This window comes from Arthrobacter sp. 05T410 (assembly GCF_056396505.1).
The window spans coordinates 1-57,671 of the sequence record NZ_JBFTLP010000013.1 but is presented as its reverse complement, the minus strand read 5'-3'; the positions used below and the strand labels follow the sequence as shown (position 1 = coordinate 57,671).

Below are 57,671 nucleotides of genomic sequence, written 5' to 3'. Positions count from 1 at the left end.
ATGTCCAGCGCGCGGGCTGACGCGTTGACGGCCGGCGCCCATGGAAGGAGCGCGCCGTTTGAGTCCATGGCCGCGTAGCGGCTGCGGGCCTCGGTCCCGACCGTTTGGAAGTCGCCACCGAAATAGACGGCGGTGTCGGTTGCGGCGATTGTCCGGACTGTGGCCGAGACGATTGCCGGCCGGAAGGTCGTGTCTACCGTGCAGCCAGGAAGCTTGACGGCAGCGATGCGGGTGGTGTTGACGCCGTTGATGGCCCCAAACAGACCGCCCACATAGAGCCGGCTGCCGTCCGGAGTTACCGCCAGGGCACGAACGGTTGTACCTGTGCCGCCCGTCACGGACAAGGCGCAGGAAGTGGGGTTGCCGGTGAACGCGTCGAAGGCCGCGAAGTTCACCGCATTTCTTGACTGGGCGCTACCGGCGGCGGTGCCAGGAGGCCGGATCTGGGTGAAAGTTCCGCCGGCGTAGACAACTCCGTTTGACTGGGCCATGGTCCAGGCAACGCCGTTTGTCTGCCAAGTCGGGAGGGCGTTGGCGGAAAACGCAACTCCCGGAGATAGAGCGAGCGCGGAGCTACTGGTGGCAATTAACGGCGCCACCGCTAGCGCTATGCCCGCTAGAACAGCTGGGATTTTTTGACGCATGGAGTCCCCCCCGGTTACGTAATCATGAACTTCAGGGCTGAAGCTACCAAGATCAAATCAGCAAAGACCAAGGGCGGGAACGGTTGCTCCTACTAGCTTTTCCACCCCTCCTACTTGTCTTACTAGTCCCGCTACCTGCTTTAGCCGCCCGCCCACGCGTTTCTCCCCAAAGTGCTTTCCGTCAGGCAATAACACCCTCAGCATGGAATTGGGGGGACCAGCCCAGCGCCTCGACGGCCGGCCGGTGCCTATGACCTATTCGGCATTCGTGAAGAATCGAGTTCGTTGTGACTGTTCGTATCGGCTATGCATCCGGTGTCTATGATCTTTTCCATGTCGGGCACCTCAACCTGCTCAAACATGCACGGTTGCACTGCGACTATCTGGTCGCGGGAGTGGCTTCCACTGAAGCGACACTGCTCGTGAAGAACAGAGAGCCTGTCGTGCCTCTTCATGAACGGCTTGAGATCGTCCGGAATATCCGGCTTGTCGACGAGGTGGTGGTCGACAACTACCCGGACAAAGTAGACGCCTGGCATGCCGTTGGCTTCCACGTAATTTTCAAAGGCGATGATTGGCGCGGAACAGAAAAGGGAAACCGCCTCGAAGCCGGCATGTTGGCGCTCGGCGTCGAGGTGGTGTATTTTCCCTACACCGTTCACACCTCCAGCACCCTGCTGCGGCGCGCCCTGAACCTGCTTGATAACGGCCTTGAAGACAACGAGTCATTGAAGGCGTGAAATGCAGGCAAATCGAAGTGCGGGGAAATCAGGAACCGGCACTGGGAATATTCCGGATAATCGCAGAGCGCTCTCCCGGCGCCAGGCCATCTTCCTTGGAGCATCGGGATTATTTCTGGCCGGATGCACGCCCGCTCGTCCGCCTGTTCAAGCTCCACCAATTCACACAGTGGCCACGCTATTCGAAAATGATCTTTTTATTGTGGCTCACCGCGGCTCCGGAGATAACTGGCCGGAACACACTATGCACGCCTATGAGCAGTCGGTAAATTCCGGTGTTCCGGCGCTCGAAGTTTCGGTGAACGCCACCAAGGACGGCGTGCTGGTGTGCCATCACGACCAAAGTGCGCTCAGGGTGACCGGGCAAAACCGCAAGGTCGCGGAACTTACCTATGCCGAGCTCAGCGGCCTCCGGGTCGATGCCCGCGCTTGGCTTGGCCCGTCGACGGCCCTTGAGCCAATTCCGAAGCTACGGGACGTCCTTGACCGGTTCGCGGCGTCGCATGTCATTTTCATCGAAGACAAACAAGGCACGAACACGAGAACGCTTCTTGACCTGATGGACAGCTACCCGAATTCCACCGAGCATTTCATCTGGAAGCAACCGGCCCCCGCCCTCCAGGTTGCGGCAGCCGCCAAGCGCGGCTACAAAACGTGGGGGTACTTCATGCCGGATGCCATTCCCCGTTTGGACGAGCTCGCCGCCGGATTCGATTATCTTGGCGTTTACCACACCGCCGATGACGCGACGGTCCGTAAGGTCGTGGCCTACGGCAAGCCCGTCATTTGCTGGGAAATCCATACTCGTTCCGCTGCCAACCGCGTGACCAGCCTGGGCGTTCAAGGCCTGATGTGCTCAAACATCCCCTATGTGACATCGGCGACCGCGGAATCTCAAGACACGTTCTCGACCGGTTCCCGGGCCGCCGGCGATCTTCCTTGGACTGTTGACCAAGGCTGGGGAGCCCAACCGGTGATCGACGCGGCATCGGCATCAGTAGTGCTGGATAAAAGCGAGAACTTCAGCTACCGGCTGGGTTCAATGGGTCCTGTCACGAAAGAGATCCACAGCATTACGTTCGAAATGTGCTGGCCCCAGGAACTTCCGTCGAATCTTCAGCACGCCGGAATCGCGTTCGGGCAACAGGATGACAACCCCTACCGGGTGTTGGTGCCAAGCAGCGTCGGGGGATATCACCTGATCATTCGGCCGGCCGGAGAGCTGGTCCTGTACCGGCGCGACCCAGGCAATCCCGCCGGCACACGGCTACAGACGATCGCGACATCACCCGTGAAGCCCGGGGAATGGATGCACTTCAAGATCGACGTTACGCCGTCCTCCATCCGGTTCTCGAGGGTAGACGGCGCGGGCTGGTCAGGAGAGACGATGGACCGGGAGTATCGCGGGGGCTACATCAGTCTCTGCAAGGATTACCCTGCCCCGGTTCCCGTGCAGTTCAGGGGTGTCACGGTCATTTAGACCGGATGCCCGGCAGGGCCGGCTACCCGCCGTGTTCTGCCGCGCTCACCGGGCGTCAGCAGCCCGCCGGAGCTCGACTTCCGCCGGATCGGGCCGATGCAACGACGATTCTGTCCGGGAACGGGAACGGGATCTCGACACAACGGTGGCGGTCCCCCCGACGATAACCGCGGCCGCGACTGCCAGCGCAAACGCCCAGGCGGCGCCAACGGTGCCGCCCGCATACGCCAGGGCAAGGGGCAGCACAAGCGTCAGAAGGGCCAGAACTGCCCGCATGAGCGTCGACAGCCTGTTCGCCTGGACGGACCTGTAGTAGGCCAGCAAGACGGTGTAGGGAACCATCGCGAAGTATTGCACCAAGTAAGGAAGTCGCAGCCCGGACGCAGCCTCCCAGGATGCGCCGAGCACGAGGGCCCCTATGGAGCCCGGCAGCAGCATGACGGCCGCGCCCCACAGCCCGGCCATGGCTGCCACGACCACAGCCGTTTCGATCAGCCGCATTCGAAAGACCGCAGTGCCCTTGGAGCGCACGAGCTCGGGAATGACAGCCATCTTGATAGCGGAAAAGGCGGTGTTAAGGGGCGAGAACAGCAATTGCGCCGCCCGCAGCGCACCCACGCCAGCAGCACCCAGAGGCAGCGCCAAGAGATACAGCACGACGAAGTTGGACGCGTTGAGCGCTGAAAACTCCCCGAGATAGCGAAGCCCGGGGTTACGGTTGACGCCAAGCCAGCGCCTGCCGTCGCGCAGCGAAGGCAGCACCCGCCCCAGCAGGAGTCCCAGGACCAAAGCTGCCGCTGCGCCGCCGCCCCAGCACAGAACGACGGCCCACACGGCTCCGGTGGTGGACGCGACAGCCACCATGGACGTGATCGACAAGACGGCCCACACAGCGTCGATGAGCAGCGCCCGCCATGGACGGTGCTCGCAGATAAACAAATACCGGAGCGTGTCTTGGAGGAGCACGAAGGGCAGGCTCGCGGCGATGACAAACCAGATGAGGCGGGCCGATTGGTCAGCCACGACGGCGCCGGCCAGCAGCAACGGAACGGTGGCGGCTGCGACCAGTACGCTGGCACCCAAAACGCCTCTTCTCACCGGGGCTTTCAGGGAGCCGACGGCGGAGTATTTGACCAGCATTGTCTCTCCGATAAGCGCACGCTGGGCGCCCAGGAACAGGAGCAACCCCGCATAGCCCAAGGAGAACTGACCGAACTGGCCGGGGGTCGCGACATTGGCCGTAATGGCTACCGCGACGAAGTTCGAGATGCTGGATACGGCCTGATCGCCGAAGGCGACATACCTGCTCAGGCGGGCCATCTAGTCCATCCTTGCCAGGGCACGGGAAAACTTCGCCACATAGGCGGCGCAGAAGACGCAATGGAAGATCGCCAAAGCCGCGTAGCTGGGCAGGAATATGTTGATCCACGGCACTGTCATCAGGGCCAGGCACGTCACGCCGTAGTCGACTGGCAACGTGAGGATTGATCGCTTTATCGAAGTTGAGGCATCGTGGCCGGGAGGTGACGGGCGCTGCCCCGCCTGGCGGGTCAGCTGATCGAACAGTGCGCCGGCGAAGAAGATTGTGGAGTTGGCGAAAAGGAACACGCCGCACAGCGCGGCCAGCTGCAGCGCCGGAATGGAAGTTGTGCGCAGGAGGAAGCAGAAAACGGCTCCGTGCAGGACGACGATCCGCCCGCTGTCCAGCACGTGGTCGAGCCACTCACCCAATTTTGAGCTCCGTCCCTGGAGCCTTGCCAGCTGCCCGTCTGCGGAGTCGAGGACAAACCCGGCGGCGAGCACTACTCCCACCAGGGCGGAGCCTGCCCCGGTTCCTGCCCAGAGGGCCAGCCACAGCAACGCCCCGTAGGTAAGGAGCGCCCCCGCGAAAGTCACCTGGTTTGGCCCGAACCGGGTGTTCCTGAGCGCGGCTGCGACCACCCGGCCGGCCGGCCGGTTGACGTACAGGCAGTACAGGGGCACCCCCTTCTTGCCCTTCTGCGCCAGGCTGAGCTCCCTGAAGGACTGGGCAAAACCGGGCCCTGCGGCATGTGGACGCTCGAGCTTGTCCGTACTCATTTCGTGTCACCTGGCTTTCGTTTGGCGCTCACGCTCAGAACAGCAATGGCCAGGGCGAGGATCAGCAGCCTCCCCATCGACTGCAGCAAAGAGCCGCGGAGCAGGATAAACATGTACCCGGAGAAGATGGCGACGCCCAGATAGCCCACCGATCCGGCGGACAAGGCACCCGCGCCGAAGCCGACGTCGAGCCTTCTGCTCAGCACTCCCAGCAGGGCGAATGTGACCGCCACCCCGAGGACTCCGAAATTGATCCAGGCCTCTGCCCACAGTGGGGACGACAGGTTGACGTTGGCACTGCTCATCCACTGGCCGACCTCAACACCGCTGTCGAGCGGTTTGGTCGGCCAGACGACGCGCGGCACCCAAAACAGCACGGCGCCAAGGAACTGGTACCCCCAGGTCAGTCCCTCATCCCGGGTGAACCCAAGGGTATTCGCGAGCATGCTGAACTGGTCATAGTCTTTGGTCGAGATCATCCGCCACACCGAATCCGTCTGGAGCATGACGCCGGTCCCCGCTGCCCGGCGGGTGATGTCGCTTAGCGGAAAAAGGAAGATCGCCGCCACTACCCCGCCGACGATCGCCAAGTTGAAGAGGGCTTTGCGTGACCCGATGAGCGGCATGACCAGGCCGAAAAGCACGGCCAGCGTCCAGTAACGCGAGTTGGAGATCGGGTTGTTCACGACGACATTGAGCACCACCAGGCCGACTATTAATACGGAGTCAAGCAGGTTGAGGGAACTTCGGAGGACCCGGAAAATGTGGATGTAGAAAATGAGCGCCACCAGGCAGGTCACGGAGCCGAAGGCGGAGATGATCGCCCGGGCGGCTTGTCCGCTGTCGGGGCTCACCTGGTCCAGGGCCTGGCTCGCCTCCTGCCGGCTGGCAAAGAACACGCTGATTCCGCCGACCTGAGCCACGTATATCAGCCCGCCCAGGATCGCGGCTGTCGCAAAGATCCTCAGGGTTTCCATGCTCCGCAGCTTGCGCACGGGCGCCGGGCCGCCCAAGTTCTTGAAGAGTCTGAGGTGATAGGCCAGGTCGAAGCTGACGCAGCCAAGAAGAGTGATGGCGGTTGCCGCGTACAAGGTCGAGTCGTCGACCTGGACGGCAAGGATGGTTGACGCGCCGGTCGACAATTGGGCCAGTGGAACCACGCCCAGGCAGACATAGACGAACATCCAGAAGACACCGGCTACCGGTCGCACCTGGTCTTTCCAGAGAATGGCACTCATGCGGAAAGCCGCATAGAGGAGCACCGAATATCGGATGAGGAAGTCAGTATCGCTGTAGGTGGCTTCCGACGCCGACCGCAGGATGAGCGGTATGGCGACGGCAAAACACAAGAAAGTCAGGATCGCCAGCGCCGCGCCGATTCCTGACTTCCTCTCGCCCGGCAGGCTGATCGGGCTCCGGAGGTCACTGCCGGCCAGCATCTATCGCCTCCGCATACAATCCCAGGAGACTTTCCGCGAGGGATTCGGCAGACCAGAGACCCAGGTGCAGCTCACGGGCCCGCGCACTCAGCCGGAGCCGCAGATCCTGGCTGGCCGCCACTGTGGCCATGGCTGCGTGGAAGGCCCCGGCCGTGGGTGCGGCGACAACCGCCGCGCCCGCTTTCTGCAAGGGCGCGGCCAGTCCACATTCCGAGGTCAGGATGATGGGCGTACCCACAGCCGCCGCCTCGATGATCACCATCGGGTAAGGCTCGTGGCGGGCGGGCAAAACGACGGCGGTCGCATGGGACAGCGCCTCCAGCACCTGGGGTTCCGTCAACTCCCCCGGAAGATCGAACCGGTCGCGGAAGCCTGAAGCCTCGATCAAACGGTGCACGCTCTCCAGTTCGCCTTGGTCAGGTCCGGCAACCACGAACCGGGCTTCCGATCCCTCCCGCAGGAGGGCAATGGCTGCCTCGACGAACACCGTGGGCTGCTTGCGCGCCGCCAGCCGCGAAACAAACAGAAAGGTGGGGGTCTGCGGGTCTTCCCACACGGTGCCGGGGTCGGCTGTAGCGTTCACCACCCTGCGCATCTTCGTCCTCGGCACGCCGAGGGACTCAAGGTTCTTTTCTTCGGCCTCCGTCAGGGTCAGCCATATTTGCGGCGTCCGCATCGCCCGACGGAAGATCAGCGCATCGAACACCCGCAACCCGCGCGAACGCGGCGCTGCCAGCATGCCGTGGGCCTGCGCGATGACGGGAATGGCAGCACCGCGGAGCACCAGGGCGCTGAAGGTCGTGATGAAGTCGCGGCAGAGGTGCAGCTGGACGACGTCGACCTGGCGGCTCCGGTCCCAAACATGCCTGACGAGGCCAACCCCAATCAGGCCCCTGAGACGCGCGCCCCGGAAAGGGCGCCGGACGCGGAAAATTCTTTCATGCGGTTCCGGGCGAGTGGCCGGCCGGCCGCCGAGCCAGCCCCCGACGAGTTCAACAGCGGCACCGCGGCGCACCAGCGCTGCAGTCTGCATGCGCGCGACCGCCCAGACGCCGCCCGCGACGGCCCCCGGGCCGGCCAGGCCGCCGATCTGCAGCACGCTCAGGGGCGGCCTCGACGATGCGCGATTTTCAGACATGCTCAGCCAGCCGGCTGCCGTTTTGCTGTAGCTCGCGGGTCTTCAGGCCGATCTGCCAGTAGTACGTGGCCAGGGCGACGGCGTAGTCCATGCCGGCCCGTCCGTCCAGGAAGCCGCCCCGGACGATGTAGCTGTAGACCCAGAAGGCAACTGGTTTGAACGGGACGACATCAAAGCGCTGGCCCTGCAGGCTTTTCGACGAGCGCACCGAGCGCCGCATGGCCGGGTCGGCATGGATGTAGGCCTCCCAGTCGGAGTACTTGTTGTGCCTGTCGAACCAGGTGCGGACCGGATCCAGATCGTGGTGTGCCAGCAGGCCCGCTGTGCGTCCCACCTCACCTGTCGCCTCTGGCTGGTAATGCACTTCCAGCTCTGTCATCACCGGGAGATTCACCAAACCGGTGTCCTCATAGCGGTTAAAGCCCCGCTTCAACAGCGAACGCTTGACCACCCGGTGGCCGTGTTTGAGAACCTTGCCAGCGAAGTGATAGGAGATGGGGATGTCGAAAGCCACACGGCGTTCCAGCGGATCCGAGACGATCACGGCGATTTCCTCGATCAGTTCCCGGCTCGGAAATTCGTCGGCGTCAAGGAACAGGATCCACGGGTGGCGCGTCGGCGCATGTTCAAGCTGCCACTGCTTCTTCTGCGGGTAGGCCCCGTTCCAGGTGAAGTTGATAACGGTCGCACCGCCGGCGGCGGCAAGTTCCGCGGTCCGGTCGGCGCTGTTTGAATCGACCACGATGACCTCGTCAAAGTCGCTCAGTGCCGCCAGGCACCTCTCGATGCTCGCCTCTTCATTTTTCGTCTGAATCAGGACCGAAGCTGGTATCTTCTGCATTCACTTCCCCCTCGAGAGTGGATTGCCGATAGTCTTTGCGAATGGATTTTCTGAAGAGCGCAAACAGGACCAGATCATCCTTCCGGTTCCGTCACGTGAAGGAACTTGGATTTGGCCTGCTGGCCGTCGTGGCGGTCATGATTGCTGTGCTGGCATTCACCGCGCGGGGCAACGGGGCCGCTCCCTCGCCGGCTCCAGCTGCCAGCACGCCGGAATCGAGCCGTGCCGCGGTCCCAAACGTTGACATCATCGGCGACTCCTACGTTGTTGGCTCCGACCAGGGTGGCTACGGAGCAGCAAACTGGGCAAAGATCGTCGGGTCCCGCTTTTACTCGGAATCCCATCCGGTCGACATGAACGTCATCGGCCATCCCGGCGCCGGGTACATCGTCAGGGGAACCGAGAAAGTCACGTTCGCCGAAGCCGCCACCACCAGCCTGCGCTCGACGGCAGATCTGGTTCTCGTCTTTGGGAGCAGGAACGACGGTAAGCAGGACCCTGCAACGATGGCTGCGGCTGCGACGGATCTCTACACAAAGATCCACGAGCGGGCGCCCCACGCGAAGCTGATCGTCGTCGGGCCGGCCTGGGTCAACGAGCGGGTGCCGGACTTCATCACCAGTGACAGCAAGGCGATCGCCGGGGCAGCGTCTGCCGGTGGCATTCAGTTCGTCGACCCTTTGAGCGAGCGCTGGTTCTTCGGCGCCGATTCCAAGCTCATCGGCGCCGACGGCGTCCACCCGACCGACGCCGGCCATCAGTACCTCGCCGACAAGATGTACGCGTTGATTTCCAAGACCCTGGCCACCATGGCTACCCCCTAGGATGCATTGTGCCATCACAGGACATCATTTCCCCGGAACCGTTCTCTGATCACTGAGGGGCCGGGCACCCGCCCGTAGACAGCATTCGGCGGAACCTCACCACGGACCACGGTGAGCGGCTCCACGACGGCTGACTGGCCAATGTGGGCTCCGCCGAGCACCATGCAACGCGAGGTGACCCATGCGCCATCGTCAATGTGAACGGGGCTGGTTATCAGGCCCATGTCGCTGCGGGCCCGGTGGCTTCCCGTGGTGATGAAGCATTCCTGTGAAACCACAGCGTTGGCGCCGATGTAGACATCGTCCTGGTTGTGGAACCAGACGCCCTCACCAATCCAGCAGCCGGTTCCGATGTGCAGCTTCCACGGAAACTTGACGCGGGTGCGGGGCCGGAATGTGACGCCCGGACCGATCTCGGCGCCGAAAGCCCGCAGCACGGCGACCCGGAGCCGTGAACTTATCTGCCAGGGGTTGCTCACGAACAATAGCTCGCAGGCCCCCCACAGATAGACAATCGCCCGTGGCCGGTCCCAGGCTTCACCGGCGCCCGGCGCCTGAGCCAGATCAATGACAGGCGTCTGCCGCCCTGGTCCGGCGTCCGGCGATGATTGTGCTGGCATCAGGACACCGCCTCGGCAGTCTGCGCGGACCCTTGTGGTGCCAGACGGCGGTCCGCAACGGCTTTGGCCAGCACTTCTTCGAATCGGGTGGCGATCGGACCAATACCAAACCGCTCGACGGAAAGCTGGCGGCTTCGCTCTCCGGCGGAGACAAGCGCCCCTGGCGACTGGACCATCCCCTGGAGCCAATCGGAGGCACCCACCACACCCTGCGCGTCCGGAGTCCCGACATACCCGCCGGCCGCCCCGATGTCCACGGCCGCTGGATTGTCCCGCGGCATGAGTCCCAGGACGGGACGGCCGGCCGCCAAGGACGAGAGCACCTTGCTGGGTATCGAAAACTTTGACGCCCCGGGCTCCAGGAGGGCCAGGAGCACATCAGCGGAGCCGAGCATTTCAGAGAGTTCGGAAGCAGGCTGGAACGGCAGCAGGGTGATCGGCAATTCCGGTTGCCGCTCCGCGATCTGGCGCACGGCTTCAATCCCTTCCCCCTCCGAGGCGACCACGAGACGCGCCGGGATGCCCTTGCCCAGGGCGGCGCGCAGGAGATCAATCAACAGCAGCGGATTGTGCTTCCGGCCGAGCGTTCCGGCATAGAGCAGACGGATCTCCCGGCCCTGCGGGAGATGGGCGCGCGCCCACCCGTTGTCCCTTGGCCCGGGCAGGATCTCACCGAGCGGCGCCCAGTTTGGAATGACAGAAACGTGGCGCACATCGAGGCCCCAGCGCCGGTACGCCCGGCGGAATTCCTCGCCGATTGCGACGACCTGACTGGCACTGCGGACCAGGTTCTTCTCCGTGCGCGTGACCCATCGCTGCGCTGCCGGACCGACAGCCGCAGGCAGCCGTTTCCTGATCTCTTCTCCGATGGCTCTGCTGAAGAGGTCCTGATGCCACAACACCCAGGGCTGCCCCGACTTTGCCATCGTTGAGCTGAATCTGTTCAGGACGAACAACGGAACGTTGCATGCCACGACGCAATCGGGACGGGCCTGCTCGAGGTGGCTGACCCAAGCTTGGGCAAATGACTTCTCGAACCGCATCCGTCCCAACGGCGAATACTTCTCGAAGGTCCTCACGGCGGTGATTCCGCGGAAAGTCAGCGCGTCCGGGTCACCGTCCAGGCGCTCCAGCTTTCCCTTGCCACTGGGATACTGGGTCGCGTAGGCGTGTTCGACGTCGTGTCCCCGCGCGGCGAGTTCCCGGGAGAGCTCCGCCTGGAACGGGTGCCCGGCGAAGTCGTGAATATGGATGCGCACGGGGGTTCACCCCTGCGCCTTGAGCTGGTCGAAGATCCACTCGTAGGTCTTTTCCAGTCCGGTCCGGAGCGTGATGGACGGCTCCCAGCCGTACGTGGCATGAAAGAGAGTGTTGTCGCTGTTCCGCCCGCGAACTCCCTGCGGGGCGTCGAGCTTGTAGTGCCTGGTCACCACGGTGCCGGAGATCTGCTCGAGGAGATCCACCATCTGGTTGATCGAGACCAACTCAGAGGATCCAAGGTTGACGGGCTCGGTCAAATCGCCGTGCAGGACGTCTTTAGTGCCCTGGATGCAGTCGTCAATGTACATGAAGCTGCGGGTCTGTTCCCCGTCGCCCCAGATCTCAAGATTGGTGTCGCCTGTCAGTGCCGCCCGTGCGAACTTGCGCGAGAGTGCGGCCGGCGCCTTCTCCCGCCCACCGTCCCAAGTGCCGTGCGGGCCGTAGACGTTGTGATACCGGGCGATTCTGGTCTGCAGCCCGAAGTCCTCGCGGTAATGCCGGGCCATGCGCTCGGTAAAGAGCTTCTCCCATCCGTAGCCGTCCTCCGGCTGTGCGGGGTACGCGTCTTCTTCACGCAGTGCGATGACGTTAGAGGACGTTTGATGTCCGGCAGCATAAACGCAGGCTGAGCTGCTGTAGAAGAACCGCTCAACGCCTGCTTCCTGCGCTGCCATGAGCATGTGAGTGCTGGTGAGCACAGTCAGCATGCAGGCCGCCTTGTTGTTCTCAATGAAGCCCATGCCGCCCATGTCGGCGGCGAGGTTGTAGACGTACTGCACGCCCCGGTTGACCTCGCGGGCCGTCTCCAGCAGCGAGCAGTCGCCCTGGATGTTCTCCGCCTCCGGGTGCACCTGGTACCACTCTGCAAAAGGCTTGCGGTCTACTGCCCGGACTGATTGTCCGTCTTTGAGGAGTTGGGCCACCAAATGGCCTCCGATGAATCCACCAGCCCCCGAAACAAGTGTGGTCATTGCCTTGCCTTTCTCAATTTTTGTAGAACAGAAACCCTTGGTTTGTCAGTAGGCCCCGACCGGATTGATGAGCATCTTTGCTGTGCGCCAAAGGATGATCAGGTCTCCGGCCAGCGACCAGTTTTCGACGTAGTACAAATCCAGTCGGACGCTGTCACGCCAGTTCAGCTCCGATCTCCCATTGATCTGCCACATGCCTGTCAGGCCCGGTTTGATGTAGAGCCGCCGGAGCACCTTGTGGTGGTAGTTGTCGACCTCGCGCTGCAGCGGGGGCCGTGGACCGACCAGGCTCATGTCGCCCTTAAGGACGTTCCAGAACTGCGGCAGTTCGTCGAGGGAGTGCTTGCGCATCCAGCGGCCGACCCCGGTGACCCGCGGATCGTTGTGCATCTTGAAGAGCACACCCGCGCCCTCGTTGTGTTCCAGGAGCCCGGCGAGATCGTCCTCCGCGGTTTCGACCATTGACCGAAATTTCAGCATGTTGAATTTCTCACCGCCGCGACCCACCCGTTCCTGCCTGAAGATCACGGGCCCGGGGCTGTCCCGCTTGATCATCACCCCGAGGACCAGAAACACAGGGATGAGCGCCACCAGGGCCGCGGCGGCCAACGTGATGTCGAATAGCCTCTTCAGAGCATGCTTGGCGCCGGCGTACTGCGGCAGTTCCACATGCATGAGGGGAAGGCCCTCCACGGGACGGGAGTGGATCCGGGGACCGGCGACGTTGGTCAGTCCGGTGGTGAGGATCAACTGGGTGGACGACTGTTCCAGCTTCCATCCGAGTCGTTGTATGTAACGGCTGCCGCCCTTCATGGGTCCGGCCACGATGACAGCATCGGCGTCCACGGAAGCCACTGCTTCCACGACGCTCCGCTCGTCTCCAATGACGTTGAGGACATGGCTGCCTTGGGTGAAGGTGCCGGCGCCGGCGGACCCGGAAAGTGCGACACCCACGACCTTGTACGCCGCACCGGACTTCTTTTCGATCTGGCTGACGACGTACCGGACGTCATTCGGCCGGCCCAACACGATCACACGCGAAAGGTAATGGCCGTGAACCCGCTGTCTGGACAGCCACTGACGCATGCTCCAGCGTGCCGCCAGCAGGCCGGTCAGCCCGGCGGGCAGGGCGAGCGCGAAGAATCCCCGGGCCACGTCGATATTCAGGACAAAACAAACCAGAGCGATGAGGCCCAGAAGCATTGCGCTTGCGCTGACGACCCGTCTGTATTCGTCGATTCCGATTCCGACGATCCGCGTGTCCCTGCTCTTGTACAGCCCCAACGCAAGCATCCAGGCGGCCGCGATGACCACGGAAATGTAGAGGTAATCCACTCGGAACTCGCCCACTTGAACCGAACTCACTGTGCTCAACCCGAACCGGGTGATGTGGGCCGCCGCAGTCACTGCCGCAATCACCAGGGCGTCTGCGGCTATCAGCAGATGCCGATAACGGTTTGCCCAACGAATGCCCTCGCGACGGGAGCTGCTCGCAAGCCGGAGTTTCGCCGACCTGAAGTCGGGAAATGGGATGGACGGCGGGGCTAAAGCTGCCGCGCCGGCAGCAGACCTCGGTGAATCTTGCGTTCGTGGGGTGACCCGGACATGATCCAGGGATCGATACCCCGTATGGACCGGAACGCGCTGCTTGAGCTCACTCATGCTTGCCGCCAATAGCGCCAACAGGACCACTGAACCCGGCCGTCCGGCGGCCCTGATGCCGTGCCAAACGCCTGGCCGGCGAGTGGCCTTGATCCGGCACGTTTGGGTGGGCAAACCCACCCGTTGGCAACAAAGGACGGGCCACCATCAACTTTTGGTCGTACATGTGAGACCTTCTAGCGACTCGGTTGGCTGTGGTCTCCTCCAGTAAATTCGATGGCTTTCTGCTGCACACGAGTGTGGCCTACCCCTCTTGAGTTGGTGGACCACTCGTCAAATTCGCCGCCACGGGCGGACTACTTGCGCCCATTACCCGGATTCGAGACAGCACTACCCATTTCGGGGTGCGGTTTCGGCTCGCTTTCTGTGCAGATGAACGAGGCGTTCCCACAGCGTTTCGGGGAAATGACGGGCCCGGGGATGCCGGGATCAGCGATCTTCAGAGCGAGGGACACCGCAGGCGCGCCATCCGGTCACAATCGCGCCACCCCAGCGCGGTACCGGCCAGGCGAGCGCGGGGTGTACAACCTCGAACTCAGACTGAGGTAATGTAAACCTCGTTGATCGGGACTCACGGCTGGAATTCAGGCCGGTCCCACTGCGGCTGTAGCTCAATGGTAGAGCGCTAGCTTCCCAAGCTTGATACGCGGGTTCGATTCCCGTCAGCCGCTCCACATGCCCCCACAGCATCCCGGGCTCCTATTAGGTTGCTACCTGTATCGTCGGAAGTCAGGAACCTCTTCGGTTCCGCTACAGGAGCAATCATGGCTGACAAATCCCCCCGTCAAGCAGCATCCAAGAAATCCGGCAAATCCATTAAGGAAAAGCGCGCTGACAAGAGGGCCGCTTCAGCGCCGGCCAGCTCCCTCGATAAAGTGACCGCCGCAAAGACGGCGAGCCCCAAAAAGAAGTGACCCGTTCACCGAATTACCTCACGCTCGGCATCCTCGCCGGCACACGCAAACCGGACGAGCGGCGCCTCCCGATCCACCCCCTGCACCTGGACCGCATCGCGCCGGAGATCCGGGACCGGTTGATCCTCGAGGAAGGCTACGGCGAGCGCTTCGGCCGGTCCGACGCCGAGCTCGCACCCCTCGTGGGGCGCATCGCGCCGCGACAGCAACTGCTGGCGGAAGCCGACGTCGTCCTCCTGCCCAAGCCGCAGCCCGAGGACCTGGCCGAACTCCGGGACGGGCAGGTCCTTTGGGGCTGGCCGCACTGCGTCCAGGACCGGGCCATCACCCAGCTGGCGATCGACAAGAAACTCACGCTGATCGCCTTCGAGGCCATGAACCACTGGGCCAGCGACGGCGGGTTCGGCCTGCATGTCTTCCACAAGAACAACGAGCTCGCCGGCTACTGCTCCGTGCTGCATGCCCTGGCGCTGACCGGTTCCACCGGGGACTACGGCCGCCGGCTGAGCGCCGTCGTGATCGGCTTCGGGGCCACCGCCCGCGGCGCTGTGACGGCGCTGAATGCCCACGGCGTCCATGACGTGCAGGTGCTGACCAACCGCGGTGTTGCCGCCGTTGGCTCTCCCATCCACTCGGTACGCATCGCGCAGTTCGACCATGACAGCGAGGCGCCGTTCCTGAGCGAGGTCATCACCGAGCGCGGGCGCGTGCCGCTGGCGCCGTTCCTGGCCGCGAGCGACATCGTGGTCAACTGCACGCTGCAGGACCCCAACGCGCCGCTTACCTACCTGCGCACCGGGGACCTGGCCGCCTTCCGGCCCGGCAGCCTGATCGTGGACGTCTCCTGCGACGAGGGCATGGGCTTCAGCTGGGCGAAAACCACCACCTTCGCCGAGCCGATGTTCAAAGTGGGTGACCACATCGACTACTACGCCGTGGACCACAGCCCGTCCTATCTGTGGAATTCCGCCAGCTGGGAAATCAGCGAGGCGCTGCTGCCGTTCCTCGAGACCGTGGTGTCCGGCCCCGAAGCCTGGGCGGGAAACGAGACCATCCGCCGCGCGATCGAAATCCGCGACGGCGTGGTCCTGAAGCCGGATGTGCTGCAGTTCCAGCAGCGGGAAGCCGAGTTCCCGCACCGCCCCTTGGAGCTCTAGGGATTTCCGCGACGAATTAGGACAGCCGCTGCGTGGATCCACGTAGCGGCTGTCCTTTTTCGGTGCGGAAATCGGTCCGGACGATCCGCAGCAGCCGGCGCCGGTCCTTCAGGTCCACTTTGAGCATGAGCTGCCCGCGCCGGGCGAGGACGACGGCGACGGTCGCGGCAGCCAGCACCGGGACGCCGCCGGAGACGAGGACGGCGGTGTGCGGGTCCGCGTGCTCGGCCAGCCAGCCCATCATCGGGCCGCCGATCGCCTGGCCGCCGATCAGCACCATGATGTACAGGCTCATGACCCGCCCGCGGATGGCCAGGTTCGCGCTGACCTGGACCAGCTGGTTCGCGGCGGTCAGGAACATCAGGCACCAGAATCCGGCCAGCACCATGGCCGCGCCGAACCAGGCCATGGACGGTGCCAGGGAAGCCAGGCACAGCATGAGCCCGTACATCCCGGCGCCCAGCACCACGGAGCGCAGCCGCAGGGCGCGCCGCCGGGCCGACGTGATGGCGCCGGCCAGGGCGCCGAGGGCCACGAGCGTGTTGAGCAGCCCGTAGCCGCCGGCACCGGCGTCGTACACGTGGTCCGCGAAAGCGGCCAGCAGCACCGGCAGGCTCATCGCGAACACCGCGATGAACCCGGCCATCAGCCAGGGCCAGTAGATGGTGGGCTTGCTGAGCGCATAGTCCAGCCCTTCCCGCAGCATGCCCGGGCGCTTTGCGGCCGGGGTGCTGACATGCAGCTGGTCCTTGCGCAGGCTCAGGAGCATGGCCACCGTGAAGCAGCAGGCCACCGCATTGGCGGCAAAGGCCCAGCCGGCCCCCACGGCGGTCAGCAGGATCCCGGCGATCGCAGGACCGATCAGGCCGCCCAGCTGGAAGATCGTGGAATTCACGCTGATCGCGTTTCGCAGATAGCCGGGGCCCACGAGCTCGTTGACGAACACCTGGCGGGCCGGCTGGTCCAGCACGGTCACGAGGCCCAGAACCAGCGCGATCGCGTAGACGTGTCCCACCTCGATCCGCTGGCCGAGCGCCAGGACGGCAAGGACCGCGGCCAACGCGGCGGCCACCGACTGGCACAGCATGAGGATCTTCCGCTTCGCGAAGCGGTCCGCCATCATGCCGGCCCACGGGCCGAGGAACAGGGACGGCAGGAACTGCAGGGCCACGGTGATGCCGACGGCGGTGACGGAACCGGAGAGCTGGAGCACCAGCCAGTCCTGGGCGATCCGCTGCATCCAGAGCGCGATGACGGCGACGAAGTGCCCGATCGCGAAGATGCGGAAGTTGCGGACCTTGAGCGAAATGAAAGTGTGGCGCCAAGGCAGAGGCTGGCTGACGACGGCGAGTGGTTGGGTGATGGTGTCCGGCAGGGAAGCTGCGTTCGCCTCTAGCGGCGGAGGGGGTGCCACGGAAAAGTCCTCAAAAGAGCGGGTGAGTGGAATGGACTTAACGCTAGGCTGGCCCCAAGAGATTATGGAAGCCTATTCCACGCATAACTCGCATTACAAAACGCAATGCAGGGTATGCGACACCGATCCGGAGACCCCCATGTTCGAACCCGCCCAGCTCCGCTCGTTCCTGGCCGTGGCCGAAACCTTGAGTTTCACCAAGGCCGCCGAGCGCCTCGGCCTGGCCCAACCCACCGTCAGCCAGCACGTCCGCAAGCTGGAGACCGCCGCCAAGCGGGTGTTGATTGCCCGGGATACCCGGGATGTACGCCTGACCGACAACGGCGATGCCATGGCCGGCTTCGCCCGCAGCATCCTCGCCGCGCACGACTCCGCCGCCCGCTATTTCTCCGGCTCCGCCATGCGCGGCCGCCTGCGCTTCGGCACGGCCGATGATCTCGCCATCACCGGGCTGCCACGCATCCTCCGGGAGTTCCGGCAGATCTATCCCCAGATCAACCTCGAGCTGACGGTCGGGCAAAGCGACCAGCTCTACAAGCGCCTGAACGCCGGGCAACTGGATCTGGTCTTTGTGAAATGGGTGGCCGGTGCCAAGGACGGAACCGTGGTCCAGCAGGACGCCTTCGCCTGGGTCGGGCTGGAGCAGACCGTGCTGGAACCGGCTGATCCTGTCCCGCTGATCGCCTACCCCTCCCCCAGCCTGAGCCGGAAGCTTGCGATCGACGCCCTGGAGGCCACCGGGCGCACCTGGCGGATCACCTGCACCACGCGGCAGATCAGCGGCGTACTGGCCGCCGTCCGGGCCGGCATCGGTGTGGCGGTAATGCCTTCCTCCCTGGTGCCGGAGGATCTGAAAATCATCACCCGCCGCTTCGATCTGCCGCCGGTGGGCGACGTCGATTTCACGCTCATCCGCAATCCGCTGGCCAATACCGAGGTGATCGATGCCCTCACGCAGGCGATCGTGGGCCGGACCCTGAAGCGACCGGCCTGACGCGCGGGCGGTCCCGCAGCCAGCGCTGATCCTGCCACGGTACCTACGGGGCGGACTACCCGGACCCGAGCAGTACTTACTTGACCATTGAACGGTGCACGTACTTCATCTATCCTGACACTACTTAAGATCCACCGTTCGAGGTCAAGCAGTGGCCCACGACAACGATTCGAAAAACGAACGCTGTCCGTCGCTGGCGCCTGTGGCTGGCGTCGGAACGTTCGGGATAGGCCGCCATTGATGCCAGCCATTAATCACCCCCGATTGCCCGCCCCCGCCGCCCACGCGACAAAGTCCGCCCGTCAGGTAACCGCGCCGGCCCACCCCGCAGCGGCCATGCACCACTCGACCGCCGGAATGCAGCACTCAGCCGCGGCCCAGCACGCGGCCACCCCGGGCCAACGGGGAATCCGCCCGGCTACCCTCGCAGAGTCCGATTATGTGGCCAGCCCGTACTGCGAACGCTGCGGCACGGACGAGTTCATTTACCTGGAGACCTTCGTCCCGGCCACGCACCGGAGGGACGGCTCGGTCAGCAAGCTCGGCGAGGTCACCTACTTCTGCTCGGGCTGCGACGATTTCTCCGCCCACGCGGTCCCCGCTTCCTGGGTCCCGCCGGGCTGGTACTTCGGCTAGCCCCGGCTCTGCTTAGCGCCTTCGCCGTTAAACGCCGCCGCCGTGCCGCACCTTATGGTGCCTGCACAGCGGCGGTGTTTTTTGGGTTTCAGGGTTTTAGCACGCCCGAGCCGGGGTTTTAGCAGCCCCGGGCTAGATCAGGGCGTCCGAGACGTGGTTGGGCGTGCCGAAGCGGTGCGCCGTGATGCTGATGGCCTGCTCATGCAGGAACGGCAGCAGTTCCACGCGTCCGGCTTCCGTGACGGGGTGGACATACACCGCCAGGTCCGGGCGTCCGCCCGTGGCCTCGGCCAGCGCCTTGGCGTCCCCGCCAATCAGCCGGATCCGGGCGCCGGAGAGCTTGCCCGCCGCGGCGAGGGTGCCGGCGGAAGCGAGCCATTCGGCGTCGTTCTCAACAGTCGCGGCGATGCCAAGCCCGGACAGGACGGCGCGCAGCTGGGCGGGCAGTTCGACGGCGGTGGAGACCGTCAGGACGGACCCGGCCAGGACGCCGGCGGCGACGGTCCGGACGAGGCCGGCAAGCGGCTCGCCTTCCGCGAGGCGGACCGTGACGGGCAGAGCACGGTAGCGGAAGACGTTGCGTTCCGCACTCAGGCCGGAGACGTCCTTCGCGGTGCCGAACTCTTCGGCCCAGGCGCGGGCGTCGGAGGCGAGCGCGCGCTGCAGCGGCGCGAGTTCGTCGGCGGTCAGCAAGCCCTTGGCGGCGTCCTCGATCCGGCGGACGCCGGCTTGGGCGGGAGCAGCGCCCGGGGTGCCGGCGGCGGTGCTGGGCTTGCTGACCCATTCGCCGAGGCCGACGAGGTAGTTCGGGCCGCCGGCCTTGGTGCCGGCGCCGACGGCGGATTTCTTCCAGCCGCCGAAGGGCTGGCGCTGGACAATCGCGCCGGTGATGCCGCGGTTGACGTAGAGGTTGCCGGCCTGGATGGTGTCCAGCCAGATCCCCAGTTCCTCGCTGTTCAGCGAGTGCAGGCCCGCGGTGAGGCCGTATTCGATCTGGTTCTGGATCGCGATGGCCTCCTCGAGGGTCTCGGCGGTCATAACGCCCAGGACCGGGCCGAAGAACTCGGTGAGGTGGAAGTAGGATCCGCGGCGGACACCGGAGCGCACGCCAGGGCTCCAGAGTTTGCCCGAATCATCGAGCTTCCGCGGCTCGACGGCCCAGGTCTCGCCCTCGCCGAGGGTGGTGAGGGCGTTCAGGAGCTTGCCGTTGGCGGGCTCGATGATCGGGCCCATCTGGCTCGCCGGGTCCTGGGGGTAGCCGACCTTGAGCGAGGTGACGGCGTCGATCAGCTGGTTGTGGAAACGCTTCGACTTCGCCACGGAGCCGACGAGGATCACCAGCGAGGCGGCGGAGCACTTCTGGCCGGCGTGGCCGAACGCGGAGTACGCGACGTCCTTGGCCGCGAGGTCCAGGTCCGCGCTCGGGGTGACGATGATGGCGTTCTTGCCGCTGGTCTCGGCCAGCAGGGGCAGGTCCTTGCGGAACGAGCGGAACAGCTCGGCGGTCTCGTAGCCGCCGGTCAGGATGACGCGGTCCACGGCCGGGTGGGAAATGAGCTGCTGGCCCAGTTCCCGCTCGCCCAACTGGACCATGGTGAGCACGTCGCGCGGAACGCCGGCCTCCCAGAGGGCCTCGATCATGACGGCGCCGCTGCGGCGGGCCTGCTTGGCGGGCTTGACCACGACGGCGGAGCCGGCGGCGAGGGCCGCAAGGGTGGAGCCGGCCGGGATGGCGACCGGGAAGTTCCACGGCGGCGTCACAACGGTGAGCTTGGCCGGGACGAAGGTGGCGCCGTCGACGTCGTCGAGCTTGCGGGCGGACTCGGCGTAGTAGTGCGCGAAGTCGACCGCCTCGCTGATCTCCGGATCGCCCTGGTCGATCGTCTTGCCGGTCTCGCTGGCCATGACCTCGAGGAGGTCCGCGCGGCGGGCCTCGAGGACGTCGCCGGCGCGGTGCAGGATTTCGGCGCGCTCGGCGCCGGAGAGCGCACCCCAGGCCTTGCCCTTCTCGACGGCGGTCTCGATCACGGCATTCAGGGTCGCGGCATCGTTGATCGTGGCGGCCTCGACGGAGGAGTTGCCCAGTGTCGACGTCGTGACGCGGCCCAGGATGGCGCGGCCCCAGTCGCGGTTCGCGGGCAGCGACGGATCTGTGTCGGCAGTGTTCTCGAACGAATCGTGCGGCAGCGGCGCGGCCGGAAGGGCGCGGTTCTGCAGCCGGTTCGGGCCCGGGACCTCGTCGTCGAGCTTGGCCAGCGAGGCGAGGAAGCGCTGCTTCTCGCGCTCAAACAACGTTTCGTTTTCGCTGAGTTCGAACACGGCGGACATGAAGTTGTCCTGGCTGGCGCCCTCTTCGAGGCGGCGGATCAGGTAGGCGATCGCGACGTCGAACTCGGCAGGGTGGACCACGGGAGTGTAGAGCAGGAGGGAGCCGACGTCCTTCTTGACGGCTTCGGCCTGGCCCTGGGCCATGCCGAGCAGCATCTCGAATTCGATACTCTGCGGTGCGGTATCCGCGATGCCGCGCTGCTTGGCCAGGAGCCAGGCGAAGGCGATGTCGAAGAGGTTGTGGCCGGCGACGCCGATCCGGATGTTGCGGATCCGGTCCGGGTGCAGCGAGTAGTTGATGACGCGCTTGTAGTTGGTGTCCGAGTCCTGCTTGGTGCCCCAGGTGGCGAGCGGCCAGTCATGCAGGGAGGCCTCGACCTGCTCCATCGGCAGGTTGGCGCCCTTGACGACGCGGACCTTGATGGCGGCGCCGCCGTCGGCGCGGCGGGCGGCGGCCCAGTCCTGCAGGCGGATCATGGCGGACAGGGCATCCGGGAGGTAGGCCTGGAGCACGATGCCGGCCTCCAGGTTCTTGAACTCGGGCTTGTCCAGGATCCGGGTGAAGACCGCGATGGTCATGTCCAGGTCCTTGTATTCCTCCATGTCCAGGTTGATGAACTTGGCTTTCTGGCCAGTGGACGCGTAGGAGGCGGCGCGGGCGAAGAGCGGGGTGAGCTTCTCTACGACATGCTCCACGGCCTCGTCGAAGGCCCAGGCGGAGTGCGGGGCCACCGTGGAGGAGACCTTGATCGAGACGTAGTCGACGTCGGGCCGGGACAGCAGGGTGTGCGTGCCCTCGAGCCGGCGGGAGGCCTCGTGTTCGCCGAGCACGGCCTCGCCGAGGAGGTTGACGTTGAGCTTGATGCCGTCTTTGCGGATCTTGGCGATGGCCGGGCCGAGCTTGGCGTCGGTGGCGTCGACAATGAGGTGGCCGACCATTTCACGCAGCACCCGGCGGGCAACCGGGATGACCACCTGGGGCAGGACCGGGGCCATGGTGCCGCCGAGGCGGACCGCGCTGCGCATGTACCAGGGCAGGAAGGCCGGGACCTTGGGGGCCAGTGCGGCGAGGTTGCGGGCGGCGACCTGCAGGTCTTCGGGACGGACGACGCCGTCGACGAACCCGACGGTGAAGTCCAGGCCGTTGGGGTCCTTCAGGACCCCGGCGAGCTGCTCGGCCGAGGCGTCGACGGGCACCTTTGCGGCCTCGGTGAGCCAGCGGCGCACCAGCGCGATGGTGTCCTCGGCGAGGGCTGCGGCCTCAAGGACCGTGGAGCCTTCCGAAACGGCGGCGTGCGTGGCGTCGTTGCCTGCGGCGTTTCCGGTGGTGGCGCCGGGCTCCGTGGAGATGTTGGTCATGGCTGAAACACGTTCTTTCTCAAAATGTGGACCTCTTACGAAACAGTATGCGACCGGATTTTCATAAGATAAAGCGAAGTTTTCTGAGCAATACCGGTTAGAAAAACCGACGCTTCCGGTTCCCGTCCGAACGTTCGGGAACCACCCCTGCCGCTTAAAAACCCGTTGCGCTATCACTTCCGGGCCTTAAACCCCGGGAAGCCGGGAATGGGAGCCAGAAGTGATAGCGCAACGGGGGGGGTGGGGCGGCTAGGTCAGGGGGCGGTGCATCTCCACAATCTCCTCGTGCCGCGGGCTGTCCGGGTTCATCAGCGAGTGCCTGCGGCCGTACGTGAAGTAGATGATCAGGCCGACGATGAGCCAGACAACGAACCGCAGCCAGGTCTCCCAGTGCAGCTGGAACATCAGGAAGAGCGAGGCAAACACGCCGAACGCCGGAACCACGGGCATCAGGGGCAGCCGGAACGTCCGCGGGGCGTCGGGCTTCTTGTAGCGGAACACGATCACCGACACACAGACGACGACGAACGCGGCCAGGATGCCGATGTTGGTCAGGTCCGCGACGGCCTTGATCGGGAGGATTCCGGCCAGGATTGCGGCCCCGACGCCGGCGATCCAGGTAACGCGCTGGGGCGTGCCGTTCCGGTCCGTCTTCGAGAACCAGCCGGGCAGCAGGCCGTCGCGGCTCATCGAGAACCAGACGCGGGTGACGCCGAGGAGGAAGGTCAGCATCACGGTGAGGATGGACAGGACGGCGAACACGGAGATGATCGTCGCGATCACCGGAAGGCCAACGCTGTTGAAGGCGGAGGCGAAGCCGGCCTTGGGGTCGATCTCCGTGAAGTTCTGCATGCCGGTGAGCACCAGGGTGGCGGCGGCATAGAGCAGCATGGCGATGACCAGCGAGAGGATGATCGCCTTGGGCATGTGCTTCTTGCCGTCGGTGGCCTCCTCCGCCGCGGTACTCATGGCGTCGTAGCCGAACACCGCGAAGAACACCGTAGCGGAGCCGGCCACCACTGGACCAAAACCGCTGGGGAAGAACGGGTTGTAGTTGTTGGTGTTCACGTAGAAAATGCCCAAGCCGATGATGAACAGGATCAGCAGCACCTTGATGCCGACGGCGATCAGTTCGAAGCGGCCGAAGGTCTTGGTGCCGCGGGAGAGGATCCAGGTCACGAGCAGGCAGACGAGGATCGCGGGAAGGTTGATGATGCCGCCGGTGCCTTCATCCGGCGTCGCGGTCATCCAGGCGGGCATATGGATGCCGATGCCGGAGAGGAACGCGTCGAAATAGCCCGAAATACCGATGGCCACCACGGCGACGATGGCGATGTACTCCAGCAGCAGGTCCCACCCGATGAACCAGCCGATGATCTCGCCGAGGGCAACGTAGCCGTAGGTGTAGGCCGAGCCCGCCCGCGGGATCATTCCTGCGAACTCCGCGTAGGACAGCGCCGCGGCGGCGGATGCCAGACCGGCGATCAGGAAGGAGATGAGCACGGCCGGTCCGACTCCGGGCTCGGACTCGCTGCCGTGGGCCACAAGGCCCGCCAAGGAGAAGATGCCGACGCCGATAATGCCGCCGACGCCGATGGCCGTCAACTGCCAGAGCCCCAGGCTCCTGTGCAGACCGCTGTGTTTGTTTTCTTCCTCGATGTCGTCGATGGGCTTGCGCCGCATGATCGACTGTGACAAATCCCGTGTAGCCATGAGGGCCTCCTGCTTAGGTGCGGTGCCCATCACTCCACCCTGTGATGGGGCTTATCGAGTGAGAACAGTATGCAAGCCCGGTTGCATTAGATAAAGTGAATTCTCTTAATGAATAACCGTCAGGATTCACAAAGGAATAGAGATGCTCGACGTCCGGCGTTTGCGACTGTTGCGCGAACTGAAGATCCGGGGCACTTTGGCCGAAGTGGCCGAAGCGCTTCAGTACAGCCCGTCGTCAGTCTCGCAACAACTGGCCCTCCTTGAGAAGGAGGCCGGGGTGGAGCTCCTCCGCAAGACCGGACGCCGGGTGCAGCTGACCCCGCAGGCCGAAGTCCTGGTGGCCCACACCTCCCAGCTCCTGGAGACCCTCGAGCAGGCGGAGGCGGACTTGGCCGCGTCGCTGACCACGGTCACCGGCACCGTGCGGATTGCGGTGTTCCAGTCTGCCGCGCTGGCGCTCATGCCGGACACCCTGACCAGGATGACCGCCAGCTACCCGGAAGTCCGCGTCGAAATGACCCAGCGGGAACCGGAGACGGCCCTGCACGAGACGTGGGCCCGCGACTTCGACCTCGTGATCGCCGAGCAGTACCCGGGCCATGCCGCCCCGCACTACGCCGAACTGGACCGCGTGGCCCTGACCCGCGACGCCATCCGACTCGCCGTTCCGCCCCCCTCGCCGGACCGCGACCCCATCAGGACGCTGGCCGATACCGCAGGGCTGGCCTGGGTGATGGAACCCCGCGGAGCGGCCTCCCGGCACTGGGCCGAGCAGGCCTGCCGGAGCGCCGGGTTTGAGCCCGACGTCCGCTTTGAAACCGCCGACCTGCAGGCCCAGATCCGGCTGATCGAATCCGGAAATGCGGTGGCCCTGATGCCCGACCTCGTGTGGACCGGCCGCGGCACCAGCGCGCAACTCCTGGACCTGCCCGGGGATCCGCACCGTACGGTGTTCACCTCGGTGCGGCGCTCGAGCGCCAGGCGGCCCGCACTGCTGGCGGCCCGGGAAATCCTGGCGGTGACGGCGGCATCCATCGTGCCGGCGGCGGCCGCGGGCGTCCTCGGCCCGGCCCCCGTGGACCGGCCCGCGTGACTTCCGGCATGTGGAACCGCGCGCGTAACGGCCCGCGGCATGTGCAGTGGGCCACAGCGCGGGCGGTGGCCCCGCGTTAGACTGATGTCGTTATGAATCGCACAATATTCAAATCCAAGATCCACCGCGCGACGGTCACGCACGCGGACCTGCACTATGTCGGATCCGTCACCGTGGACCTGGATCTGCTGGAGGCGGCCGACATCCTGCCCGGGGAGCTCGTGGCGATTGTCGATGTCACCAACGGCGCCCGGCTCGAGACCTACACGATTGCCGGCGAACGCGGTTCCGGCGTGATCGGCATCAACGGCGCCGCCGCCCACCTGATGCACGAGAACGACATCGTCATCCTCATCACCTACGCCCAGATGACCACGGAAGAGGCCAAGGCGTACAACCCCAAGGTGGTCCACGTTGACCAGGACAACAAGATTGTCCAGATCGGCAACGACCCCGCCGAGGGCATGACGCCCGGGCTCATGCGTCCGCCGCACTCGCTGAACAACGCCGCGCTCAACTAGCGGCAGCGCGCCGTCGGACGTAATAGGACAGCCCGCGGAATAAAGCTGATTACTCTGGACGGGTGACCATCACCCGCCGCCCACCCGCCCCGCTGCGGAGAACCGCGTGCTAGGGGTATTGGCGGGATTCTTTGTCGTCTGGGCCATCATCCTGGTCGGCATGTTCGTGGGCCGGCGCAATATCCTGGGCGAGAACGCCCGCCCCGTCCTGAGCGCCCTGACGTTTTTTGTGGCCAGCCCCGCCCTGCTGTTCGAGACCCTCAGCAAGGCGAAACTCCACGATGTCTTTGCTGCGCCGCTTCTCGTGACGGCAGTCGGGGCGGTGACCACGGCGGTCCTGTTCTTTGGCATTGTGCGCTTCGCGCTCAAGCGGTCCCTGCCGGAAGCCCTCATCTCTTCCATGAGCTCGTCCCTGGCCAACTCGGCCAACCTCGGCATTCCCATCGCCGTCTTCGTGCTCGGTGATGCCAGTTATGTGGCACCCCTGCTGATCTTCCAGCTGGCTTTCTTCACTCCGTTGTTCCTCATGGCGCTGGACGCCACCACCAGCTCGCACCGCACTACGCCCCTGAGTTTCGTGCTCATGATCCTGCGCAACCCGATGATCGTGGGCACCGGACTCGGGCTCCTGGTGGCCGCAACCGGCTGGACGGTACCGCCGCTGATTCTGGAGCCCATTCACTTGATTGGCGGGGCCGCGATCCCGGCCATGCTGATCGCCTTCGGCATGAGTCTGAACGGTTCCAAGCCGTTGCAGGCGGCCGCCGGACGCCGGCTGGACGCCCTGCTGGCGAGCTTCTTCAAGCTCGTCGTCCACCCGCTGGTGGCCTACCTGTTTGCCCATTTTGTCCTCGGCATGCAGGAACAGGCGCTCTTTGCCGCCGTCGTCACGGCCGCCCTGCCCACCGCCCAAAACGTGTTTGTCGCGGCCAGCCGTTACCGCACCGGCGTAACGGTAGCCCGGGACACCGTGCTGATCACTACGGTGGTAGCTGTGCCCGCCATGATCGGCGTGGCCCTGCTGCTGGCCTGACCTCGCCGGGCAGCCGGGCCCGGCTGAACGGGATCGGCGGACCGGCACCAAATCCGGAGGAGGACCCTTGAAAACAACCCTGGACACTGTGGTCATCGGCGGCGGCGCGATGGGCTCGGCCGCCGCGTGGGCGCTGGCCCGGCGCGGCCGGGAGGTGACCCTGCTGGAGCAGTTCGGTCCCGGCCACCGCAACGGCGCCTCCCACGGCACAACCCGGAACTTCAACCCCGGCTATGCGGATCCGGACTACGTCGCCATGCTGGCAGAGGCGGCCAGGCTGTGGCGCGAGCTCGAAGCGGACGCCGGCGAGCGCCTGCTGGCGCGCACCGGCGTCGTAAACCACGGCCCCGATCCGCGGTTGCCCGAGATCCAGAATGCGCTGCTTGCCGCCGGGCTCCGGGCGGAATTCCTCTCCGCCGGGGAAGCCTCCGAGCGCTGGCGGGGCATCCGTTTCGATACGCGCGTGCTGCACATGGCGGATGGCGGCCAGTTGAACCCGGACGCCGCACTGCCGGCGCTGCAGCGGCTCGCCGCCGGGCTCGGCGCCGGGATCCGCCATCGTGTGAAGGTCCTCGAGTTGAATGTCCTCGACGACGGCGTCCGGCTCACGCTCGAGGCCGGCGGCCGCAGCGAGGTGCTCACCGCAAGGCAGGCAGTGGTCACCGCCGGCGGCTGGACCACGAAACTGCTCGCCGGGGTCGCGCCCCTGCCCCGGCTGACGGTCACGCAGGAACAACCCGCACACTTCGCCATCACCGATGAGGGCGCCCAGTGGCCGGGGTTCAACCACATGCCCGGCCACGGGGACGCGTACGCGTACTGGCGTTCGCCGGTCTACGGCATGCAAACACCGGGCGAGGGGATCAAGGCCGGATGGCACGGGGTGGGCCCGGTGGTGGACCCGGACCGGCGGAGCTTCGCGCCGGTGCCCGAGCAGCGGGCGGCCCTGCAGCGCTACGCCCGGGACTGGCTGCCCGGGGTCGACGCCGACTCCCTCACCGACATCAGCTGCACCTACACGACCACCGTTGATGAGAACTTTGTCCTGGACCGGATCGGGCCGGTTGTCATCGGCGCCGGCTTCTCCGGGCACGGCTTCAAGTTCACGCCGGTCGTGGGCAGGATCCTGGCCGACCTCGCGACCGGCGACGGCGGAGCGCCGGCTCTCTTCTCGGCCTCCCGCCCCGGGGTCCGCTGACTCCGTCGGAGAGCCAACGCGGGGTCACATGGCGCCCATGGTGGGGCCCGGCATGGGCCTGATGTGACCCCGTGTTGCTGTGTGGACCGGTAGGCTGGGGCCGGTCTTATGCGCCCGGATACCCGGCGCGCCAGCATGAGGTGGGGGAAAATTGCTCAGCACGCGATCAGGCAGCATCCAGTCCAGCGACATCCAGTCCAGCGGCGCCCAAGGCATGAGCGCCCGCAGCCCGAGGATCGGTGCGGTCGACTGGATCGCGCGTGGGGTGGCGGGCCTGTTGCTGGTGGCGACGTCAGCGTGCTCCGGCCCGGGTACTGTTCCCCCGGCCGCCGGCAACGGCGTCCTCCCCGTCGTCACGGCTACCCCCGCCACTGCGTCGGCCGGCACGGACAGCGCTCCGCTGGATCCGGACGCCACCCCCGGTGTCGAAGTTCCCGGTGCCGAAGTTCCCGGTGCCGAAGTTCCCAGTGCCGAAGCTTCAGGCATCGACGTTGCCGGCGCCGATGTTGCGGCCGCCGCGCCCCGGCAGCCGGCATTGGCGGGCAAAGCCCTCGCGGTACTGGCCACGCTGCCCGTCAAGGGCCGCGCCCCCAAGACGGGCTATTCCCGCGACCAGTTCGGCCCGGCCTGGTCCGACGTTGATCACAATGGCTGCGATTCCCGCAACGACGTGCTCCGCCGCGACCTTACTTCTGTCGCGCTCCGGCCCGGGACGCGGGACTGCGTGGTGCTCTCCGGCGTCCTGGCCGACCCCTACACGGCCGTCGCCATCCACTTCCTGCGCGGCAACGCCACCAGCACCGCCGTCCAGATCGACCACGTCGTGGCCCTCAGCGATGCCTGGCAGAAGGGCGCGCAGCAGCTCAGCCCGGCACGGCGGCTGGCCTTCGCCAACGATCCCCTGAACCTGCTGGCGGTGGACGGCCCGGCCAACCAGAGCAAGAGCGACGGCGACGCCGCCACCTGGCTGCCGCCGAACAAGTCCTACCGCTGCAACTATGTCGCCCGCCAGATTTCGGTGAAATCCAGCTATGGGCTCTGGGTGACCCAGGCCGAGCACGACGCCATGGCCCGGGTCCTGTCGAACTGCCCGAACGCCCTGGCCCCCGCCACCCAGCCGGCAGCCGCTCCGGCCCAAGCAGCACCCGCGCCAGCGCCGGCGCCAGCACCCGCGCCCGCGCCGGCACCGGCACCGGCGGCCGGCGTGGCGTACGCGAACTGTGCCGCGGTCCGTGCGGCCGGCGCGGCGCCCATCCGCGTCGGCCAGCCGGGGTACAGCCGCAGGCTGGACCGGGACGGGGACGGCGTCGGCTGCGAATAGCGGCGGCCGGCCCGTCCCCGGGCCGGGTGGTCAGTTCTTCTGGTGCTCGTGCAGGAGCCGGGCGCAGCGGATGAAGCCCAGGTGCGAATACGCCTGGGGATGGTTGCCCAGGTGGGTTTCCGTGCCGGGGTCGTATTCCTCGGGCAGCAGCCCCGTGGGGCCGAACAGGTTGACCAGCTGGTCGAAGAGGTCCCAGGCCTCCTCGATCCGGCCCACGGCGATGTAGGCCTCGATCAGCCAGGTGGTGCAGATGTGGAAGCCGCCCTCCAGGCCCGGCAGTCCGTCGTCGTACCTGTAGCGGAAAACGGTGGGCCCCACCCGCAGTTCCCGCTCCACCGCCGTGACGGTGGCCAGGAACCGGGGGTCGTTGACGTCCAGCAGGCCGGAGAGACCGATGTGCAGCACGGCTGCGTCCAGGTCCGGGCTGTCGTACGCCACGGTGTAGGAGGACGCCGACTCGTCCCAGCCCTCGCGCAGGACTTCCTCCCGGATCTTCGCCGCCGTGGGCTCCCAGGCCGGCAGCGGTTCCCGGCCATGCCGGACGGCCGTGCGCAGCGCCCGGTCGAGCGCCACCCAGCACATCACCTTCGTGTAGACATGGTGCCGCGGCGCCCGCCTGGCCTCCCAGATGCCATGGTCGGCCTCGTGCCAGCGGGCCAGCACGGCGGCGGCCATCTGGACCAGCAGGTCCCAGTGCTCGTCGGAGAGCATGCCCTGGCGGGCGCTGAGGGCGTGGATCAGCTCGGCGATCGGGCCGAACACGTCCAGCTGCACCTGGTGGTCGGCGGCGTTCCCGATCCGCACCGGGCGGGATCCCGCGTAGCCGGGCAGGCTCTCGATGATGGCCTCGGTGGACAGCGGCGCCCCGGTCACGGAGTAGAGCGGATGGAGCCACTCCGGACCCGGGGCGTGGGCCAGGATCCGGCCCAGCCACGCCAGGAATCCCTCGGCCTCGGCCGTGGAGCCCAGGTCCACGAGCGCGTTGACGGTCATGGACCCGTCCCGCAGCCAGCAGTACCGGTAGTCCCAGTTGCGGGTGCCGCCGATTCCCTCCGGCAGTGAGGTGGTGGGCGCGGCCAGCACAGCGCCGGTGGGTTCATGGACAAGCGCCCGGAGCACCAGCGCGGACCGACGGACCAGCGACGGCTTCACGCCGGGCAGTTGCAGTTCGTTGACCCAGCGCCGGGAGTGATGGGCGACGGCGGCGCGGCGCCCGGTCTCATCATCCGGCATCGCGGGCTGAGGTTCCGTGTCGCCGCAGCGCAGGTTGAGGACCACCGGTCCGTCCCGCAGATCGACGTCGCCCGTGGCCGTGGCGTGCCGGCCGTCGGAGGTGATGGCAAAGGCCACGCCGGGAGCCCGGAGAATGATCGGATCCGCGGTTCCCACGACGTGCAGTTCAGTTCCGCGCGCCTCCATGCTGAACGGGGCATTCGCGTAGTCCGGCCGCGGGGCGAAGACGACCCGGGCCGTGCCGGTGCCGGACAGCACCCGGACCAGGCTGGTGATGCCGTCCGGGGCCGGCTCCAGGTAGTCCGTCACGGTGACGTCGGCCCAGCGGGTTTCGACGATCATGGTGCTGTCCACGTAGCGCTGGCCCAGGACCTGCGAGGCCTTCGCCGGTTCCACGGAGAAGTGCCCCGCCGCATCGCCGCCGAGCAGATGGGCAAACAGCGACCCGCTGTCCGGCAGCGGGTGGCTCATCCAGCAGATCTTCGCGTCCGGGGTGATCAGGGCGGTGGACGAGCCGTTGCCGATCATGGAGTGCCGCTCCAGCCCCACGGCATCCTCGCCGAACAGCCACGCCCGCCGCAGTTCGAACAGGATCGCCAGGACGCGGGCGAACGACTCCGGGTCCCGGAGCGTGTGGGCTGCCACGGTGGGCCCCTCCCCCACGCGCAGCGCCATGTCCGGCCCGCGCAGCGTCGCCATGGCCAGCTCATCGCTGGAGGCGTCGCCTGCGTAGAGGGCGGCACTCACGCCTAGCATGGAGCGCAGGTGCTCCAGCGCGGAGGCCTTGGACGGTTCCACCACGGAGAGATCCAGCACCGAGCCGTCCACGACGAAATGCAGCCCGTGCGCCCGGGCGATCTCCTCCGCCTTCGAGGTGGCCAGTGCGACGATGTCCGGGCCGGCCGGGCGGGTGTGCACCGATACGGCGACCGGCTTGCGCTCAATGCTGATGCCCCGGTAGGCGCCAACGGTTTCGGCGAGTGCCTGGCTGGCCTGCTGCAGCACTGATTCGGTGGCGAGGGACAGCCCGTGGGCGTAGCCCATGTCGAACTCCGCGCCGTGCGAGCCGACCAGGTGTACCTCCGCGGGGAGCCGTGAGACGGCGGCCAGATCCCGCAGCGACCGCCCGGAGATGACAGCCGCGTGCGTGTTCGGGAGGGCTGCCAGGGCCCTCAACGCGATCGCCGCGCTGCCCAGCGGCAGGGTCTCGGTGGAAATGCCTTCTGCCGCGCACAGCGTGCCGCCGTAGTTGCAGGCCACGAGCAGCCCAGGAGTGCGGGCCAGGATCTTGAGCTCAGCCAGCAGTTGCGGCGTGAGCCCGTCGTCGGCCGCGTTGGTCTGCACGAAAGCGCGGAGCAGGCCCAGCGGGAGGGATTTGGTGAGAAGCGCAGAGTCGGCCAGGGCCTGGTTGAGCGGTGTGGGCATCGGCGCGGTCCTTCGAGTAGTCCCCCAATGCCTGCATGCGAATCGTCCCCGGGAGGACGCACTTCAAGTATCGTCCCGGGACGATTTCGCATGGGTGTCCCGGCAGTTGCGACTGTGTAACATCCGCCGGGCCGCCCGGACACCCTGGCACCAGTGCTGGTTCCTTGCTGCGCCGCCGGGCCGTTGCGTTTCAGCAGCCGGCTGGCCTGTATTCGTAGGTCCCCGCATCGGCCGCGCCGCCGCCCTGGCAGTCGCCCTTCTGGTTGGCCGGCCGCCCGTCCAGATCCAGGGGGAAGGGGCTGACCCCGGCCCGGTCAATGGCCGGGCTCGCGCCGGAGAGGTGGAGATCGGCGGGTGCGTTGACAAAGTCGGCCGGCTCGGTAGTGGAGGTGGCATCGGGAATGATGTTCGTGGGGCCGTTGAGGACGTTTTCCCGCTCGGTCCAGCCGGCGCCGTCCATCCACAGCGCGTTGCGGGCGGCCACCAGGATGTTTCCCCTGACGACGGTGGAGGCCGGGCACGACGCGTGGCAGACCAGAGCCTGGGAGTCCGCGCCGTCCAGCCACACGGTGTTGTATTCGAACGTGGTGCCGTTGGTCGGGCCGAAGGAGGACGTCCTGCCGCGCGCGATCAGCCCCATGGCCTGGGAGCAGTTGGGGCCGCAGGTGGACCGGACCAGGTTGTAGCTGTACGTGTTGCCGTCGGCAGTTCCGCCCTTCCCGCGCCCCAGTTCGGAGAAGACGTTGTTATCCACGGCCACGTTGTGGTGGATCCTGTTCCGGTTGCCGTTGAATATTTCGAACGCGCTGCCGTCGTGGCCAAAGTCGTAGGACAATGCGGTGGAGCCGGTGACGGTGTTGCCGGCGAACTCGTTGTCGCTGCCGTTGATCAGGAAGCCAAAGGCGCCCGAGTCGTCATCGCACTTCAGGGCCGTGGCGGTGCCGCACAGCTCCCCCGGCGTATTGACGTTCATGATGTTGTTGTCGGCAAGCGTGTTGTTGGTATAGGTGCCGAAGTCGGAGCCCTCGCTCACTTTGATGCCCGCGGCATTGTTCCTGGCGGCGGAGTTCCGCACGGAGCCGTGGTCGCCGTAGATGCTGAAGCCCGCATAGCCGCACGACTCCGCCCGCAGGCCGTCAACGGCGATGTAGTCACCGTCGAGCTTGACGCACGTTCCTGCCAGTCCGCCCGTAACGACGGGCGGATCGCCGCTTCCATAGGCATTCAGCGTGACCTTGAGCCGGCTGGTGCCGCTCTGGCCGACCACAAGGCCGCCGGAGAAGATGTCTCCGCGACGAAAGCTGACCGAATCCCCGGGCCGAAGCGCAGTGGCATTGACCTTGTCGAGCGTCGCCCAGGCTGACTGCGGCGACGTCCCGCCGTTGGCGTCACTGCCGTCGGCGCTCACGTAATACGTGGTGCCCTCGGACGACGCCGGCGCGGACGCGGACGGGCCGCCGAGCAATCCTCCCAGGAACAGCAGGACGAGCAGCGTGGCGGCGGCTGTGGACTTGATCTTCATGGGTGCACCTGGGTTTTCGCCATGTATCCGCGGTTCCGGGCGCCACCGCCAACCGGCGGACCACATCGGCACCCTGAGGGGCTTAACGCTAAGAGCGGTCCCGCCCTAAGTCAACGGACGGGTCCGGCCATGCGCGTCAAAATGTTCTTTTTTGCTACTTGACGTTCCTTATTGTGCGATTATGATAGCTAATGATGTGAGCTGCTTCACTCCACCCGCGTTATTTCAAAGGAGAAATTATGACCATGCATGAAGACGCACTGCTCCGGGCCTCCAGCCGAGGCGGGTGGGACCGGAGGACACTGCTGAAGACCTTCGGCGCCGGAGCAGTCGCGATGGCCGGCATTCCCCTGCTCTCGGCCTGCACGGGCGGCAGCGCACCTGCCAGCGGCGGCGCCAAGACGGCCACGTTCGGTTCCGGGTCCTCCGACGAGGTCCCCAAGGCTGCCTACAAGGCGGTGACCGACGCTTTCCAGAAGAAGTCCGGCATCGCGGTCACCACCAACGTGGTGGCGCACAACGACTTCCAGAACAAGATCAACACCTACCTCCAGGGCAGCCCCGACGATTCGTTCACCTGGTTCGCCGGGTACCGCATGCAGTACTACGCCGGCAAGGGGCTGCTCGCCCCGATCGATGACGTCTGGGAAAAGGTCGGCGGAAATTACTCCGATGCCCTAAAAAAGGCCTCGACCGGAGCCGACGGCAAGATGTACCTGATCCCGAACTACAACTACCCCTGGGGCTTCTTCTACCGCAAGAGCCTCTGGACGGAAAAGGGGTACACCGTCCCCACGACGTTCGATGAGCTGAAGGCCCTCGCCACCAAGATGAAGGCCGACGGCCTGATCCCGATTGAATTCGCGGACAAGGACGGCTGGCCCGCCATGGGCACGTTCGACTACCTGAACATGCGCCTGAACGGCTACCAGTTCCACATGGACCTCACCGCGCACCGGGAAAGCTGGGACCAGAAGAAGGTCAGCGACGTCTTCGACACCTGGAAGGCCCTGCTCCCGTTCCAGAACCCGAACGCGCTGGGCATGACCTGGCAGGACTCGGCGAAGTCCCTCGCGGACAAGAAATCCGGCATGTACCTGCTCGGCTCCTTCCTCACCCAGCAGTTCACGGACAAGACAATCGCCGACGACATCGACTTCTTCCCGTTCCCCGAGGTCGCGGTGGAAGGCCAGGATGCCATCGAGGCACCCATCGACGGCCTGCTGCTCTCCAAGAAGGGCGGCCAGAACCAGGCCGCCCGGGACTTCCTGGCCTACGTCGGTACCCCGGAAGGACAGGATGTGTACGCCTCGGTCGACTCGTCCAACATCGCCACCGCCAAGGGCGCCGATACCTCCAAGTTCACTCCGCTGAACAAGAAGCTGGCCGAGGCCATCAGCGGCGCCAAGAACATCAGCCAGTTTTTCGACCGCGATGCCCTGCCCGCCATGGCCAACAACGTGATGATCCCGGCGCTTCAGTCGTTCATCAAGGACGGCAACGTCGATGTGAAGAACCTGGAAGCCCAGGCCAAGTCCCTGTACGCCGCCCAGTAGCGGCGTGCCGACCGCGCGGGTGACCGCGCGGTCAGCACGGCTCTTTCTTCTGCATTTCCCTCTGCATTTCGCTCTGAATTTCACAAGGCAAGGAATCTCCATGAGTGTCTCTACCAACCCGTCGGCGCGGGGGCGCAAAGCAGCCGCAGCCCCCGCGCGGCGGGTTCGGCGGCTGTCCGGCCGCGACAAAGTGGTGCTCGGCTTGATGGTGGGCATCCCCACGCTGATCCAGCTCGTACTGGTCTGGATCCCCACCCTCATGTCGGTCGGACTGTCCTTCACCCGCTGGAACGGGCTGGAGCTGACCGACATCAAGCCCGCCGGCGTCGAGAACTACCAGTTCATCGCCCAGGATTACCCGCCGTTTTGGCCGGCCATGCAGCACAACGTGCTGTGGCTGGCGTTCCTGGCACTCGTCGCCACCCCGCTGGGGCTGCTCCTGGCCGTGCTCCTGGACCAGAACATCCGCGGCACGCGGATCTACCAGAGCATCTTCTTCGCCCCGGTGATGCTCTCCCTGGCCCTGATCGGGATCATCTGGCAGCTGTTCTACAACCGGGACAGCGGCCTCCTGAACTTCCTGCTTGGCACCGCCGGCACGCCCCAGGCCGTCGACTGGTTCGGGGATTCCAGCGTCAACATCTGGGCAGCCCTCTTCGCCGCCACCTGGCGGCACGCCGGCTACGTCATGATCCTGTACCTGGCCGGGCTCAAGGGCGTGGATCCGACCCTGCGCGAGGCGGCCCAGATCGACGGCGCCAACGCGGTCCAGACCTTCTTCCAGGTGGTCTTCCCGGCCATGCGCCCGGTGAACGTCATCATCATCGTCATCACCGTCATCGAATCCCTCCGGGCGTTCGACATCGTCTACGTGATCAACCGCGGCACCAACGGGCTGGAACTGATCAGCGCCCTGGTCATCCAGAACCTGGTGGGCGAAGGGCAGGTGATCGGCATCGGCTCGGCGCTGGCCGTCATCCTGCTCGTCATCTCGCTGATCCCCATCACGTTTTACCTCTCCCGCGCATTCGGAAAGGACAAAGAGGCATGAGCATCGCCCATCCAACCGATGCCGCCGCGGCCGGCAGCCCGGCAGACGCCCGGCAGCGCAGCTCCGGCCCAGGCAAGACCGGCCCCCGCCCCGGCAGGCCGGCCAACAACAAGCAGGGCAAGACGCACTACGGCACCCACGTCTTCCTCATCGTCATGGCGGCGATCTGGCTCGTACCCCTGGCCTGGGCCATTTTCACTGCCCTGCGGCCCAAAGCCGACACCGACAAATACGGCTACTTCAGCACCGGCGGCGCCTTCAACTTCGACAACTTCGCCCAGGCCTGGACACAGGGCGGCTTTTCCCAGCTGTTCTGGAACTCCGTGCTCATCACGGTCCCCTCGGTGTTCCTGATCCTCTTCTTCGCCTCCATGATGGCGTTCGCCGTGAGCCGGGTGAGCTGGAAGTTCAACATCACCCTGCTGATCATGTTCACCGCCGGAAACCTGCTGCCGCCGCAGGTGCTCGCGGCGCCGCTCTTTGAAATGTTCAAGCACTTCGAGCTTCCCTACGCCGTCAGCGATTCCGGGAACCTGCTCAACACCTACATCAGCGTGATCGCCGTGGACACCGCCTTCCAGATCGGCTTCGTGACGTTCGTCCTCTCGAACTACATGAAGGCCCTGTCCCCCGAGCTGACCGAGGCGGCCCTGGTTGACGGTGCCGGCGTCTGGCGCCAGTACTGGGACATCATCCTGCCGCTGTGCCGCCCGGCCCTGGCCGCCATGGGCACGCTCGAGGTGATCTTCATTTACAACGACTTCTTCTGGCCCCTGCTCTTCATCCAAAGCGGAGACCGGCTTCCGGTCACCACCGCGATCAACAACCTCCAGGGCCAGTTCCTCTCCAACTACAACCTGATCGCCGCCGGCGCCATGATCACGGCCGTTCCGGCCCTGATCATCTACCTGCTCCTGCAGCGCCACTTCGTGGCGGGCCTGACCCTCGGCTCCAGCAAAGGATAAACGTGGACAACAGCTCCAACCACAACAACGCCATGGACTACATCACCGCCCGCCTCGGCTCCGAAGGCTCCCCGATGCTGGCATTCGGCGGAGACTACAACCCGGAACAGTGGCCCGAGGAGACCTGGGACGAGGACGTCCGGCTGATGCGCGAGGCCGGCGTCAACCTGGTCAGCGTGGGCATCTTCAGCTGGTCCCTGCTTGAGCCGTCCGAGGGCGTCTACGAGTTCGGCTGGCTGGACCGGGTCCTGGACCTGCTGCACGCCAACGGCATCCGGGTGGACCTGGCGAACGCCACGGCGTCGCCGCCGCCCTGGTTCAGCCACAAGTACCCCGACTCCCTGCCCGTGACCGCCGACGGCGTGCGGCACAGCTACGGTTCCCGGCAGGCCTTCGCGGCGTCGAGTGCCGAATACCGCCGGGCCGCCGCGGCCCTGACCGAGCAGATCGCCACCCGGTACAAGGACCACCCCGCCGTCGTGATGTGGCATGTCCACAACGAGTACGGCTGCCACAACCAGCCTGATTTCTCGGACGGTGCCGCCGCGGGTTTCCGGCGCTGGCTCGAACGCCGGTACGGCAGCCTGGAGGCCCTCAATGCCGCGTGGGGCACCGCCTTCTGGTCCCAGCGCTACTCGGCCTGGGAGCAGATCCTGCCGCCGCGCACCTCCGGGACCTGGGTGAACCCGACCCAGCAGCTGGACTTCGCCCGCTACTCCTCCGATGAGCTGCTCGAATGCTACAAGGCCGAGGCCGCGATCATCCGCACGCACTCGGGACATCCCGTGACCACCAACTTCATGGGGTTCAACATGGGCCTGCACCAGCCCGTGGACTACTGGCGCTGGTCCGAGGAGATGGATGTGGTCTCCAACGACCACTACCTGATTGCCGAGGATCCGCGGAACTTCCAGGAACTGGCGGCAACCGCAGACCTCACCCGCGGCTGGGCCAAGGGCAAGCCGTGGCTGCTCATGGAGCATTCGACCTCTGCCGTGAACTGGCAGCCGCGCAACATCGCCAAAGCGCCCGGCGAGATGCTGCGCAACTCCCTGCAGCATGTTGCCCGCGGCGCCGACGGCGCGCTCTTCTTCCAGTGGCGGTCCTCGCGGGCCGGCGCCGAAAAGTTCCATTCCGGACTGCTGCCGCACGCCGGCACGGACACCAAGGTTTGGCGCGAAGTGGTCCAGCTGGGCCAGGCGCTGCGGAGCCTGGCCGAAGTCAGCGGCTCGGTGGTTACGGGCGCGTCCGGCCGGGTGGACGTCGCGATCCTCCACGACACTGACGCCCGCTGGGCCTCGGAACTGGACTCGCACCCGAGCGTGGACGCCTCCAACATCGCTGAAACCCGGCGCTGGCACGATGCCTTCTACCGCGCCGGCATCCCCACCGACTTCCGCCAGGGCACCGATGACCTATCCGGCTACCGGCTCGTCGTCGCGCCGATGCAGTACCTCGTGAGCGATGCCGGGGCCGCGAATCTGGACGCGTACGTGCGCTCCGGCGGCCACCTCGTGGTGACCTATTTCTCCGGTATCGTGGACGAAAATGACCACATCAGGCTTGGCAGCTACCCCGGCGCGTTCAGCGGACTGCTGGGCGTGAAGATGGAAGAGTTTTTCCCGCTGCGCGGCGGCGAAAGCATCCGGCTCAGCAGCTTCGGGGCGGGTAGCTGCTGGAACGAATTGGGGCATGCCACCACCGCCGAGGTCCTCGCGGCCGTGGAAGAGGGACCGGCCGCCGGTTCTCCCGCCGTGACCCGTAACCGTGCCGGAAGCGGCCGCTCCTACTATGTCGCCACGTCACTCGCGCCGGAGGGCCTGGGCGAACTGCTCGCCGTCGTCTGCGCCGATGCCAGGGTGCAGCCGCTCGTCCCGGACCTGCCGGCCGACGTCGAAGTGGTCCGGCGCAGCAAGGACGGGACGGACTGGACGTTCTGCATCAACCACGGCACCCACGACGTCCGGCTGCCGCTGGAAGGCGTGGACCTGCTCACCGGCGCCGAACTCGACGGCGGGCTCGGCCTCGCGGCCGGCGGTGCCGCCGTCGTCCGTTCGGCTGCCGCCCGATTGGTCGGCACCTCCGCCAGCCACTCAAACCAGTCAAGCCACTCAAACCTGTAAGGACTCCACATGCTAGCCGCAGCCCGCCATTCCGCCATCCTCGCGGAGGTCCAGCGTGAGCGGATCGTCCGTGTCGCGGACCTCGCCAAGATGCTTGGCGTCTCGCTGATGACCGTGCGGCGGGACATCGAGGCCCTGGACGCGGCGGGCGCCGTGGAGAAGATCCACGGCGGGGCCAAGTTGCCCGGCGGCGCCGGCACCCACGAGCCAGGCTTCGAGCTGAAGGTGACCCAGCTCAAGGACGAGAAGATGGCGATTGCGCAGGAGGCGGCCGCGCAGGTGCGCGAGGGCATGGCGGTGGGGCTCAGCGCCGGCACCACCACGTGGGCGCTGGCCCAGCTGCTGTCCACCGGCCCGCGGATCACGGTGGTCACCAACTCGGTGCGGATCGCGGACGTCTTCCACCAGAGCGCCTCCCCGTCCACCGTGATCCTGACCGGCGGCGAGCGCACACCCTCGGACGCCCTCGTCGGCCCGCTGGCCACTTCCTCGCTCAAACAGCTGCACCTGGACGTATTGTTCCTCGGCGTCCACGGTGTCGACGCCGACGCAGGGTTCACCACCCCCAACGTGCTCGAGGCCGAAACCGACCGGGCCTTCGTCACCGCGGCCCGGCGGGTGGTGGTGCTGGCGGACCACACCAAGTGGGGCACCCTCGGCATCAGCACGATCGCCGGTCTGGAGGACGCTGACGAACTCATCAGCGATGACCTTCTGGGCAGCGAGGCCCGGCGCATCCTCGGCGAGCGCGTCGGCCGCCTCCGCCTGGCCCATACTGGCGACGCCCGGAGCATCAGCGCAGCCAGCCCCGCAGCTGCCACAGGCTGACCGCTCGGCCCCCGCCCACCCAAACCACTACGCCTGGAGCTGCCGTGAACAACCCGGACCTCACCCTTGCCGCCGAGACCCGCTCCCCCGTGGGCGTCCCCCCGGTGGAGCCGTTGTACCTGCGCCGCTCCGGAACGTCCCTGCTGATCGACTTCAGCACGGGCGAGGCCGCCATGCTGCACTTCGGCGCCGACCTCGGCCCGGCCCTGCCGGATCTTTCGCTGTTGGGCCAGGCCGTGCCGCACTCGGCCCTCGACGTCCCGGTGGCGCTGGGACTGATCCCGCAGGCGTCCTCCGGCTGGCGCGGGCGCCCCGGCCTCCGCGGCCACCGGAACGGCCAGGCGTTCTCGGCCCGTCTGCGTGTTGTCAGTGTTGAACGTTCCAGTGCTGAGCTGTCCACCGGCGAGCGGTCCCGCGGGGCGGACTGCTCGGCCGTCATCACCCAGGCCGACCCCGAGGCCGGTGTCAGCGTCCGCACGGAGATCAGGATCAACGACGGCGGCCTGCTCCAGCTCCGGCACCGGCTCGACAACGACGGCGCCGGTCCGTACAGCCTCGACGAACTCGCCGCCGTGCTGCCCGTGGGCCGCGCCGCCACAGAAATCCTGGACCTCACCGGCCGCTGGTGCCGGGAGTCCCACCCCCAGCGCCTGCCGCTGCGCCAAGGCACATGGGTCCGCTCGGGCCGGCACGGCCGGACCGGCCACGACGCCTCGCTCCTGCTCGCGGCCGGAACCCCCGGATTCGGGAACCGCCACGGGCAGGTCTGGGCCGTGCATCTGGGCTGGAGCGGCAACCACGAGAGCTTCGTTGACGCCGCCGCGGACGGCCGGACCGTCCTGGGCGCCTCGGAACTGCTCGGCGCCGGCGAGATCAACGTGGAAGCGAACGCCAGCTACGAGACCCCGTGGCTGTACGCTGCCTACTCCGCCGCGGGCCTGGACGGCATCAGCGATGCCTTCTACAGCTGGTTCCGCGGGCGCCCGCACCACCCCGGCGTGCGGTCCGGCAAAGCCCGTCCCGTGGTGCTCAACGTCTGGGAAGCGGTCTACTTCGACCACCGCCTCGAGCCGCTGCTCGAACTCGCCGAAGCGGCCGCCGGCCTCGGCGTGGAACGCTTCGTCCTCGACGACGGCTGGTTCCGCGGCCGCCGCGACGATCACGCCGGCCTCGGCGACTGGTACGTCGACGAGGACCTATGGCCCGCGGGCCTGACGCCGCTGATCGACGCAGTTACCGGCCACGGCATGGAATTCGGGCTCTGGGTCGAACCCGAAATGGTCAACGAAGACTCGGACCTGGCCCGCGCCCACCCGGACTGGATCGCCGGCCCGGCCGGCCGGCTGACTGGCCGGCTGCCCATGCAATGGCGGCACCAGCAGGTCCTTGACCTGGTCAATCCGGCGGCCTGGCAATACATCTTCGACAGGCTCGATGCCCTGTTGAGCGAATACCGGATCAGTTACCTCAAATGGGACCAGAACCGGGACCTGGCCGAGATGGGCCACGCCGGCCGGCCGTCCGTGCACGCCCAGACTCAGGCCGTCTACCGGCTCCTGGACGAGCTCCGCAAGGCCCACCCCGGCGTCGAGATTGAAAGCTGCTCCTCCGGCGGGGCCCGCGTGGATCTCGGCATCCTGGAGCGCACCGACCGGATCTGGGCCTCGGACTGCAACGATGCCCTGGAACGGCAGACCATCCAGCGCTGGACCGGCGTGGTGGTGCCGCCGGAGCTCGTCGGATCGCACATTGGCCCCACCACGAGCCACACCACGGCGCGAACGCACGATCTCTCGTTCCGGGCGATCACCGCGATGTTCGGCCACTTCGGCCTCGAATGGGATGTCCGGCGCCTCGACGATGCCGAACGGACCGAGCTTGCCCGAGCCATCGCACTGTTCAAGCAGTACCGGCCGCTCCTGCACAGCGGGCGCATGGTGCGGGCCGACGAGCCCGATCCCGCCCTCCGGCTGCACGGGGTCGTGTCCCACGACGGCGGCGAGGCCCTCTACGCCCTGGTCTCGGTGGCGACGTCGTTCGCCGAAGTCCCGGGGAAGGTCTGCCTGCCCGGGCTGCTCCCGGACACCGCGTACCGGGTGGAAGCGGTCTACCCGGCGGCCGGGGACCGGCGGGCGTTCCTGCAGGCGGCGCCACCGGCGTGGCTTGCGGGCGGCGTCGAGGCCTCGGGACGCTTCCTGGCCGAATCCGGGCTCCCAATGCCGGTCCTGAACCCGGAACACGGGCTGCTCCTGGCAGTCCGCCGCGCCACCGCCGCCGCTCCGGCCGCCTATCCAGCCGCAACCAGCGCACACCCCGTGAGGAACCCCTAGCATGGGCCAGATTACGAAACGCTCCCACAAGCTCTCCGACGGCCGGGACATCATCTACTTCGATGATGCCGATACCGCCCTGCCCCCGCACCGGGGCGAGGATCTCCGCGCGCCGGCGGTCCGGCCGCCCACGGCCACCATGCGCCAGGACGCCCTCACCGGGGAGTGGATCTCGATCGCGGCCGCCCGGCAGAACCGGGTGGTCCTGCCGCCCTCGCACCTGGACCCGCTGGCCCCGGCGTCGCCGGAGAATCCCTCGGAGATTCCGAGCCTCTACGACGTCGCCGTCTTCGAAAACAAGTCCCCCTCCTTCGGGCCGGACCTGGCGGGGGCCGCCGCGCCGGAAGGCCTGGATGACCTCGCCCGGGTGGGGCTGGGGCGCAGCCGGCAGTCCGTGGGCCGGTGCGAAGTGGTGTGCTTCTCCCCGGAACACACCGGCTCCCTGGCGGGCCTGCCCCTGTCCCGGATGCGCACGGTCGTGGAAGCCTGGGCGGACCGGACGGCCGCGCTGTCCGCGCTGCCCGGCGTCGAACAGGTCTTTCCGTTCGAGAACCGCGGCGAAGCGATCGGCGTGACGCTGCACCACCCGCACGGACAGATCTACGCCTACCCGTACATCACGCCGCGCACGGCCCAGCTGGTCCGCACGATCGAAAGTTACGGCGGCTCGCTGTTCGAGGACATCCTGAGCTTCGAGCAGAAATCCGAGCGGGTGCTGCTCCAGGGCGAGCACTGGACGGCGTTTGTCCCGTTTGCCGCGCGCTGGCCGCTGGAAGTGCATATCCTCCCGCACCGGCACGTCCCGGACCTCGCCGCCACGACCGACGAGGAACGCGATGAGTTCTCCCTGCTGTACCGCCAGCTCCTGCGTGGCGTCGATGCCCTCTATGACAGCCCCACGCCGTACATTTCGGCGTGGCACCAGGCTCCCGTCCACGCCCACCGGGACGACATCCGGCTCATGCTGCAACTGACCTCGCCCCGCCGGGAGGAGGACAAGCTCAAGTACCTGGCAGGGTCGGAAGCCGCGATGGGGGCATTCATCGCGGACATCCCGCCGGAAACGGCTGCCGCCCGGCTCCGCGACGCCATGGAGGCAGCATCGCCGCCACCGCGTACAACAGGGCTCGAGCCATTCCGCACAGAACTCCCAGCAACAGAACAGGAAGCAGCCCAGCCATGAACGAGGTCCTTGAACGGGAAAGTGGGTACTTTTCCAGCGAGTTTGGGGGCGCGCCGGACGGCTTGTGGTCGGCGCCCGGGCGGGTCAACCTGATCGGTGAGCACACGGATTACAACGAGGGCTTCGCGTTTCCGATCGCGATCGACAAGCGCACCACGGTGGCGGCCCGCGTCCGCGCAGACCGTCTGCTCCGGGTCACCAGCAGCTCTTTCCCCGGCGTCATAGAGGTAAGCCTCGACCGCCTGGACCCGGATAGCCTCACCGGCTGGGCCGCGTACCCCCTCGGCGTGGCCTGGGCGATGTCCCGGGCGGCAGCAGCCGGCGCCGGTTCCGGCGTCGCGTCCGGTTCAGCAGCCGGTTCCGGCGTCCCGTCCCGGATGTCCGGCCTGGACCTGGCGCTGACCTCGGATGTCCCGGCCGGCGCCGGGCTGTCCTCCTCCGCCGCAATCGAATGCGCGGTGGCCCTGGCCCTGAACGATCTCTGGGACTTGGGGCTGGGCAGGCCTGAACTGGCACGGATCGGCCAGCTGGCCGAGAATCGGGTGGTCGGCGCGCCCACCGGCATCATGGACCAATCGGCCTCGCTCCTTGGCGAGCCCGATCATGGCATCCTGCTCGATTGCCAGAACCTGTCGACCGAGCCGGTTGCCCTCGGCTTCGCCGTTGCCGGGATGGGGCTGCTCGTGATCGACACCCGCACCAGCCATTCCCATGCCGACGGCGGCTACGCCAGCCGCCGCCGTTCCTGCGAGGACGGCGCCCGCCGCCTGGGCGTCGGCAGCCTGCGGGCGCTGGGCCCGGACGATCTTCCCCGCGCCGCGGCACAGCTCGACGGACAGACCTACCGCCGGGTCCGGCACATCATCACGGAAAACCAGCGGGTGCTCGACACCGTGACGGCACTGCGGACCTCCGGCCCCGCCGCGATCGGGCCGTTCCTCAACGAATCGCACGAGTCCATGCGCGACGACTTCGAGATCTCCACCCCTGAGCTCGACCTCGCCGTGGCCAGCGCGCAGGGATTGGGCGCCATCGGCGCGCGCATGACCGGCGGCGGTTTCGGTGGCGCAGCCATTGCTCTGGTCCGCAACGACGGCGGCGCAACGGTGGCCGCGGGCGTTGCCCGCGACTTCGCCCGGGCCGGATACGCGGCCCCGCACATCTTCCCCGTCACCGCGTCCGAGGGCGCCCGCCGGGAACTGTAGCCCGGAAGGCCCCAGGTCGTTATGCCCGCACGAGGCGGGCGGCGTCGGCCAGAAGTTCCACAGAACGGAGCCGGGGTTCGGTCCCGGTGCTCTGGTGCGCCACGATCAGTTCGTCGGCGTCGGCGTGCGCCGTGAACTCCTCGAGGTACGCCAGGACGGCCTCGGGGGTGCCCACCGCGGAGTACTTCATCATCTGCGCCATCTGCTGGCCCTGGGGCGAGTCCAGGATCATATCCGCCTCGTCGTCGCTGAACACACGGCCATTGCCGAAGAACAAGGAAACCCTGGCCCGCTTGGTGGCCTGGAACATCGCCTGCGCCTCAGCGGCGGAATCGGCGGCAATGACATTGACTCCGGCGATCACGTGCGGGGCCTCGAGCTGCGCGGAGGGCCGGAATTCGCGGCGGTAGACCGCCACCGCATCCTGCAGCGCGTTGGGCGCGAAGTGCGAGGCGAACGCATAGGGCAGGCCCAGCTGGGCGGCCAGCCTGGCGCCGAACAGGGAGGACCCCAGGATGTACAGCGGCACGTTGGTGCCCTTGCCCGGGGTGGCCTCCACGCCCTGGATGCGGGTGGGGCCGCTCAGGTAGCCCTGGAGCTCCAGGACGTCCTGCGGGAAGCTGTCTGCCGACATCGGATCGCGGCGCAGGGCGCGCATGGTGTTCTGGTCGCTGCCCGGCGCCCGGCCCAGGCCGAGGTCGATCCTGCCCGGGTGCAGGGTCTCAAGCGTGCCGAACTGTTCGGCGATGGTCAGCGGCGAGTGGTTGGGCAGCATCACGCCGCCGGCGCCGAGCCGGATGCTGGAGGTGTGGGCCGCGACGTGGGCGATCAGTACACTCGTGGCGGACGAGGCGATCGCGGACATGTTGTGGTGCTCGGCGTACCAGATCCGCCGGTAACCCCGGTCCTCGGCGAGCTGCGCCATGGCCACGCTGCCGGCGAAGCTTTCGGCCGCCGTCTGGCCCGGGCCGATGGTTGCGAGATCAAGAATGGAAAGCGGAACAGTCACGGAAAAGCCGGCCTTTCGTAGCGGAGCAGTGTGCGGGCCGGAGTTGGGACTGCGGTCCTGGGTGGCACCGGGTTTCCGGCGCGGGCACACTGGGGTCAACGACGGCGGCCCCCGGGATATTTCTGCAGGCGGCTCAGGGGCACGAGTAGTTGTAGTCAAGGCCCCCGGAGATGTACTGCGTCATCGAGACGCGGCTGTTCGGGGTGAGTCCGGGGCGGGCGCAGTTCGCCTTGGCCCCGGCCGCCGATCCAGCTCCAGCGAGCCAGCTCGGCAGACCTGCCAGCGGGCTGGCGAACTTCACGGTTCCGGCGATCTCCCCCCACTGGTAGGCGGTGGAGTAGAGGCCCACGCGGGCGCCGATCTTCTTGAAGTAGGCGGCCATGCCTTCCAGGACGGCGACGTTGGCGGCTTTGTCAGCCTGCCAGGTGTTTTCCGTTTCCACATCCAACCACCAGAGGTAGGACTGCGGGTTGCTGACCCCGCGGCGCTTGGCGTCGTCGGACGCCTTGGCCCACCCATACATATAGGAGCAGGCTTTGAGCGACCCCAAGGCGCAGTTGCCGTAGGGGTTTGTGACCTTCACCCCGTTGTAGGTGTTCAACGTGGGCCACCAGGACCCCTGCCGGGCGGGGTTGGCCGTGTTGACGTACAGCGCCACCCTCGGCTGCGCCGTCGCTGCCGGGGACTTTGCGGTCTTGGCCCAGGCCAGCTGGCTTGCCAGGCACGGGTTCGTGTTGTTGGCCAGGCCATGGTTGACGCCGACGATCGCGAAGGCCGGCTGCTTTGGGAGGGTCTTCCCGCATTGCGGCCAGGACACATCGATTCCGGGTCCCGAGGTACTGGCCGTAGCGGCCGAAGCGGGGCTTCCGCCCAGCATTACAAGGCCGAGGGTCACGGCAAAGGCCAGCACGATGCGCGGGAACGAGTTGGGCATGCCACAGTCTAAGGCAAAATCGCAGAAACGCTAATCGGTGGCGTAATTCCGCCACGGCGCAGGTTTTGCCGCAGGAATGCCCGGAACGCACGCCTGCAGGCGCCCCCGCATCGACGGGCGGGGACGCCCCGTTAGGGAGCCTTGGAATAGTCAGCAGACTGAGGATGTTCACTTTCCTATGAGCCACGACAATTCACAGCATCCGGAAAAATCCGCCACGATCGCCCTCAAGGATCTGGGAACCGTCCACCGGCTGGGCTTTGGCGCCATGCGGATCGTCGGCGACGGCGTCTGGGGCGAGCCGGCAGACCGCGCCGCCGCGGTCGCCGTCGTGCGCCGCGCCGTGGAGCTCGGCGTCGACTTCATTGACACCGCAGACTCTTACGGCCCCAACATCAGCGAGGAAATCCTCGCCGAGGCGCTGCATCCCTACCGGGACGGCCTCAAGATCGCCACCAAGGTGGGGTTCACCCGCACCGGCCCCAACGTCTGGGTTCCGGTCGGCCGGCCCGAATACCTGCGCCAGCAGACGGAACTGAGCCTGCGCAAACTCAAGGTCGACTCCCTCGACCTCCTGCAGCTGCACCGGATCGACCCCAAGGTGGACCGCGACGAGCAGTTCACCGTGCTTCGCGATCTGCAAAAGGAAGGCAAGGTCAAGGCACTCGGCCTCTCCCAGGTCAGCGTCGAGGACCTGGAGGAAGCCGGGAAGTACTTCACCGTCTCCACGGTGCAGAACCGCTACAACCTCACCGACCGCAGCTCCGAGGACGTCCTCGAGTACGCCGAGGAGAACGGCATCGGCTTCATTCCGTGGGCGCCGATCTCCGCTGGCGAGCTGGCCCGGCCGGGCGGACCGCTCGACGAGGCGGCGAAGCGGCTGGGCGCCACGACTTCCCAGGTGGCGCTGGCCTGGCTTCTGCGCCGGTCCCCCGTCATGATGCCGATCCCCGGCACCGGCTCCGTCAAGCACCTTGAAGAGAACCTGGCCGCCGCCGGCGTCGTCCTCGACGACGCCACCTATGCGGAACTCAAAGCGACCCGCTGAACCGCGCCGCTTCCCATATTTCACCTTATCCACCGTCCGCCGGCCCCGCCGGCAGAACAGGAGCAGCACCATGGCTAAAAATATTCTGATGGTTGTCTCGGCAGCAGATTCCCTGACGATGCGCGACGGCAGCGAACACCCCACCGGGTACTGGGCCGAGGAGCTCGTCGTCTCCCACCGGACCCTTCTCGACGCGGGCCACACCGTGCACATCGCCACTCCTGGCGGCAAGAAGCCGACGGTGGATGAGGTGAGCCTCGCGGCCGAGTCCGCCGGTGGGCAGGACCGTGCGGATAGCTTCCGCCGCTACATCGATTCCCTCGACGCCGAACTGTCCAACCCGCTGGTGCTGGCCGACGTCGACGCCTCCGCCTACGACGCCGTCGTGATGCCGGGCGGCCACGGGCCCATGGCCGACCTGTACCAGGATGCCGACCTTGGCCGCCTGCTGACGACCGTCAACACGGCCGGCAAGATCATTGCCCCCTTCTGCCACGGCCCGGCCGGGCTGTTGAGCGCCACGGACGACGACGGCGCGTTCACCTTCGCCGGACGCCGCCTCACCGTCTTCACCAATGAGGAGGAGCTGGGTGGCGGCACGGGACCCAATACACCGTGGTTCGTGGAGGATGTCCTGAAGGAGAAGGGCGCGGTAGTGGAGAACGGCGCGGCCTGGACGTCTCACGTTGTGCGGGACGGAAACCTCATCACCGGGCAGAACCCGCAGTCCAGCGAGGACGTGGCCAAGGAGGTCCTCAAGGCCCTCGCCGAATAAGCCACTCCTAGCCGGGTCCGGGAACCCCGGACCCGGCTAAGCTAACCGCATGGCCATCAAATCCACTGCAGACAAAGTCGCCACGATCGTCCAGGGCTACACTTTGGACGGCCCGACGATCGAGCTCGGCGCGGCGATCGTCGACGGCGAACTCCACAAGGAAGCCTCCGTCCGGCTGCCGCTCGCGATGATGAACCGGCACGGCCTCGTGGCCGGGGCGACAGGCACGGGCAAGACCGTCACGCTGCACATGATGGCCGAACAGCTTTCCACCGCCGGCGTGCCCGTGTTCCTGGCCGACATCAAGGGCGACCTCTCGGGCCTTGCCACCGCCGCCACGGGCACCGAAAAACTCCTGGCCCGCACGGAGAGCATCGGCCAGGCCTGGTCGGGCAAGACTTTTCCGGTGGAGTTCCTGGCCCTCGGCGGCGACGGCAAGGGCATACCGGTCCGCGCCACCATCACCTCGTTCGGCCCCATCCTGCTCTCCCGCATCATGGACCTGAACGAGACCCAGGAATCCAGCCTGCAGCTCGTCTTCCATTTCGCGGACAAGAAAGACCTGGAGCTGATCGACCTCAAGGACCTGCGGGCCGTGATCCAATTCCTGACGTCGGCCGAGGGCAAGGACGAACTTGAGGAACTCGGCGGCCTCTCCAAGGCAACCGCCGGCGTGATCCTGCGCGAACTGATCACGCTCGAGGCGCAGGGTATGGAGAAGTTCTTCGGCGAACCCGAGTTCGACACCGCCGAACTGCTGCGTACCGCGCCGGACGGCCGCGGTGTGGTGAGCTGCCTGGAGCTTCCGACGCTGCAGACCAAGCCCATGCTCTTCTCAACGTTCCTCATGTGGCTGCTGGCCGACCTCTTCGAGGACCTGCCCGAGGCCGGTGACCTCGACAAGCCCAAGCTCGTCTTCTTCCTCGATGAGGCCCACTTGCTGTTCAATGGCGCCTCGAAAGCCTTCCTGGATGCGATCACCACCACCGTCCGGCTCATCAGGTCCAAAGGTGTCGGAATTTTCTTCGTGACGCAGACCCCCAAGGACGTCCCCGCCGACGTCCTCGGCCAGCTGGCAAACCGCGTGCAGCACGCCCTCCGCGCCTATACCCCGGAGGACGCCAAGGCCCTCAGGGCCACCGTCTCGACCTTCCCGACCAGCGACTACGACCTCGAGGAGACCCTCACTACCGCCGGCATCGGCGAGGCCGTCATCACAGTCCTGAATGAGAAGGGCGCGCCGACCCCGGTGGCGCTGACCCGGCTCCGCGCCCCGGAGTCCGTGATGGGCCCCAGCACCGACGAGCTGATCTCCAGCACCGTCGCCGCTTCCGCCCTGCTGCCCAAGTACGGCACCGCCGTCGACAACATCTCGGCGTACGAGAAGATCGCCGCCGAAGGCGGTGACCGCACAGGCGCTGCCCCGACCGGGCCGGCGGCCGGGACCGCACACCACGGCGGCGCCCGGGACGGCGGCAGCCAGGAATCCGCCCAGGGCGGCGGTTTGGACCCCCGCGCCATCGACGCCGAAGCCCGGCGGATCGAGGAGGAAATCCTTGGCCGCCCCAGCAGCCGCCCCGCGCCGGCGCCCAGGATGCCCGACGATGACAACGTGCCCGAGCGGCGTGCCCCCCGGCCGGCGCAGCCGCCGGCCGGCGGCGGCGGGGGCATCGGCGGCGAACTCGCGGGGGCCCTGGGCGGTGGCCTTCAGAGCATGGCCCGCTCGCTGGGGACCCAGCTTGGCAGGGAACTGCTCCGCGGCGTCTTCGGCACTTCCTCCAAACGCCGCCGCCGCTAGGGATCACCGCGGCGGCATCCAACCGAACGTTCCCTGCCCGCGGGCCGGGCGGCCTTCAGCCATGCTCCGCGTCACAGATACGGACTGTGACACCGGGATTCCTGTGGGGTGCAGGTAACGTAAGAATGGTGCAGATGAGTCAGGCGTTGGTCAAAATCGCAGCAGTGTGGCTGCTGGGACTCATGCTTGCCGTCGCCGGGGCCATCGTGTCGATCAACCTGGTGAACGACTCCATTGCCGGGCCCCAGCAGCCAGTCCGCGAATATTTGAGTGCCCTGCAAAAGGGCGATGGCGAAAAGGCGCTGGGCCTGTTGCGCGCCTCCGTGCCACAAAGCAACCCGGCGATGCTCGACGGCACGGCCCTGCAAACCGCGGCGGCACGCGTCTCCGACGTCAAGCTTGGCGCCGCGGAAGAGCGCGGTGCCAATCAGGTCATGGTGCCCATGGAGTACACAGTCGACGGCCACAAGTTGCGGACCGAGTTCCTGTTGGAGCGCTCCGGCACCGAGTGGCTGTTCTTCCACAAATGGTCTTTCGTCCCCTCTGAGCTGCCCGTCCTGGACGTCACCGTGGTCAACTCCAGCGAGGCCACCCTCAACGGTGTGCCGGTGAACATGCCCAACGGCCGCAACTCCTTCGCAGTCTTCTACCCGGGCGAGTACGAGGCGACCCTGAACGGCCAGTATTTCTCCGCCCCGGCCACCCGCGCCACCGTGTCGGCCGCGGACGCGCCTCCGGCCCCGCTGAACCTGCTGACCGAGGCCACGGGCGCCCTGAAGGAGGCCGTGAGCGGCAAGGTCAAGGAGTTCCTGGACTCCTGCGCGGACGAGGCCGACAAGCAGCAGAAGCTGCAGCCCAACTGCCCGTTCTACCACGCCACCAACAACCGCGTGATGGACGGGACCATCGACTGGAGCATCACGGACTACCCGAGCGTCAGCATCGAGCCGTTCGGCGGCCGCTGGGTGGTGGCGCCCCTCGACGGCAAGGCCCGGATCAAGGCCCGCCAACAGGATCTGTTCTCGGGCGCCGTGTCCGACATCGACTCCGTCCACGATTTCAGCTTCACGACCCGTCTGGACATCGACGGCGACACCGTCAAGCTCACGCCGCAGCTGGACTACTAGTACCCGCCGGGGCTCCGCGGCCGGAGGCCCGAAGAAAGCCAAAAGGCTGCTGTCCGTGATTCAGGGTCACGGACAGCAGCCGTCTGCTCAGCCTTGGCGCAGCGGCTCAGTCCATTCCGCGCAGGTCCAGGACCAGCTCGGTGTCTCCGTCGGCCTGCAGTAGCACGGGGATTCCCCAGTCCTGCTGGTAGAGGTGGCAGGCCGCATGGTCCGGGATCTCGCCGTCGGCGTCTTCGGGCCCGTCACACGCGGCCGCGCGGGCGGTGATGTGCAGGACGCCCTCGGGGACGTCGGAGGAAAGCTCCAGGGTGCGCAGGAGCCCCACGGACGTCCCGCCGCCGGAGACCAGCAGTTCGGGGGGTGTGGACGAGATCTTCAACTGGGTGGGATCGCCCCAGCGGTCGTCCAGCTTCTGACCGGTGGGCGCCGTGAAGCGGACCGCCAGTTCGAGCGGCCCAGGCGCCACGGGGCTCTTGGGCCGGTGGGTCTGCGCCGCACCCTCGTCCACCTGCTGGGCTTCCTTCGGGATGGGCACGTACACGAGCTGGTGCTTGTTGGCCTCGACCACCACCAGCAACGGCTCGGATCCGGCGACCTGGGTGTGGTCCACAATCACGTCCGAGGGCTCGGACAGTCCGCGGGCCAGCGTGGAGACCGTGCCCGTTGCGGGGTCGTAGCGGCGGACTGCGCCGTTGTACGTGTCCGCGATGGCCACCGAACCGTCAGGGAGCACCGTGACGCCGAGCGGGTGCTGCAGCCGCGCCTCCGCGGCGGGGCCGTCGCGGAAGCCGAAGTCGAACAGGCCCTTGCCCACCGCGGACTCAACGCTGATGCTGCCCGCGTCATCAATCACGAGTTTGCGCAGGGCGGAGGTCTCGGAGTCAGCCACCCAGATGTTGCCGTCCGCGTCTTCGGCGAGGCCGGAGGACTGGGCGAACCAGGCTTCAGCGGCCGGGCCGTCCAGGAGCCCTTCGAGGCCGTTGCCGGCGATGATCTTTACGGCCCCGGAGGTCGGGTCGAAGCTGAAGATCTGGTGCACTCCCGCCATAGCGACCACCACGGCGCTGAGCTTGGTGGACCAGACGACGTCCCACGGCGAGCTCAGGGACACCGCGAGCGGGTCCGCCTCGAGCCGGGTGCCGTAGGCGGCGCCTTCCTCGTCCACGCGGGCCGGGCCGGTTTCCAGCAGCCGCTGTACGCCGTTGCCGGCCAGCGTCCGGACGGTGCCGTCCGTGAGGGACAGCCCGCGGAGCCGGTGATTCACGGAGTCGGCAATGACGACGTCGTAACCGGCGTCCGCGGCGACATCCTCAGGCAGCAGCATCAGGCCCTGCGGTTCGTTGAACCGGGCGGTGGCGGCGTTGCCGTCGGCGTGGCCCTTTTCGCCGGAGCCATAGGTGACCAGCACGGTCTGAAAGTCGGTAGAGAGTTCCACGAGCCGGTGGTGGCCGGTGTCCGTCACCAGCCACGAGCCGTCGCCGGCGCCTCCGACGCCGCGGCCGGCGGGCAGGAACAGGGCCTTGCCCGGGAAGCGCAGCGTTCCCGACGTCGGTTCCGGCGCCACATAGGGGCCGTCGCCCCGGTGCAGGGTGCCCCTGGCTTCGTGTTCGGCGATCAGCTCGGGGATCAGGACGGCGAGGCCGTCCGCGTGGCCCTCGCCGGAGAGGTGCGCCACGATGTAGCCCTCGGGATCGATGACCACTAGGGTCGGCCAGGCCCGGGCCGTATAGGCCTTCCAGGTGTCCAGCTCGGGGTCGTCAAGGACAGGGTGGCGGATCTCGTAGCGTTCGACGGCGGCCGCCAGCGCCACGGGATCGGCCTCGTGCTCGAACTTGGGCGAATGCACGCCGACCGTCACGAGGACATCCGAGTACTGCTGCTCGAGCGGGCGGAGTTCGTCCAGGACGTGCAGGCAGTTGATGCAGCAGAACGTCCAGAAGTCCAGCAGCACGATCTTGCCGCGCAGGGATTCAAGGTCCAGGGACTTGCCACCGGTGTTAAGCCAGTTGCGGCCCACCAGTTCGGAGGCCCGGACCCGGAGGTGGGTGCGTACGGTTTCGGTCATGAGCGTCCTTCCAGCTTTGAATTGCGTTCGGCAAGCCTGGCGTCGCGCTCGGCCAGCTTGGCAAACATATCGTTGTAAGCGGTGAGATCGGCGTCGTTATTCCTGTCCGCCGCCCGGTCGGTGCGTTTGGACTCGCGCGCGTCGGAGCGGGACCACATCACGGCGACACCGATCGCTACCAGCAGGGTTGGCACTTCGCCGATCCCCCACGCCACGGCACCGCCCATCTGCTGGTCCAGCAGGGCCGCGGGGCCCCAGGTCCGCCCCAGGTTGCCGAAGTAGTCGGCGGCCAGCAGTCCGGTGCCGCCCATGATGGCGACGCCGAAGAACGCGTGGAAGCCCATGGTGGCCAACAGGAGCAGCAGCCGCATGGGGTACGGTGCGCGGCGCGGCAACGGATCGGTGCCGATCATGGTGAGCACGAAGATGTAGCCGGTGAGGGCGAAGTGCAGGTTCATGAGTTCGTGGCCCACGTGGTCCCGCATCGCATAGCCGAACGCGTCCGAGTAGTAGAAAAGCACGATCGAGCCGGCGAAGTTGGCGGCCGCGAACAGCGGGTGGGTCACCAGTTGCGAGAACTTGGAGTGGATGAAGATCATGAGCCACTCGCGCGGGCCGCGGGAGCTGTCGCGCCGGGGGGTCAGCGCCCGCAGTGCCAGCGTCACGGGGGCGCCGAGGACCAGGAAGATGGGGGCCACCATGGTCAGGGCCATGTGGTCCACCATGTGCGCCGAAAACAGCACCCTGCCATAGACCGACGGCGGCCCCGAGGTCACGTAGGTGAGGACCATGAGTCCGATCACCCAGTTGACCGTCCGGAACCAGGGCCACGAGTCGCCCCGCTTCAGCACCCTTCGTACGCCGAGGAGGTAGGACACCAGGCCAAATACGACGACGGCGATCCAGAGCCAGTCGAGCCGCCACTCCGTGAGCCATCGGTCCGGGGTCAGTTCCGGCGGCAGCTCGTAGCCCGAGAGGATGAAGGCAGGCGAAGCGTCGGGGGCGAAAGTGGTGGGCTGCGGCGGGGCGGAACGCCCCAGCGCGACGGCGATCCCGGACGTCGCTCCCATGATGATCAGCTCCACGATCACCAACTGCCACAGCACCCGGCGCGCGGACCTGCCCATGGCGCGGTTGCCCAGCTGCGGGATGACCCAGCGGCGGTGCATGAGCCCGATGCCGCCCAACACCAGGACCGCTGCCGTCTTGGCCAGGATCAGTTGCCCGTAGGCCGAGCCGAAGAGGTCTGCCCATGTGGTGAGGCGGATGCTGGCGTTGATCACGCCTGAGGCGAAGACCAGCGCGAAGGCAAAGCCGGCCAGGGATGAGAACCGGCGCAGGGTTGGCTCGGTGATGTCTGCAGTCCCCGACGCTGCCCCCGAGGTGCGGCCGCCGGCGCCCGTGCCCTCCAGGACCCTGGAGAGGACTGCGAGCATGATGATGCCGCCCACCCAGGCCGATACGCCGACCAGGTGCAGGCCGAGCGAGTTGATGGCGCCCTCGTGGTCGCTGGAGCTGGAGGAGTGTCCGATCAGGGCAGCGGGAACCAGACCGATCAGCGAAAGGACCAGTGTCAGTGCCAGGCCGCCGCGGGAGCGCACTCCGAACAGGGCGGTGGTAACGACGGCGGCGATGATTACGACAGCCAGCCACGCGCGTCCGGTTTCGATGTCCGTCATGAAGTAAACGAGGGAGCGGGTGAATTCCAGATCCCCGGAGATGCCCTGCCCCGCAATGTCCGCGTAGCCCAGGACCAGCACGGTGATCGCGGACAGCGTCCAGACGGCGCCGGCGGCCGCTGCCACGGCCAGCGCCCGGGTGAAGGCCGGATGTTCCGGGGCGTCCTGCTCCTTGGACCGGGAGCCGTTCCTGTTTCGCGGCAGGATGCCGACGGCGAAGATGAGGCCGCCGATCACGGTGGCGACAGCGACGTTGTGGATCGCTTTGCTCACCGGAAGCCCCCAGCGCACCAGCGCCCCGGGATCTGAGACCTCGCGGGCGGCTGCTGCGCCGGAGAAGATAAGTGCCGCTACCAGGCCAATAAACAACGCGCCAAGGCCTGCGATCAGCCAAGGCCGGGCAATCCCGGCGGGACCGGAGCCAGGGCCGCGTGCGTCCCCGGGGGGAACGGGCGCTGCGGTTGTGGGCGTGGGATTTACTGCGGAAGGCACACCTCCATTGTCCGCTACGCCGCCTAGCTCAGCGAATCGGCGCCGGCGGCTGGGCCTCTGGGGATCCGCCCAGCCGGCCCGGCCCTCAAAGGACTGCGGATTGGTCGGGAAGGCCGCCCGGCCGGGCTAAGACCGATTAGGGACCGGGTTAGGGACTGGCCGGGGACGCAAAAGGAGCGGCAACCCGAGGGTTGCCGCTCCTTTCAAGCCTGCGAAGAAGACTACTTCTTCTTGGCGACTGCAGCCTTCAGCTTGGAGCCGGCGGTCAGCTTGACGCTGTGGCCAGCGGCAATCTGGATGGTCTCGCCGGTCTGCGGGTTGCGGCCGGTGCGAGCTGCACGGTCGGTGCGCTCTACGGCGAGCCAGCCCGGGATGGTGATCTTCTCGCCCGCGGCGACGGAGGTCTCGAAGACCTCGAACAGTGCGTCGAGCACGGAGTTGACTGCTGCCTGGCTGGTGCCGGCCTTGCCTGCTACCTCTGCAACAAGTTCACTACGGTTCTTAGCCATTTATGTCCTCCTGGACGGTCACGATTTTTGGAGCCTGCACACGGCATGCGTACAAACCACTGTTCGAAAACTTACCAGCTTGGCGCCTCAGAGGTGGCAAATTCCGCGTGTTTTCGGCCTTTTTTGGGGAAAATCACTGGAATCGGGCGCCGATCGCCGTCAAATTGCGCCGAGAGCGGAAGCCCCCTCGTCGGCGCCGTTTCACCGAGTTCCGCCGCGGTCCCCGCCGGCGTACTTTGTGCCGCCAGGTAGCCACCCCGGGCGCTGCCCGCTGCTGACCCGTCCCATGGTCTGTAAGTCTTTACCCGGCTGCTCTGTGAGTGGCCGGCAGTCTGGTGCTGTGGCCGGGCTTGGGCGTGGCTCACCCATGATATTGCCTCCGAGAGGAATCTCCCACGTACTGATGAGGCCTAACTCTTGGTGTTCTAAGACTGCTTGGCACCATTCAAGGATTTGAACTGGCCGCCGAGCTCTTGCGCCAGGCCCTTTAGGTCCTTACCGCTCGGAGACTCCTGAAGTGCCTCGGACATGTCCACGACCATCCAGTTTTTACCCTCCACGATGGCTAAAGGCTGGGTGCTGTCCGCATACAGCTGCTGCTCAGCATTTCGGGCCTCTTCGGTCTTGAACCACTCGACCTGGACACGTTTTGAACAGACGGCGTATTCGGCCGTGTAACCGGCCAGCTCCGGATTGATGATGGGGGCCGTTTTGGGCGCTTCCTCGCAGCCAATGACATCGGCAACGGATCGGCGGGCTTCCTCGATAGAGCCGAATTCCGTATGCTGCGGGGACTGCGAAGACTGGGCATTCGAGGACTGCTGCGCCTCCATGCCACAGGCTGTTAGGACGCAGATCAGCCCCAGCATTGTGGTCGTAGCGGCGTACTTGAACTTGCCTGTGATCATCACCGGACACCCCCCAAGGTCAGTCGACTAATACTTGCACAACGCCAGGAACTTAATATGTAGGGGGCCAGTTCCAAGGAGCTGGTTTGTCCTTTCGCTGCGCTGGCTGCGCTATCAGAACCCGGCTTGACGAATTTAGAAGCATCCTGGCGGGCAGTGAGGGGATGCCTTGGCGGGTCGACGCCGGCACCGGCCTTGGATGCCCTGCCGGCTGCCCGGGGATGTGGGGCGCTCGTAGCGGGCCCTGGGGCCGCTGTTATGGCAGGCCGTGTACCGGACCGGCTCGGGGGCAGCCGGCCGTGGGCCCGGGCTCCGGGGCCGGGGTCCCGGCCCTGCCGGAGAGGGGGGTTAAATGCGGGAGGACCCCCACCTTGTGGCGGGGGTCCTCGACCGTTAATGGTGTTCCGGCGGTGACCTACTCTCCCACACCCTCCCGGGTGCAGTACCATCGGCGCTGTGGGTCTTAGCTTCCGGGTTCGGGATGGGACCGGGCGTTTCCCCCACGCTATGACCGCCGTAACCCTTGC

At 66.6% G+C, this 57,671-nt stretch carries 45 protein-coding genes, 1 tRNA gene and 1 rRNA gene (1 of these 47 running past the window's edge); 25 read left to right on the top strand and 22 right to left on the bottom strand.

Features of this window, described 5'->3' with window-relative positions; translation table 11 throughout:
• A protein-coding gene (locus AC1DFR_RS15595; protein WP_476873826.1) for a CBM96 family carbohydrate-binding protein crosses the window boundary here: on the bottom strand, positions 1-491 show its 5' portion. Its footprint begins 2,434 nt before the window's first position; 491 of the gene's 2,925 nt are visible here — the first part of the coding sequence; its start codon is at positions 489-491; the stop codon falls past the left edge of the window.
• Between the two features lie 440 nt (positions 492-931).
• Here AC1DFR_RS15595 and AC1DFR_RS15590 point away from each other — a divergent pair, with 440 nt between their 5' ends.
• Positions 932-1,384, top strand: a complete 453-nt coding sequence (locus AC1DFR_RS15590) for an FAD synthase family protein (protein WP_476857313.1) — start codon at positions 932-934, stop codon at positions 1,382-1,384.
• 169 nt (positions 1,385-1,553) lie between these two features.
• Positions 1,554-2,864 (top strand): glycerophosphodiester phosphodiesterase, encoded by a 1,311-nt coding sequence (locus AC1DFR_RS15585; protein ID WP_476873825.1) that lies wholly within the window; start codon positions 1,554-1,556, stop codon positions 2,862-2,864.
• A 45-nt stretch (positions 2,865-2,909) separates the two neighbouring features.
• On the opposite strand, the gene AC1DFR_RS15580 is transcribed toward AC1DFR_RS15585, so the two are convergent.
• The 5 genes from AC1DFR_RS15580 to AC1DFR_RS15560 are packed head-to-tail and all read right to left on the bottom strand — an operon-like array spanning position 2,910 to position 8,361.
• A complete protein-coding gene (locus AC1DFR_RS15580) occupies positions 2,910-4,184 on the bottom strand; it encodes an MATE family efflux transporter (RefSeq protein WP_476873824.1) in 1,275 nt (424 codons plus the stop codon).
• A complete protein-coding gene (locus tag AC1DFR_RS15575; RefSeq protein WP_476873823.1) occupies positions 4,185-4,943 on the bottom strand; it encodes a CDP-alcohol phosphatidyltransferase family protein in 759 nt (252 codons plus the stop codon). It abuts the gene before it with no gap.
• Positions 4,940-6,382 (bottom strand): hypothetical protein, encoded by a 1,443-nt coding sequence (locus tag AC1DFR_RS15570; protein ID WP_476873822.1) that lies wholly within the window; start codon positions 6,380-6,382, stop codon positions 4,940-4,942. The genes AC1DFR_RS15575 and AC1DFR_RS15570 overlap by 4 nt, the downstream gene beginning before the upstream one ends.
• The gene (locus tag AC1DFR_RS15565; RefSeq protein WP_476860359.1) at positions 6,366-7,520 is read right to left on the bottom strand and encodes a glycosyltransferase; all 1,155 of its coding nucleotides are present in this window, start codon (positions 7,518-7,520) and stop codon (positions 6,366-6,368) included. Before AC1DFR_RS15565 ends, AC1DFR_RS15570 begins: the two co-directional genes overlap by 17 nt.
• On the bottom strand, positions 7,513-8,361 hold the full coding sequence (locus AC1DFR_RS15560; protein WP_223915154.1) for a glycosyltransferase family 2 protein: 849 nt from the start codon (positions 8,359-8,361) through the stop codon (positions 7,513-7,515). The genes AC1DFR_RS15565 and AC1DFR_RS15560 overlap by 8 nt, the downstream gene beginning before the upstream one ends.
• A 41-nt stretch (positions 8,362-8,402) precedes the next feature.
• Here AC1DFR_RS15560 and AC1DFR_RS15555 point away from each other — a divergent pair, with 41 nt between their 5' ends.
• The gene (locus AC1DFR_RS15555; RefSeq protein ID WP_476860360.1) at positions 8,403-9,185 is read left to right on the top strand and encodes an SGNH/GDSL hydrolase family protein; all 783 of its coding nucleotides are present in this window, start codon (positions 8,403-8,405) and stop codon (positions 9,183-9,185) included.
• A 14-nt stretch (positions 9,186-9,199) separates the two neighbouring features.
• Here AC1DFR_RS15555 and AC1DFR_RS15550 read toward each other — a convergent pair whose 3' ends face one another.
• The 4 genes from AC1DFR_RS15550 to AC1DFR_RS15535 form a co-directional block, all read right to left on the bottom strand.
• Positions 9,200-9,664, bottom strand: a complete 465-nt coding sequence (locus AC1DFR_RS15550; RefSeq protein ID WP_476873821.1) for an LbetaH domain-containing protein — start codon at positions 9,662-9,664, stop codon at positions 9,200-9,202.
• 140 nt (positions 9,665-9,804) lie between these two features.
• Positions 9,805-11,064: a glycosyltransferase family 4 protein gene (locus AC1DFR_RS15545; RefSeq protein WP_476857304.1), complete on the bottom strand. Its 1,260-nt coding sequence runs from the start codon at positions 11,062-11,064 to the stop codon at positions 9,805-9,807.
• A gap of 6 nt (positions 11,065-11,070) precedes the next feature.
• Positions 11,071-12,036, bottom strand: coding sequence for an NAD-dependent epimerase/dehydratase family protein (locus tag AC1DFR_RS15540; RefSeq protein WP_223915147.1), 966 nt, complete (start codon positions 12,034-12,036; stop codon positions 11,071-11,073).
• Between the two features lie 45 nt (positions 12,037-12,081).
• On the bottom strand, positions 12,082-13,698 hold the full coding sequence (locus AC1DFR_RS15535) for a sugar transferase (protein ID WP_476873820.1): 1,617 nt from the start codon (positions 13,696-13,698) through the stop codon (positions 12,082-12,084).
• Between the two features lie 600 nt (positions 13,699-14,298).
• Here AC1DFR_RS15535 and AC1DFR_RS15530 point away from each other — a divergent pair.
• The 3 genes from AC1DFR_RS15530 to AC1DFR_RS15520 all read left to right on the top strand — a co-directional run bounded on the left by AC1DFR_RS15530 (position 14,299) and on the right by AC1DFR_RS15520 (position 15,769).
• Positions 14,299-14,372 (top strand) — tRNA-Gly (locus AC1DFR_RS15530).
• Between the two features lie 90 nt (positions 14,373-14,462).
• The gene (locus AC1DFR_RS15525) at positions 14,463-14,612 is read left to right on the top strand and encodes a hypothetical protein (RefSeq protein WP_018774018.1); all 150 of its coding nucleotides are present in this window, start codon (positions 14,463-14,465) and stop codon (positions 14,610-14,612) included.
• A complete protein-coding gene (locus AC1DFR_RS15520) occupies positions 14,609-15,769 on the top strand; it encodes a N(5)-(carboxyethyl)ornithine synthase (protein WP_476873819.1) in 1,161 nt (386 codons plus the stop codon). The genes AC1DFR_RS15525 and AC1DFR_RS15520 overlap by 4 nt, the downstream gene beginning before the upstream one ends.
• A 16-nt stretch (positions 15,770-15,785) precedes the next feature.
• Here the strand turns inward: AC1DFR_RS15520 and AC1DFR_RS15515 are convergent, their stop codons facing one another.
• Positions 15,786-17,183, bottom strand: coding sequence for an MFS transporter (locus tag AC1DFR_RS15515; RefSeq protein WP_476873818.1), 1,398 nt, complete (start codon positions 17,181-17,183; stop codon positions 15,786-15,788).
• 139 nt (positions 17,184-17,322) lie between these two features.
• On the opposite strand from AC1DFR_RS15515, the gene AC1DFR_RS15510 reads away from it, so the two are divergent.
• Positions 17,323-18,177 (top strand): LysR substrate-binding domain-containing protein, encoded by an 855-nt coding sequence (locus AC1DFR_RS15510; RefSeq protein WP_079550633.1) that lies wholly within the window; start codon positions 17,323-17,325, stop codon positions 18,175-18,177.
• A gap of 240 nt (positions 18,178-18,417) precedes the next feature.
• Complete coding sequence (locus AC1DFR_RS15505; protein ID WP_476857301.1) at positions 18,418-18,813, top strand: hypothetical protein; 396 nt, start codon at positions 18,418-18,420, stop codon at positions 18,811-18,813.
• A gap of 132 nt (positions 18,814-18,945) precedes the next feature.
• On the opposite strand, the gene AC1DFR_RS15500 is transcribed toward AC1DFR_RS15505, so the two are convergent.
• The gene (locus AC1DFR_RS15500; protein ID WP_476873817.1) at positions 18,946-22,500 is read right to left on the bottom strand and encodes a bifunctional proline dehydrogenase/L-glutamate gamma-semialdehyde dehydrogenase; all 3,555 of its coding nucleotides are present in this window, start codon (positions 22,498-22,500) and stop codon (positions 18,946-18,948) included.
• Between the two features lie 249 nt (positions 22,501-22,749).
• A complete protein-coding gene (locus AC1DFR_RS15495; protein WP_476860367.1) occupies positions 22,750-24,213 on the bottom strand; it encodes an amino acid permease in 1,464 nt (487 codons plus the stop codon).
• 142 nt (positions 24,214-24,355) lie between these two features.
• Between AC1DFR_RS15495 and AC1DFR_RS15490 the strand changes: the two genes are divergently transcribed.
• The 5 genes from AC1DFR_RS15490 to AC1DFR_RS15470 all read left to right on the top strand — a co-directional run bounded on the left by AC1DFR_RS15490 (position 24,356) and on the right by AC1DFR_RS15470 (position 29,379).
• A complete protein-coding gene (locus AC1DFR_RS15490; RefSeq protein ID WP_476873816.1) occupies positions 24,356-25,306 on the top strand; it encodes a LysR family transcriptional regulator in 951 nt (316 codons plus the stop codon).
• Between the two features lie 92 nt (positions 25,307-25,398).
• Complete coding sequence (panD, locus tag AC1DFR_RS15485; RefSeq protein WP_028275366.1) at positions 25,399-25,827, top strand: aspartate 1-decarboxylase; 429 nt, start codon at positions 25,399-25,401, stop codon at positions 25,825-25,827.
• A 106-nt stretch (positions 25,828-25,933) separates the two neighbouring features.
• Entirely contained in the window at positions 25,934-26,860 is a 927-nt protein-coding gene (locus tag AC1DFR_RS15480) for an AEC family transporter (RefSeq protein WP_018774009.1), read from the top strand.
• A gap of 67 nt (positions 26,861-26,927) precedes the next feature.
• Positions 26,928-28,058 carry an FAD-dependent oxidoreductase gene (locus tag AC1DFR_RS15475; RefSeq protein ID WP_476873815.1) on the top strand — a complete coding sequence of 377 codons (1,131 nt, stop codon included), beginning with the start codon at positions 26,928-26,930 and terminating at the stop codon, positions 28,056-28,058.
• Positions 28,059-28,209: 151 nt separating this feature from the next.
• Entirely contained in the window at positions 28,210-29,379 is a 1,170-nt protein-coding gene (locus AC1DFR_RS15470; protein ID WP_476873814.1) for a GmrSD restriction endonuclease domain-containing protein, read from the top strand.
• A gap of 30 nt (positions 29,380-29,409) precedes the next feature.
• Here the strand turns inward: AC1DFR_RS15470 and AC1DFR_RS15465 are convergent, their stop codons facing one another.
• Together AC1DFR_RS15465 and AC1DFR_RS15460 are read right to left on the bottom strand one after the other, a co-directional pair.
• Complete coding sequence (locus tag AC1DFR_RS15465; RefSeq protein ID WP_476873813.1) at positions 29,410-32,037, bottom strand: trehalase-like domain-containing protein; 2,628 nt, start codon at positions 32,035-32,037, stop codon at positions 29,410-29,412.
• Positions 32,038-32,227: 190 nt separating this feature from the next.
• Positions 32,228-33,559: a hypothetical protein gene (locus tag AC1DFR_RS15460; RefSeq protein ID WP_476871772.1), complete on the bottom strand. Its 1,332-nt coding sequence runs from the start codon at positions 33,557-33,559 to the stop codon at positions 32,228-32,230.
• Positions 33,560-33,798: 239 nt separating this feature from the next.
• Between AC1DFR_RS15460 and AC1DFR_RS15455 the strand changes: the two genes are divergently transcribed.
• The 8 genes from AC1DFR_RS15455 (at position 33,799) to galK (ending at position 44,800) form a co-directional block, all read left to right on the top strand.
• On the top strand, positions 33,799-35,115 hold the full coding sequence (locus AC1DFR_RS15455) for an ABC transporter substrate-binding protein (protein ID WP_476871773.1): 1,317 nt from the start codon (positions 33,799-33,801) through the stop codon (positions 35,113-35,115).
• A gap of 100 nt (positions 35,116-35,215) precedes the next feature.
• Positions 35,216-36,166, top strand: a complete 951-nt coding sequence (locus tag AC1DFR_RS15450) for a carbohydrate ABC transporter permease (protein WP_028278192.1) — start codon at positions 35,216-35,218, stop codon at positions 36,164-36,166.
• Positions 36,163-37,131, top strand: a complete 969-nt coding sequence (locus AC1DFR_RS15445) for a carbohydrate ABC transporter permease (protein ID WP_476873812.1) — start codon at positions 36,163-36,165, stop codon at positions 37,129-37,131. Before AC1DFR_RS15450 ends, AC1DFR_RS15445 begins: the two co-directional genes overlap by 4 nt.
• A gap of 2 nt (positions 37,132-37,133) precedes the next feature.
• The gene (locus tag AC1DFR_RS15440) at positions 37,134-39,254 is read left to right on the top strand and encodes a beta-galactosidase (RefSeq protein ID WP_476873811.1); all 2,121 of its coding nucleotides are present in this window, start codon (positions 37,134-37,136) and stop codon (positions 39,252-39,254) included.
• Between the two features lie 9 nt (positions 39,255-39,263).
• Positions 39,264-40,082 (top strand): DeoR/GlpR family DNA-binding transcription regulator, encoded by an 819-nt coding sequence (locus AC1DFR_RS15435; protein WP_476873810.1) that lies wholly within the window; start codon positions 39,264-39,266, stop codon positions 40,080-40,082.
• Positions 40,083-40,186: 104 nt separating this feature from the next.
• Positions 40,187-42,412, top strand: coding sequence for an alpha-galactosidase (locus AC1DFR_RS15430; RefSeq protein WP_476873847.1), 2,226 nt, complete (start codon positions 40,187-40,189; stop codon positions 42,410-42,412).
• A gap of 1 nt (position 42,413) precedes the next feature.
• Complete coding sequence (gene galT / locus AC1DFR_RS15425; protein WP_476873809.1) at positions 42,414-43,595, top strand: galactose-1-phosphate uridylyltransferase; 1,182 nt, start codon at positions 42,414-42,416, stop codon at positions 43,593-43,595.
• A complete protein-coding gene (gene galK / locus AC1DFR_RS15420) occupies positions 43,592-44,800 on the top strand; it encodes a galactokinase (RefSeq protein WP_476873808.1) in 1,209 nt (402 codons plus the stop codon). The genes galT and galK overlap by 4 nt, the downstream gene beginning before the upstream one ends.
• 19 nt (positions 44,801-44,819) lie before the next feature.
• Here galK and AC1DFR_RS15415 read toward each other — a convergent pair whose 3' ends face one another.
• Positions 44,820-45,809: an LLM class flavin-dependent oxidoreductase gene (locus AC1DFR_RS15415; RefSeq protein ID WP_028278201.1), complete on the bottom strand. Its 990-nt coding sequence runs from the start codon at positions 45,807-45,809 to the stop codon at positions 44,820-44,822.
• 133 nt (positions 45,810-45,942) lie between these two features.
• On the bottom strand, positions 45,943-46,743 hold the full coding sequence (locus AC1DFR_RS15410) for a glycoside hydrolase family 25 domain-containing protein (protein ID WP_476871778.1): 801 nt from the start codon (positions 46,741-46,743) through the stop codon (positions 45,943-45,945).
• Between the two features lie 178 nt (positions 46,744-46,921).
• On the opposite strand from AC1DFR_RS15410, the gene AC1DFR_RS15405 reads away from it, so the two are divergent.
• The 4 genes from AC1DFR_RS15405 (at position 46,922) to AC1DFR_RS15390 (ending at position 51,491) form a co-directional block, all read left to right on the top strand.
• Positions 46,922-47,791 carry an aldo/keto reductase gene (locus tag AC1DFR_RS15405; RefSeq protein WP_223915094.1) on the top strand — a complete coding sequence of 290 codons (870 nt, stop codon included), beginning with the start codon at positions 46,922-46,924 and terminating at the stop codon, positions 47,789-47,791.
• Positions 47,792-47,861: 70 nt separating this feature from the next.
• A complete protein-coding gene (locus AC1DFR_RS15400) occupies positions 47,862-48,566 on the top strand; it encodes a type 1 glutamine amidotransferase domain-containing protein (protein WP_230008533.1) in 705 nt (234 codons plus the stop codon).
• A 49-nt stretch (positions 48,567-48,615) separates the two neighbouring features.
• The gene (locus AC1DFR_RS15395) at positions 48,616-50,364 is read left to right on the top strand and encodes a helicase HerA-like domain-containing protein (protein ID WP_476873807.1); all 1,749 of its coding nucleotides are present in this window, start codon (positions 48,616-48,618) and stop codon (positions 50,362-50,364) included.
• Between the two features lie 134 nt (positions 50,365-50,498).
• Positions 50,499-51,491, top strand: a complete 993-nt coding sequence (locus tag AC1DFR_RS15390) for a hypothetical protein (RefSeq protein ID WP_476873806.1) — start codon at positions 50,499-50,501, stop codon at positions 51,489-51,491.
• Between the two features lie 106 nt (positions 51,492-51,597).
• On the opposite strand, the gene AC1DFR_RS15385 is transcribed toward AC1DFR_RS15390, so the two are convergent.
• The 5 genes from AC1DFR_RS15385 to rrf all read right to left on the bottom strand — a co-directional run bounded on the left by AC1DFR_RS15385 (position 51,598) and on the right by rrf (position 57,663).
• Positions 51,598-53,556, bottom strand: a complete 1,959-nt coding sequence (locus tag AC1DFR_RS15385) for an NHL domain-containing thioredoxin family protein (protein WP_476873805.1) — start codon at positions 53,554-53,556, stop codon at positions 51,598-51,600.
• Positions 53,553-55,727: a bifunctional copper resistance protein CopD/cytochrome c oxidase assembly protein gene (locus AC1DFR_RS15380; protein ID WP_476873804.1), complete on the bottom strand. Its 2,175-nt coding sequence runs from the start codon at positions 55,725-55,727 to the stop codon at positions 53,553-53,555. Before AC1DFR_RS15380 ends, AC1DFR_RS15385 begins: the two co-directional genes overlap by 4 nt.
• Before the next feature lie 221 nt (positions 55,728-55,948).
• Positions 55,949-56,236 carry an HU family DNA-binding protein gene (locus AC1DFR_RS15375; RefSeq protein WP_011776355.1) on the bottom strand — a complete coding sequence of 96 codons (288 nt, stop codon included), beginning with the start codon at positions 56,234-56,236 and terminating at the stop codon, positions 55,949-55,951.
• A gap of 425 nt (positions 56,237-56,661) precedes the next feature.
• Positions 56,662-57,144: a hypothetical protein gene (locus AC1DFR_RS15370; protein WP_476873803.1), complete on the bottom strand. Its 483-nt coding sequence runs from the start codon at positions 57,142-57,144 to the stop codon at positions 56,662-56,664.
• Positions 57,145-57,546: 402 nt separating this feature from the next.
• Positions 57,547-57,663 (bottom strand): 5S ribosomal RNA (gene rrf / locus AC1DFR_RS15365).
• Between the last annotated feature and the right edge of the window lie 8 nt (positions 57,664-57,671).

Excerpts from the sequence above, each read along its gene's own strand:
- AC1DFR_RS15540 (WP_223915147.1), bottom strand. The coding sequence starts at position 12,036 with ATGACCACACTTGTTTCGGGGGCTGGTGGATTCATCGGAGGCCATTTG.
- AC1DFR_RS15405 (WP_223915094.1), top strand. The coding sequence starts at position 46,922 with ATGAGCCACGACAATTCACAGCATCCGGAAAAATCCGCCACGATCGCC.
- panD (WP_028275366.1), top strand. The coding sequence starts at position 25,399 with ATGAATCGCACAATATTCAAATCCAAGATCCACCGCGCGACGGTCACG.
- AC1DFR_RS15450 (WP_028278192.1), top strand. The coding sequence starts at position 35,216 with ATGAGTGTCTCTACCAACCCGTCGGCGCGGGGGCGCAAAGCAGCCGCA.
- AC1DFR_RS15465 (WP_476873813.1), bottom strand. The coding sequence starts at position 32,037 with ATGCCCACACCGCTCAACCAGGCCCTGGCCGACTCTGCGCTTCTCACC.
- AC1DFR_RS15370 (WP_476873803.1), bottom strand. The coding sequence starts at position 57,144 with ATGATCACAGGCAAGTTCAAGTACGCCGCTACGACCACAATGCTGGGG.
- AC1DFR_RS15575 (WP_476873823.1), bottom strand. The coding sequence starts at position 4,943 with ATGAGTACGGACAAGCTCGAGCGTCCACATGCCGCAGGGCCCGGTTTT.
- AC1DFR_RS15395 (WP_476873807.1), top strand. The coding sequence starts at position 48,616 with ATGGCCATCAAATCCACTGCAGACAAAGTCGCCACGATCGTCCAGGGC.
- AC1DFR_RS15500 (WP_476873817.1), bottom strand. The coding sequence starts at position 22,500 with ATGACCAACATCTCCACGGAGCCCGGCGCCACCACCGGAAACGCCGCA.
- galT (WP_476873809.1), top strand. The coding sequence starts at position 42,414 with ATGGGCCAGATTACGAAACGCTCCCACAAGCTCTCCGACGGCCGGGAC.
- AC1DFR_RS15580 (WP_476873824.1), bottom strand. The coding sequence starts at position 4,184 with ATGGCCCGCCTGAGCAGGTATGTCGCCTTCGGCGATCAGGCCGTATCC.
- galK (WP_476873808.1), top strand. The coding sequence starts at position 43,592 with ATGAACGAGGTCCTTGAACGGGAAAGTGGGTACTTTTCCAGCGAGTTT.
- AC1DFR_RS15435 (WP_476873810.1), top strand. The coding sequence starts at position 39,264 with ATGCTAGCCGCAGCCCGCCATTCCGCCATCCTCGCGGAGGTCCAGCGT.
- AC1DFR_RS15375 (WP_011776355.1), bottom strand. The coding sequence starts at position 56,236 with ATGGCTAAGAACCGTAGTGAACTTGTTGCAGAGGTAGCAGGCAAGGCC.
- AC1DFR_RS15505 (WP_476857301.1), top strand. The coding sequence starts at position 18,418 with ATGCCAGCCATTAATCACCCCCGATTGCCCGCCCCCGCCGCCCACGCG.
- AC1DFR_RS15410 (WP_476871778.1), bottom strand. The coding sequence starts at position 46,743 with ATGCCCAACTCGTTCCCGCGCATCGTGCTGGCCTTTGCCGTGACCCTC.
- AC1DFR_RS15495 (WP_476860367.1), bottom strand. The coding sequence starts at position 24,213 with ATGGCTACACGGGATTTGTCACAGTCGATCATGCGGCGCAAGCCCATC.
- AC1DFR_RS15400 (WP_230008533.1), top strand. The coding sequence starts at position 47,862 with ATGGCTAAAAATATTCTGATGGTTGTCTCGGCAGCAGATTCCCTGACG.
- AC1DFR_RS15390 (WP_476873806.1), top strand. The coding sequence starts at position 50,499 with ATGAGTCAGGCGTTGGTCAAAATCGCAGCAGTGTGGCTGCTGGGACTC.
- AC1DFR_RS15510 (WP_079550633.1), top strand. The coding sequence starts at position 17,323 with ATGTTCGAACCCGCCCAGCTCCGCTCGTTCCTGGCCGTGGCCGAAACC.
- AC1DFR_RS15490 (WP_476873816.1), top strand. The coding sequence starts at position 24,356 with ATGCTCGACGTCCGGCGTTTGCGACTGTTGCGCGAACTGAAGATCCGG.
- AC1DFR_RS15445 (WP_476873812.1), top strand. The coding sequence starts at position 36,163 with ATGAGCATCGCCCATCCAACCGATGCCGCCGCGGCCGGCAGCCCGGCA.
- AC1DFR_RS15455 (WP_476871773.1), top strand. The coding sequence starts at position 33,799 with ATGACCATGCATGAAGACGCACTGCTCCGGGCCTCCAGCCGAGGCGGG.
- AC1DFR_RS15385 (WP_476873805.1), bottom strand. The coding sequence starts at position 53,556 with ATGACCGAAACCGTACGCACCCACCTCCGGGTCCGGGCCTCCGAACTG.
- AC1DFR_RS15535 (WP_476873820.1), bottom strand. The coding sequence starts at position 13,698 with ATGAGTGAGCTCAAGCAGCGCGTTCCGGTCCATACGGGGTATCGATCC.
- AC1DFR_RS15555 (WP_476860360.1), top strand. The coding sequence starts at position 8,403 with ATGGATTTTCTGAAGAGCGCAAACAGGACCAGATCATCCTTCCGGTTC.
- AC1DFR_RS15565 (WP_476860359.1), bottom strand. The coding sequence starts at position 7,520 with ATGTCTGAAAATCGCGCATCGTCGAGGCCGCCCCTGAGCGTGCTGCAG.
- AC1DFR_RS15460 (WP_476871772.1), bottom strand. The coding sequence starts at position 33,559 with ATGAAGATCAAGTCCACAGCCGCCGCCACGCTGCTCGTCCTGCTGTTC.
- AC1DFR_RS15570 (WP_476873822.1), bottom strand. The coding sequence starts at position 6,382 with ATGCTGGCCGGCAGTGACCTCCGGAGCCCGATCAGCCTGCCGGGCGAG.
- AC1DFR_RS15560 (WP_223915154.1), bottom strand. The coding sequence starts at position 8,361 with ATGCAGAAGATACCAGCTTCGGTCCTGATTCAGACGAAAAATGAAGAG.
- AC1DFR_RS15525 (WP_018774018.1), top strand. The coding sequence starts at position 14,463 with ATGGCTGACAAATCCCCCCGTCAAGCAGCATCCAAGAAATCCGGCAAA.